Raw genomic sequence first — 56129 nt, 5'->3', positions numbered from 1 at the left:
GACTTTACCTTAGACGGCTGGCTCCCGAAGGTTACCCCACCGGCTTTGGGCACTTCCGACTTTCGTGGTGTGACGGGCGGTGTGTACAAGGCCCGGGAACGTATTCACCGCAGTATGCTGACCTGCGATTACTAGCGATTCCGACTTCACGTAGGCGAGTTGCAGCCTACGATCCGAACTGAGAGAGTGTTTCTCGGGTTTGCTCCACCTCGCGGTATTGCTTCCGTCTATTAACTCCCATTGTAGTACGTGTGTAGCCCAGGTCATAAGGGGCATGATGATTTGACGTCATCCCCGCCTTCCTCCGCATTGTCTGCGGCAGTCTCTCATGAGTTCCCACCCGAAGTGCTGGCAACATAAGATAGGGGTTGCGCTCGTTGCGGGACTTAACCCAACATCTCACGACACGAGCTGACGACAACCGTGCACCACCTGTTTTCTGGCTTCCGAAGAAGAGGAACTATCTCTAGTTCTGTCCATCAATGTCAAGACCTGGTAAGGTTCTTCGCGTTGCGTCGAATTAAACCACATACTCCACCGCTTGTGCGGGCCCCCGTCAATTCCTTTGAGTTTCAACCTTGCGGTCGTACTCCCCAGGCGGGGTACTTATTGCGTTAACTCCGGCACAGAAGGGGTCGATACCTCCTACACCTAGTACCCATCGTTTACGGCCAGGACTACCGGGGTATCTAATCCCGTTCGCTCCCCTGGCTTTCGCGCCTCAGCGTCAGTTTTCGTCCAGAAAGTCGCCTTCGCCACTGGTGTTCTTCCTAATATCTACGCATTTCACCGCTACACTAGGAATTCCACTTTCCTCTCCGATACTCTAGATTGGCAGTTTCCATCCCATCACGGGGTTAAGCCCCGAACTTTTAAGACAGACTGACCAATCCGCCTGCGCGCGCTTTACGCCCAATAATTCCGGACAACGCTTGCCACCTACGTATTACCGCGGCTGCTGGCACGTAGTTAGCCGTGGCTTTCTATTCCGGTACCGTCAATCCTTCTAACTATTCGCAAGAAGGCCTTTCGTCCCGATTAACAGAGCTTTACAACCCGAAGGCCGTCATCACTCACGCGGCGTTGCTCCGTCAGACTTTCGTCCATTGCGGAAGATTCCCCACTGCTGCCTCCCGTAGGAGTCTGGGCCGTGTCTCAGTCCCAATGTGGCCGTTCATCCTCTCAGACCGGCTACTGATCATCGCCTTGGTGGGCCGTTACCCCTCCAACTAGCTAATCAGACGCAATCCCCTCCTTCAGTGATAGCTTATAAATAGAGGCCACCTTTCATCTATCCTCGATGCCGAGGTCAGATCGTATGCGGTATTAGCAGTCGTTTCCAACTGTTGTCCCCCTCTGAAGGGCAGGTTGATTACGCGTTACTCACCCGTTCGCCACTAAGATTGACAGAAGCAAGCTTCCATCGCTCTTCGTTCGACTTGCATGTGTTAAGCACGCCGCCAGCGTTCGTCCTGAGCCAGGATCAAACTCTCCAAGATATCTTGAAGCTATTTGAATAGCTCATTTTATTTGTTGTCGTTACATTTAAGTAACTTTGAATTATGGTTGGTTTTGACTTTGTCAAAACCCGCACTCTGGCATATGTTCAATCGTATTGATTGATTACCTATCATTGTTCAGTTTTCAAAGATCTGTTATCAGTTTCACGCTTCAGCGAAGCGCCATCTGACGACTTGATTATAATAACATGTGAGCACTTTCATGTCAACACATTTTATAATCTTTTTTGAAGTTCTTTCGAACTTCAAAGTGTATTTCTACACTCATTAAGAAACAGTCGTTCGAACGACTGTATGGATATTATAGTATAACCCAAAAATAATGGCAACCCCCAATTCTCAACTTCACACAACTTTCATTGCACATTCATTTTCCAACCTAAAAACTTAAGATTGATTTTATACAATCTATTTTGTATAATGTAGCTGTAATATAGACTCTTTCACTTATGTAGTTATATAGTTATATACTATATTACTAATATATTTTAATTTTGAATTAGATCTATATTTCAATTTAGTCTTTTATTATAGTAGTTATAATTAATATTATAATAATGTGTAAGGAGATTGAGTATGAAATTATCCAAACGTTTATTATCCAAAACAGTTGCTATTGCTGCGGTATGTGCAACTATGGCCACTGCAGCCTTTGCTGCACCACAAGGTACATTTGATACTTCTGAAATTCAAATTACAGGCGAAGCCTCTCGTTCTGTAGCACCTAACTATGCGATTTTAACACTTGGTATTACTAGTGAAAACACTAATATCAATGCTGCAAAATCCAATAACGATCGCATCATGAGTGATTTAATCAGCAAGTTAGGTCATTTAGGTATCGACAAAAAAGATATTTACACATCTAACATTTCTATTAACCCTACAAGTGATTATCAAGATGGCAAACGAATTAACACTGGATATAGTGTAGCAAATCGTGTGACTGTAAAAATCAACAATCTTGATAATGTAGGAAAGGCTGTTGACGCTGCTGTTAGCGCTGGCGCCAACGATATCAACAACCTTTCATTCCAAAATGATGTATCTCAACAACTGTCTGATTCTTTAACTACTGAAGCAATTCAAGACGGTCGTCATAAAGCTGAGGTTATTGCTGCAGCCCTTGGTCGTACTTTAGGCCCTGTAAAAACTGTTTCTATTAGCACACCACAAACAAGCTCTATGGACTCTGGTTCCTATCGTAACGCCGTAATGTTAAAAGCGTCTCTCGAAACTGCTACTCCTGTTGAAAAAGGATCATTAGTAGTTTCTCAAGACGCTAATATTACTTATTATTTACAATAGAATTTTCTGGTACCACACCTTCGTGGACCGCTACAATGCCGCCTGTCAATTCATGATAGGTGGCATTTTCATATCCTAAAGATTTCCAGATTTCAAGAATCTCGCTTTGATGAGGATATCTGCGTAAGGATTCTGGCAACCATGCATAAGAGGAATTATCCTTACTTAACTTACCTATAATGGGTAATATATAGGAGAAGTAGAAATTATATAACTGTTTAAAACCAAACATGCTTGGCTTTGCGAGTTCTAACACAACTACTTTCCCACCTGGCTTTACAACACGTTGCATTTCAGATAACACTTGTTTAATATCTGGCACATTACGCATTGCAAATCCGCTCATAGCAGCATCAAATGTATTATCTGCATATGGTAATGCCATCGCATCACCTTGAACAAGATTAACTTGATCTATTAAACCAGCATCTTCAATGCGTACACGACCTTGATCAAGCATCTCACTATTAAAGTCCAAAGCCTCTACTTTTAATGTTGGTTCTTGACGTAATGCTTCCTTTGTAAACACACAGGTACCACATGCTACATCAAGCACACGTTGGTGAGGACCAATATTCATTGCTTTTACAGAGAATTTGCGCCAAAAATAATCTTGTCCAAAGCTTAAGACTGTATTCATTAAATCATAGTTTTTTGCAATATTAGAAAAAACACCTTGTACAAATTGCTCTTTATCGGCATACGTTTTAAATTCTTTAGTATTCATTATGGTCCTTTCACTAATCAAGAACTATATTCAAACTCTTTACTCGCATAGTATATCATACTATGCCCCCTATCAAAAGAATCCTATTATATATACTATATATAGTAATTATGTAATAAGCACATATTTAGTTAAAACCATATATTCACTACTGTTAAAATTAGTATATTACAAAATAAATATCGTTATCAATCACAGTAGATCTAATTTAACTATATATAAATGACTATGATATTATCTATTGCCACCATCCTATGTTCGTTGTATAATGACATATGTCCATGACGAAAAGATATCTTTTCCATGGTCTTTTATTAGTTTTTATTAAGTATTGGAGTGTACTATGAATCGATTTGTAAAAACAATCAATAGAGTCAGTCTAATCCAACAAATTATCATAGGTTTGATTATTGGTATTTTGACAGCTCTATACGTGCCAGATGTGGCAAATGAATTAGCTTTATTAGGCGTTCTCTTTGTTGGTGCTTTAAAAGGGATTGCACCAATCCTCGTATTCTTTCTTGTAATTGCAGCCATCAGTAAACACCGTTCTGGCCAAAAAACAGGGATGGGCTCTGTAATCACATTATATTTATTAGGTACATTCCTTTCTGCAGCACTTGCTGTAGTCGTAAGCTTTATGTTCCCTACTACATTACACCTTGCAGCTAGTGCAGCCGATGCAGCTCCACCACAAGGTATCGTAGAGGTAATGAAAACACTTTTAAAAAATATTGTTGATAATCCAGTAAAAGCCTTGATGAGTGCTAACTATATCGGTATTTTAGGCTGGGCACTTATCATCGGTGGCGCTTTACGCCATGCACCAATGAATACTAAGGAAGTAATGGAGTCTATCGCTCAAGCTATTACAACTGTAGTAGGTTGGATTATCCGCTTTGCTCCTCTTGGTATCATGGGTCTCGTAGCTGACTCTATTGCTACTAACGGTATCGAAGCTTTAATTGGTTATTTCCAATTACTCGTATTACTACTTGGTTCTATGATTTTCGTAGCATTAATAGTAAACCCACTTCTATCTTTTGTATATCTTCGCCGTAATCCATATCCATTGGTTTTCAAATGTTTACGTGAATCTGCAATCTATGCGTTCTTTACTCGTAGCTCTGCTGCAAACATCCCTGTTAACCTCGATTTAGCAAAACGTTTAAAACTTAACCCTGATATGTATTCCGTATCTATTCCATTGGGTGCAACAATCAACATGGGTGGTGCAGCGATCACAATTACAATCATGACATTAGCTGCTGCCCATACACTTGGAATCGTTGTAGATATCCCTACAGCAATCCTCTTATCTATTATTGCTACTATCGGTGCTTGTGGTGCTTCTGGCGTTGCTGGTGGTTCCCTACTTCTAATTCCTCTTGCTTGTTCTCTATTTGGTATCTCCAATGACATCGCAATGCAAGTTGTAGGTGTAGGCTTCATCATTGGCGTTTTACAAGACTCCACTGAAACAGCACTTAACTCCAGTACAGATATTCTCTTCACTGCTACTGCAGATTATGCAAAACGTGGCTATCACGAAAACTGGAATTAAATATAATGTTACAATCATACTAAAGACGGTCCTTCGGGACCGTTTTTTTCTATTTAAGAGTCCATAATTACTAGATTACTATACGACTTATAAATGTATTCATTGTATAATATAAAGAACATACTTTATAAATCAACATAGGTATCGATATTAATCATATGTGTTGATATTAATCATATACGTTTATATTAATTACAATCACCTATATTGATTTTCTTCAATGTAGTGTTATAATAGAGTTAATGATAATAACTATTAATAGGTAGCAATAGAAAGGAATCAACATGAAACAATACGATATTATTGTAGTGGGTACAGGTGGTGCAACCATCGTAGCTGACGCTGCTATAAAAAAAGGTAAAAAAGTAGCTATCATAGAAAAAGGTAAATTTGGTGGCACCTGCTTAACTCGCGGTTGTATTCCTACAAAGGTTATGGTTACAGCAGCTAATGCGATCCAAGAAGTAGAAGAATTCAAAAAAATCGGTATTAATGTTAGCGATGCTACAATGGACTGGGACACTGTTTCTAAACGTACATGGTTTAAGATTGACGAATCCGCAGGCATCTACGATTATTACAACGCTTTCGATAACGTAGACGTATATCGCGGCGCAGCTAGCTTTGTATCCGATAAGGTTATGAATATCCATCTTAACGATGATTCTGGTACTGTAGAAATTACGGCCCCTACTATTGTTCTTGGCACGGGCGGTTATAGTAATATTCCGAATGTACCAGGTTTACAAGAGGCAGGCTATCTTTCTAGTGAAAGCCTCTTTGGCGATAAGTTCCCTAAACAACCGTATAAATCCCTTGCAGTACTCGGTGCTGGCCCTATCGGTGTAGAATTCGGTCACGTTTTTGATGCTGCTGGTACTGAAGTTACCATCATTCAGCATAATGTACGCCTTGTACCTAAGGATGACGAAGAGATGTCTGAACATCTTCTCCAAAACTATCGTGCTCGTGGCATCAATGTTATATTGAACCAAGACACTGTTGAAATCCGTCAAGAAGATGGGCTCAAGGTAGTAGTCACAAAAGATCGTACTACAGGTGAAATCACAGAAACTAAAGTTGAAGAAATTCTCGTAGCTGCCGGTATTCGTCCAGCAGTTGAAGAATTACACCTCGAAAATACAGGTATTGAAACATTACCAAAAGGCTGGATCAAAACAAATGAATTCCTTGAAACATCTGTAGATGGTATCTATGCATTAGGTGATGTAAACGGCGAGCCTGCATTCCGTCATCGCGCAAACTATGAAGCAGATATTATCGCCCACAACCTATACTTTGCTAAAAACGAAGAAGATTTCCGTTGGGCACGCTATGATACATTGCCAAAGGTTACCTTCTCCTACCCTGAAATCGGTAGCGTCGGTCTTACTGAAGCAGAAGCTATTAAAGCAGGCTATAATGTAGGTGTTGGTAAAAACTACTACTCCTCTACTGCTAAAGGTTATGCAATGGGTATTAATCCTGGTGATGTAAATGATGGCTTTGTAAAAATCGTAGTAGATAAAGATACAAATCATATCCTTGGTATGCATGTAACAGGCCCTCAAGCCTCCATCTTATTCCAACCTTACGTAAATCTCATGAATAGTGGTGTAACTCCATTGACAGCTATTAATGAAGAAATCGCTTCTGAACGTACTAAACGGTTACGTGAAAAAGGTATTACTCGCGCTATGGATTCTAAATCTGTTATCACTGTAGGCGAAACTATGAGCCCACATCCATCTCTTGTAGAGGTCATCATGTGGACACAAGTATACTACGAAAATCGTTGGTAATAATAACTACGTAATAAAGACATAATAGCGACAAAAAGGACTGTGTAGAAACACAGTCCTTTTATAGTGTAGAATATTCTAGATGGATTAACGACCCATATCAATAGTATTATCCCAAATAATATTTGTTTTACGACCATCGAAACCTTGATCTGGTTCAGGAGGTAATTTGCTAGATTTAGATTGACCTACATATGCCCCTGTTTCAGCATCTACAGTAACTACAGTCTTTTTACCATCTTGATGCATTGTCATATAGTATAGAATCTTACCTTCATGAGCTTCGATTTTCCAGCCTTTTACAACTGCATCAGCACCAAGTTGTTGTTTTGCAACGCGTTCAGCTTGAGCAGCTTCGATGACTTTATCTTTATTGAAGATTTCACCGATAACTTTCTTAGGTTTGCCACCTTCATCCATATCAGAAGTATTACCAGTGATAACGTCGATTTTCATCTTATATTGATGATATTTACTATAACCTACTACTTTGTAACCATAGTTCAAATCATTAGAGTTAAGCTCTACAGAATGAAGTGCTGCATTAGGAAAACGGTTTTGGAAAATAGTACCAATTTTACTCATAGTCATAACCATGGATTCCCCTGGCGCACGTTGTACAGAAATATCAGTACTTGTTTCTGGTTTTGTTTTACGTGCATCTGCCACACTAGGTGTAGCAACGGACAATACGCCAACTGCCAATACACCAGTTAATGCCATAGAAATCAACTTTTTATTCATTACATATCCTCCTACTATATACAATGCTTTCACCTATGGTAAAAGCCATCCGTATACTAGAATTACTATAATTTCGTGCTATACGCAACAGCACACAAAACATACATAAATAGATATATTATTTAGACAATATACTATAAACCTTCATTCGATGCAAGTCGATCGTTTACATCAGTCATAAGCAATTTGTAACATGTTGCCACCAAAGGTACGCCAATCAACATGCCAGTGACCCCCATTAAACTACCACCTACGATAACGGCCGCAAACACCCACAAACCAGGTAAACCAACGGAATTACCTACGATTTTAGGATAAATAAAGTTACTTTCAATTTGATGAAGCACCTCTAAGATAATCACATAGATTAATGCATCCATAGGACTAACAGTAAGTAAGATAACTGCGCCTATAACGCCTCCTACATAAATACCTAGCAATGGAACTAATGCAGTAAGACCAATAACACAGGCAATCGTAGTAGCATATTCGATATTAAATGCCCACAATGAAATACCCACCATAATACCTAAAATCAAGGCATCTATAAACTGGCCTACAAAGAAGTTACTAAAAGTTTGAACAGCTACGCGTGTGACATAACTAACACGATTAACCCACTCATCAGATGCATAGGCTTTTAGGATTCGTTTACCTTGCATCATAAGTCGCTCTTTATCGAGCAACATATAAATGGCAAAGATTAAACCTAAACCTATATTCAAAGTCCAAGATAAGGCGGTCCCCATCGCATTAACTAGGTATGTACCACCCTTTGTGCCCAACTCGCGAGTATATTTAACAATACTTTCACCACTCAAGGTATCCATAAGAGTTTGATTGGAGGCCATTGGAATAGTTGATGTAAGATGTTGCATCCATGTTTGGAAATCTGTATACAACTGCGGCGAAGAAGCTACGATAATCGACATAGAATGAATCAATTGTGGAATCGCCATGCGCGCAATGAAATACACGATAGCACTGATAGTAACAAAGGATAATACAAGACTTAAAGGTCGTCTAATTTTATCTTTCCAACCAGTTTTACTCTTAGGCCACAGCCAGCGTTCATAACGCACAACGAGAATATCGAGGACAAATGCGATACAAGCACCTACTATAAGTGGAACAAAAGCAGTAACAATGGCATCAATAGCATTGGCTATATCGCTAATACGGAGCGCCATCATGATCATAACGCCCGCCAATATAATGGCCCCTATAAGCGGTTTGTAATATTTAAATCGTTTCATATATAACCTACTTTACTATACTCACAATGCATACATTACCAAAACTTAATGAACATTGTATGACCTACGATTGTATGCAAGTTTAGTATAACACAAAAGTCCACCTTATCACATGCTCGGTCCCCCGATGAACACGAGAGCATGATAGAAGGTGGACTTATTATATGTCTAATCTAAATTAGATTGAAGATTAGCGGTGAATGTAAACGTCTACACGACGGTTTTCAGCTTTACCTGCTGCAGTAGAGTTAGTTGCTACTGGTTTAGTGTCGCCATTAGCGATACCGATGAAACGATCAGCAGATACGCCGTTGTTTACTAAGTATTGAGCTACGTATTGTACGCGGCGTTCGGACAAGCCAACATTGTATTGAGGAGTTGCATCAGTATCAGCATTACCCAACAATTTGATTTGATCTTGAGAGTATTGGTTAGCAGCGTTTACAGCAGCTGTCAAGTTTGGATATTGGTCTGCACGAGCTACATCTTGGTCGGAATCGAAGTAGATGGATTGTACATAGTAATCCAATTTAGGAGTTTTGTATACAGGAGCTTCTACTACAGGAGCTGGAGCTGGAGTGTATACAGGAGCTGGAGCTGGAGTTGCTACAGGAGCTACTGTTTTGTGACCACCGAAGCGATAGGACAAGCCAACTACAGGACCTTGGAAGGAGATATTTTCCTTATCTGCATGTTTTGTGTTGATATAACGGTAACCAGCGTTGATATCCAAGTCTTCGTTCACTTTGTAGCCTAAACCAGCTTCCCAAGTGGAAGTTTTCTTAGTACCTACACCAGCTTTACCATACACTTCTACTTTAGAGCCAAGGTTAGCTTTACCAATTACACCTGCTTGTGCAATGTTATTAGCTTTAGCGAAGTCATCACCAGAAATATGAGCATAGCCACCATATACAGCGAAGTTTTTGTTCAAGGATTGAACCAAGTTTACTTCGTGCATTTTGTCGCTATAGCCAATGCCACCCAATTTGTCGTTCAAACCATGGTAAGCATATTGAACAGCAGTTTTGTCAGACAAAGCGTATGTCAAACCACCATCAAAGTTCCATTTTGCATCAGCATTGAAATGTTCAGTTTTTGCTTTAGAATGAGCTGCACCAAGATCAACTTGGAATTCGCCTTTGTTGAATTGAGTTTGTGGAGTTGCGCCAGCTACGGATACGCCTACAGCAGCAACTGCCAATAAAGCTAATAATCTTTTGTTCATTATAATTCCCTCCAATAAAAGCCCATAACAATACACAGGGCCTTGGTAATAATATACTTTCATTTTACACAACTTTTCGATAAATTTCAATATCTTTTATGAATTTACCATGAGAATTTCGAAATATATCTATATGTAGATGTTATATATTTTAACTTCATAACCACTACTATCGTTATATTCTAGGAATATACTATGTCTAATCATATGATAGATAAATTTATGCTTTATCCTTTTAAGATATATCTTATATTTATATTAAAGTATCTTTAAGATTAACAGGATAAAGGAAAACGCCTACAGTATATAATGTAGGCGTTTCCTTTTAAATTAGTTTTATATTAAATTAGTCTTCTTTTACAGAGAACCATGCACGATGGAATACGGCTGCAATCGCACCACCTACTAAAGGAGCAACGATGAAGAGCCATACGCCGATGGATACCTTCATGAACTCAAAAGGCATGCGTTCCCTCTCTTAAGGGTATTCATGTTACTCTCATTAGTATAAATATTTTCTAAATTATATCAACGACTTTTTTTCGATATAATTTTACAAAATATTATTCTGTATCCCCTAATTATATATCATGACGTTTCTCACACATTAAATTCTATAGAATATGCTATACTGTTATTATATTTTGTAGAAATTACTATTGTATGTGCAGTTATAGAAGTATGTACAGTTATATAGAAGTATATATAGTTATAAGGAGCTATATAGGAGGAACCATGAGTAAAACAGCTTATATTGTACGTCATATTAACTTTGAAAATGCCGGTATTTTAGAGTCTGTCTTAATAGATCGAGGATTTGAGCTAACATACATTGAAGCGCCCCTTGTCAACTTCGAACACTATGATGCGACAGAAGCTGATTTAGTCATCGTCTGTGGAGCCCCAATTGGCGCATATGACGAACAGCTCTATCCATTCTTAACTGATGAAATCAAATTTATTACAGATCGTATTAATAGTAAAAAGCCATTACTTGGCATCTGTTTAGGTGCCCAACTCATATCCCGTATTATGGGAGGTCACGTAGGTCCTATGAAGCATGGGAAAAAAGAAATTGGATTTGGTCCAATAGAATACACTACTGAAGGCGCCTCCTCCCCATTGGCATTACTAGGCAATGTACCGGTTCTTCACTGGCATGGCGATGAATTTGAAATCCCTAAAGGTGCTGTGAGACTTGCTAAAACAGAGCTATGCCAAAATCAGGCATTCTCCGTAGGCACTCACATTCTAGGCCTACAATTTCATATGGAGGCTGATCCTGCATTTATTGAAAGTTGGCTTGTGGGCCATTGTGCAGAGCTTTCTAACGCAGGTATCGATATTCCTAGACTCAGAGAAGATGCTAAGCATCTACGCCAAGAATTACCAGCTGCAGGAAGAGCAGCATGTATTGCTTGGCTTGAACAAAACCATTTATAAAAGTAAAAACCGCCTTAGTAATACTAAGGCGGTTTTTACTTGTTTCTTATATATATCCCTTACATATATACACGAAATCATGGATTTCAGGTCCGATAACACATTCCCCAATGTGTCATTTTTTCCACATTTCGTATTGTACATCAAACAAATTGAATAAGCAAGAAGTTTTTCATAAACTTTTCATAAATTATTCTATTTTTTTCAATATAGCTAGTAATCCTAAATAAAACTTTGTAGATTCTATCTATATCAAAGCTATATATCGAACAATTTAAATTTTAGATTTTATATGAAAATCCATCACATAAATGATATTCAAAATTAATATTTTGAATACTAATCAGTAAGATTAAACAATTTTATGCTGCCATGTACCTCGAACAAATCGGAAATAGGAACAACATAATCGTAAAGACTGATCGAAGCACAACGATAACCATGCGCCTAAAAGCCCTAAACCTAATGTAATACACAATAGGTATGTAATGATAGGCCGAATAATAGCTACACTAACAAGGGAATATTTCATAATATAATATGTATCTCCTGCCCCTTTTAGCACCCCAGAGTAAACTTGCTGCAATGCTTGAGGGAATGCAGCAATAGCCATAATCCCCATTAAGGCACCAGCTAACGTAACGACTTCACTTTCACGTGTATATAACTGTACCAATAAATCACCAGGGCCAATAAATATGAGTGCACTTACGAGACCTACTACGAGACCAATACGAGCACCAATTTTACCATACATATTCGCAATATCTGGTCGCTTATGTCCAAGGTTTTGCCCCGTATGAGAGGCCCCTGCAAAGCCAAGTCCCATAGCAAAGTAATAGAATATATCCATCAAATTCATACACACATAGTGTGCTGCTAATGGTACCGCCCCTAAGGACGCAACGATCATTGTGTACGTATACATACCAAATCGTTCAAAGAACTGTTCCCCTAATGAACTACCACCTACGTGGAACATAGTGTGCAAAACGGTTCGTTCAAACTTCCACTTTGAAGGATGTCGCAACGTTAATCCTGTAGTAGTATGTTGTGAAATCGTACGCAGTAATAATATAGCAATAACAGCACTACTAATCATTGTCGAAACACCAGCGCCCATGACACCGAGTTCAGGAAAGAAACCAATACCATAAATCAAGAAGAAGTTCATTATAGTATTTAAAATATTACCTACTACATTGGACTTAAAAATAACCTTGGTATTACCATACCCAATAAGAGCGGCCCCTACAATTTGACTAAAAGATTGGAATATTAGACTAATGACAACAAAACGGCCATACCAGACAGCCGTTTCTATATAGCCGTCTTCGGCACCTGTAAAGCGTAAGATATGCTCTAAATTAAAGAAACATATTGCCAATAAAGGTACATAAATCAAGAAATTCAAGAGTATGGATTGCTTAAGAACGGCATTCATACCATCAACTTCACTTTCACCGTGGCGGCGAGCTATAATAGCCGTTACCGCAATCGACAAGGCACGACAGAATATGAGCATCACCATCTCTGGCTGCCCCATAATACCAACTGAGGCAAGTGCGGAGGCACCGAGGGCCCCTACCATGGCTAAATCAATAGCTGTCATAAACTGCAGCATCAAACCTTGTAATGTAGCAGGCCAAGCTATTTTCAAATAATTGCCATACATCTGCTTTGTTGTACCTACAGGACCTAATCGTTCTGTAGCGGGCAACATTGCATCAATGGACAACCATCGTTGTATGCGGTCTAACATAGTAACTCCTATTCATGCAAGATCGTATAAGATTGAGCTATCTATTAGCCCCAATATCTTCTGTATTATATCACAAGAATATATGAAAAGTCATTCATATATTATAATTATATTTAATAATCTATATCAAAATCGCAAAAGAACCTCTTATAGCGTCTGAATATACCCTACCAGGTATTCCAACATATAAGAGGTTCTTTTAATTTTCAGAAAATATTATATCAGTCTATCATACGAAATTAATTATCAATTATCAACCTTTGGATGCCAACAATTGACTAACTGCTGCACGCAAGTCTTCTAAGCCTTGTTTAGTTTCAGCTAGTTCTTGACGTTGACGTTCATTTTCTGCTTCCAACGTATTGAGACGAGCTGCTTGATCCGCGATAACAGTCTTTTGTTCGCTATTTTCTTTCTTGAGACTAGATACTTCATCTTGCATTACATACACAGAGCTAATAGGGCCTGCTTTGTAACGATCAGGAATATTTTTCTTTTCTGGGCTAGAGCCAAATTTGTGAGTTACCCCAGCATTTACCATATTACGGTTTGCACCGAGAGATACGCCAACATTGAACATTGTATCTTCGTTTGTATAATGTGCAAGACCTAAGGCCGCTGCTGTTTCACCACGATAATTGCCTACGCCAGCCATCACTTGAGTTGGTTCCAATGGATCGTATTGGATTGGTTTCAACGCTGCCATTGCTGCTGCATGAGCACCTACACGTTGTACCTCGCCCGCTACTTGACCAATAGCATCGCCAATTCTTGCATTAGATGCTTTCAACTGACTCACATTTACTGCATCAGTATCATCTGTACCAGGTGCAATGCCTTTAAGTTGGTTATTACCATTATTGAGACCATCCTTAGTCAAGGAAATAGGGCCTGCATTAGGATTATTAGGGTTTGCACTGCCTGGTGTAATTGTTATGCCATTACCATCTGTTACAGTCGTGTTACCTGCTGCATCTTTAAATGTAGCAGACTTCATATCCTTGAGTTCTGGATTTACTGCATAACTAATCGTTTTACCTGCTTGGCTAACCATCATATTATTGCCTGCTTTGAAAGTAACTGTTTCATCGGTTTTTACTTTTTCAGCAGTCGCCGTTGGTGTGCTATTAATACCAGAGCCTTCTATACCAACAGTTGCATTCCATCCTGCATTTTCAACGGCAGATTTTACTTGATCTTCAGTAGCTGCACGGCCAGATGTAATATTATTTGGATCCCAAGTTTTGTTAGTTAATCCTGTAACAACACCATCTTTGCCATTTACTGCAACAGGATTATTACCACCTGTAGTAATAATGCCATCTTTACCATCGATACCTACAGTACCAATTGTAGCCTTGCCATCCTTACCATCAAGAGCAATCTTATCGCCAGCTTTTACAGAACCATTTTTGCCATCGATAGCAACTGCATTAGCACCATCACCAGCCTTGATTGTACCAGTTGTACCATCTACAGTAACTGCCTTAGTTAGATCTGTACCCAATGTAACCTTATCATTCAACTTGTTATCATAAATGATATGTCCATCAGCGGCAGTAGTTTTAGTCAATACAATATTGCCTGTAGTACTACCAGCACTTTCACCACCATTAGCAGTCAATTCTGTTTTAGACGCCTTAGACTTAGCCTCTAATTGACGTACATTGACAGCATCGGTATCATCTGTACCATCTGCAATATTAGAAATCTTATTGCCACCATTATCGAGGCCATCCTTAGTTAAGGATACAGGATTTTTACCAGCTGCAGTAATGGTTACACCATCTTTAGTAAGAGCTGTATTATTACCATTGCCATCATCGATAACTGTGCTATCTGCTGTGGAAGTATTTGTTTTTGTACCATCCGTAATCTTAGTGCCATCTGCAGTTGTTGCGGTAGACTTAGTACCATCTGTTACTGTATTACCAGCTGCAGTAGATGTATTGGTTTGAGTACCCGTAGTTTGTGTAATAGAATCACCATTGATAACCGTTGTATTATTACCAGTACCGTTGAAGCTTGCAGAGTTCATATTCACAAGGTCTTTATTCAAGGAATATGTGAAGTCACGCTCATTTTGGTTGATGGTGATATTTTCACCAGCAATCATAGTAACCTTTGCGTCTTTACCTACTTTTGCATCTGTTTTAGTACCAGTTTGTTTACCAGATGTAGCAGCATCTTTATCTGCTGTAATTTGCCATGTTTGGTTAGCTGCAGCATCAGCGACTACTTTCAATTGATCCTCGGTAGCTGCACGGCCAGAAACAGCATTACCATCCCAAGTCGTATTAGCGAGACCTGTTACATGGTTATTTGTACCATCTACTGTAACGCCACCAATATTAGCAGCTTTACCTGTAATAGTACCAGTAGTACCATCTAACGTTACTGCCTTATTACCACCTGTTGTAATTGTATTATTTACACCATCGATAGCTGCACTACCAATAGTAGCTTTACCAGCAGTACCATCAATAACAATGGCATTAGCACCAGTACCAAATGTCAATGTATCATTAAGTTTTACATTGTAAATTGTATGACCATCTGCAGCAGTTGTAGATGTTAATTTTACATTACCAGTTGTTGCGTTAGCCGCTTCATCATCATTAGCAGTAATTTCTGTTTTAGATGCTTTTTTAGCTGCATTAATAGCATCTGCTACATTCTTAGCTGTTGCCACACCATCTGTAGCAGGAGCTGTAACAGTGCCATCTGTGCCGGCTGTAATAGATGCTGTTTTTACGTCATATTTAACAACGCCAGCATCATCAATAGTAGCAGTTGTTAACGTGCCATCTTTAAAGTTCAAGCCATCTGCTAAGGATACTTGTTTTGCAGTACCATCATTTGCTTTATAAGAGAATTTAGTCTTAGTCGCCACTTTAGCGCCATCAATAGTTACCTTGTAGTCCTTAGTTGTGCCATCTGCACTTGGTGTGCCTGTAACAGTCAACGGATTATCCGCATCAGTTGTATCAGTACTTACTGTAACTGCACTTACCGCAGATTTCTTAACCTCTGCTTCAGATACTTTTACAGTTAAGTTTTTACCATCTGCATCAGTTGTTACGTATTTACCGTCACCTTTGATGCCCAATGTATCATCTTTAAGATTTACTACACCGGCAGATGTATTAGTATCGCCAGCAAATTTCAAGTTAATAGCATCAGTGCTTGCTTTAGCAGCCTTGTTGATAGCATCTGCTACATTTTTAGCTGTTGCTAAGCCATCATCACCTGTTACAGATGCTGCACCTGTAGTGGCATTGCTATCGATAGTAGCACGTTTTGTAGACACCTCTACAGTATCACCATTCATCTTCGTAGAAATGAAATCACCAGTAGCACCTTTTACATTGAATGCTACATCACCATCTTTTAAAGATTGGCTAGAGGTTGTGCCACTATCTGCACCAAGGGACACTTTACGGCTCACAGCCGCTGCAGCATCATTGATCTTGGTCTTAGTATCATCATTAATATCAAATGTTACCTTACCATCATTATCTACAGAAGCCTTTGTCATTGTGCCATCTACAAAGTCTAAGCCTTTAGACAATTTAACGGACTTAGCATCTGTATCAGCTGCAGTATTAGCACGGTATGTTAACGTTTGGCTTGCTACAGTATCTTTCAACTGTTTTACATTTACCGCATCAGTATCATCTGTACCTTCTGCAACCTCTTTAATTTTGTTGCCACCAGCGTTGATTTCATCAAGTGTAAATAGGATTGTTTTACCCGCAGAATTTTGGAAGGCCATACCTGTTGCGCCGCCTTCCGCATTATTACCGTCTTCATCACTAAACAAAAGATTTTTAGAGGTAAGTGCAGAATTATTAGAAGCTGTTATCACTTGAACACGATCAAGACCAACTATTGTTCTTTGTTCATTGGGATCTCCAATTGCAGCTCCATTAGAAACGACCACACCATCATGATTAATTAAAGAGTATTCATCAGAACCAGCCAATTTAAACTTAGCACTGCTAGTGCCTCCATCAATTGTAATAGTTTCTACTCCCATTTTGGAGTCTTCAAGGGAAATAGAGCTAAGTTTCTTAAGGTCTTTATTTAACGTAGTAGCAATATTTTTACCAGTTTGTGTAACTGTAATATTGTTATCACCAGTAAAGTCTACAGTATCTCCGCCGGCTACAGTAGTCGGTGTATCACCATTAGTAGATAGTTTCCATGCTGCACCATCTTTAGCTTGGCTAGCAGCTTTATTAATCGCGTCGGCCACGTTCTTAGCTGTTGCTAAACCATCATCACCGGTAACAGAGGCAGTACCTGTAGCATCACTGTTGATAGTGGAACGTTTTGTAGAAACTTCTACAGTGTCGCCATTCATCTTCGTAGAAATGAAGTCACCAGTCGCACCTTTTACATTAAATGCTACATCGCCATCTTTTAAGGATTGACTAGATGCTGTGCCGCTATCTGCACCAAGAGAAATATTACGAGCAACTGCAACGGAAGAGTTATCTACTTTAGTTTTAGTATCTGCATCTAAACCAACTGTAACAGTTTGACCATTTACAGTGGCTGTCACACCATTTGTACCAGCCACATTAAGTTTTTGGTTTTTAAGATCAATAGTACCGTTATTTGTACCATCTGTAATATTTAAGTTTTGAGACAAGTTAGCAACAGCTTGCTTAACATCACCAATATTTGCTGCATTGGAATCAGTTGTACCACCACTAGCAACATTAGTAATTGTTTTGTTACCACCGTTGATACCATCAGTTTTATCAATGGAGATACCACCTACAGTTACTTTATCTGTTGTGATACCAGTACCTGTAATTGCAGTCGTACCATTTGTTAAGCCAGATGTATTCATTACTGTGTTACCAGCAGTAATAGAATCTACTGTAAGATCTTTCTTTGTGGCTACAGTGATTTTCTTTTTATCTGTACCATCTTGAGTGATTAAAATATTATCGCCATTGATAAGATCTACAGTGTCACCGCCTTGAACAGTTGTTTTATCTGTTGTGCTGGAATTTGTTGTAAGATTCCATGCCGCACCGGCTTTAGCTGCATCAGCTGCTTTATTGATAGCATCGGCTACATTTTTAGATGTTGCTAAACCATCATCACCGGTTACAGATGCTGCACCTGTATTAGCATCGCTAGTAATTGCCGCACGTTTAGTGGAAATTTCAACAGTGTTACCATTCATCTTCGTAGATACTAAGTCACCTGTCGCACCTTTCACATTAAATGCTACATCACCATCTTTTAAGGATTGGCTAGATGCTGTGCCGCTATCTGCACCAAGAGAGATGTTACGAGCTACTGCTGTGGACGCATTATCTACTTTAGTTTTGGTAGTTGCATCAAGACCTACTGTAACAGTTTGGCCATTTACAGTTGTAGACACACCATTTGTACCGGAAACAGTAAGTTTTTGATTTTTAAGATTTACAGTACCGTCTGTAGCACCATCAGAAACAGTAAGGTTTTGAGACAAACCATCTACAGCTTTATTGATAGAGTCCGCTACATTTTTAGCAGTCGCTAAACCATCTGTAGGGCTATTTACTTTAGCTTTACCATCAGCATCATTAGTAATCGTTTCAGTGGCAGTAGAAATAGTTACATTCCCATTTGTACCTACCGTAGCTTTTGTAAAAGTACCATCTGTAAAGTTTAAGCCATTTGCTAAGGACACTCTGTTTGCATTGGCACCATTAGCTTTGTATGTTAATTGCGTTTGATTAGCTAGCTTTGTAGTATCGATACCAATAGCATAATCCTTGGAGTTAGTACCTGCTGTTGGTGTAATTGTAATAGGATTATCTGTCGTATTAGCCTTGCTAACAGTTACTGCGCCTACAGCTAAATCTTTTACTTTAGCAGAATCAACAGCTATTTGTACACCTGTAGTAGAAGCCTTAGTAGTAACTAGATCGCCATCACCAGCTACTTTAAAGGTCGCATCACCGTCTTTAAGATACTTAAGACCTGTAGATCCTGTATCACCAGTTAAACCAATACCTTTAGTCGTAGCATTTACCGTACTCTTGTCTAGACCAACAACAAGACTACCATTATTCGTACCCAATAAATCAGTTCTAATACCATTAGCACCGATTACTTTAAGTGGACTTTCACTAAGCTTAACAGTACCCGTTTTAGAATTTGTATCTAGTTTTAATGTAACAGCATCTACAGCATTCTTTACATCTGTAATGTTCGCTGCATTAGTACCTATATTACCACCGCTAGAAACGTTGGTAATTTGTTGACCCCCTGCACTAATAGCATCTGTACCAAACTTGACAGTTCTTGTACCATTTTTTGCAGTTAACCCATCACCAGAAATGGTCACATTTTTAGCACTAGAGGGTAACCCCATTTGTAGTGTTGTATTACTTAATACATTATTGCCTGCTTTAAATGAATCGCCAGCAAATGATCTACCTGTTACAGCACCGTTTGAACCATCTAGAGTAATTTGATTACCACCAGAAGAAACCGTAACAGATCTATTAGCTTTCACAGTATCTACAGTAATCGCCTTATTCAAAGAAGTAGTAATTTTTTTGCCACTACGAGTTACTGTAATATTGTTGTCCCCACCAAAGATTACAGTATCTGATTTATTGATTACTTCAGGAGCTGTAGAAGTATTGTCAGCAGCTAATTTCCAATGATATGCATTGGCAGAAATAGCTTTATTGATAGCATCTGCTACATTTCTAGAATCAGCCATGCCTGCAGCATTTGCAGAAGCTTGACCATTTGTGACATTAATATTTTGTGTTTTACCGGAAATTGTAAGATTTTGACCATTGGCAGCTGTTGTAATATATATATTATCGCCCTTAAGTCCTAATGTACTATTTGCAATATTCACATTGCCAGTATTTACATTACCAGAGAACGCAAGGTTAACACTCTTTAATTGGGCTACGTTAACTGCATCTGTATCTCTTATACCCGCTGCGAGGCCTGTAAGTTGACGTGTTACAGTACTACCATTACCAATAGAAACAGCACCTGTTGTACTAGTAAGTACATTGCCATTCAAACCAGAATAAACATCTGTACGGTTTGTATTAGGATTATAACCCTTATTAGCAGTACCGCCTGCTACATCAGCAACGGAATCACGACCTAAAGCAACACCACCATCAACACTAGCTCTAGAATCAGGCCCAATAGCAACAGATTTAACTGCACTTGCATTAGATCCAGTACCAATAGCAATAGAATGTTGAGATGTGGAGTTAACGCGACTACCTATGGCAATTGATTCTAGACCATTAGCTGTCGTTGCGGAGCCGATTGCAAGAGCTCTATTGCCTGTAGCTTTCGTTGGAGTAGATCCATATGAACCAATGGCAATTGTTCCTTCACTATTAGCATTAGCACTACCGCCTAACGCCACAGAATTATCACCATCAGCCGTTACTTTCATCCCTATAGCAACACTATTAAATTTATTAGCCTTAGCAGCTTGACCAACTGCAACACCGCCTAACTCAGACGTAGTTCCATTAGTACCCACAGCAACACCATTGGCACCTTTTGAGGTAGTAAAAGTACCGATGGCTATACCATTCTCGCCTGTGACAGAACTGTTTCTACCAATAGCAATACTGTTATCCGCAGTGGAAGAACTATATCCACCAATAGCAACACCATACTGATTAGTTGCATTGGCTAACATACCGATACCAACACCACCAACTCCTCCACTTTTTGCTCTAGAGCCCAATGCAGTAGAAGACGCACCAGATGCTACAGTACCATGGCCAAATGCAGTGGCATCATTATTAGATGCAGTGGCATCAGCGCCTAAAGCACTAGCATAACCACCTGTAGCCTTAGCATCACTACCAACTGCTACAGCAGCATCTTCAGACGCAACAGATTTAGACCCTAACGCAGTTGCTTTACCAGAGGTAGCTTGAGCTAATAAGCCTAATGCAACTGTAGATTGACCTGTTGCATGAGCACCAGCCCCCACCGCTGTAGCAGGTAGTGCAGGATCTATTTCTGCTGCATTTGCTACACTATAATAACCGATTGCAATGGATTGGTGGCTTTCAGAACTAGCAAAATTACCAATAGCTAGACCATTAGTTTTACCATTGGTTACTCTACCATCTGCAAGAGCTCTAGATGGTTGATCGCCCGCTGCCGCTGCAACATCAATTACGCCTGCAGTTTGAATAGCTAAGGCAGCTAAAATACTTGCTACTACGATTTTCTTTTTCCCTGTTTTATTTTTTGCCATTTCAGATACTACAACGTAGCACTGTTTAGACTTAGACCAAATGACTTTAAATATCTTATTCATACATTTTCCTTCTTTAAATTACTAACCCTCAACTATATGAATCATATGTTCCACACTTCTCTCAGTCTGGAAATAATGAAAGCTACACAGACTTTCATTTATAAAACCTATCTTTAATTTTACCATAATTCATCTAATTTTCTCAATTTAAAAGTATATTTTTTGGATATTTACTATTATCTCAATTATGCATAGAGTATGCTTAAACACGCAGTATCATCATAATTCATTTATAATTCACCTTAATAAATTGCATATTATATGAATTTTTATGCTCCTAATTGAGAATGAAAAGAATATTAGATTTCATTACAAAATTAATCACCGTCTAAAAATATTCATAAATTATTCCTTATATACAGTTTTATCGATAATTTTATTAATCATTAAATTAGAATTTTCAGGCTATTTTATTTTACAGATATAGCTTTAATAAACTATTTTTATTTTTGTACTAAAAAGAGCCCCCTCTTTCGAGGAAGGCTCTTTCTAATTTTACATATCCATTCACGGGATATACATAGTTCTAACTATATGTACAATATGATTATGCTTTATTTGCCAACAATTGGTTAACTGCTGCTTTCAACGCATCAATTTCAGATTGTTGTTGTTCAAGCTTGGATTTGTACTCTTCATTTTGGGAACGCAAGTGACTTACTTCATCTTGCATTACGTAGATAGAGCTGATAGGACCAGCTTTATAACGTTCTGGAATCGCATCTTTTCTATCACGGCTACCACCGAATTTGTGAGTTACACCAGCATTAATCATGTTATGGCTAGAACCAAGTGTAACACCAATATTGAACATAGTATCTTCAGTTTTGTAATGGGCAAGACCAATTGCACCAGCTGTTTCACCACGGTAGTTACCAATACCAGCCATGATTTGTGTTGGTTCCAATGGATCGTATTGGATTGGTTTCAACGCTGCCATAGCTGCCGCATGAGCACCAACACGTTGTGTTTCAACGCCTACATTGTTAATAGCTTGTTGTAAACCAGCTTTAGTTTCTTTCAATTGGCTTACGTTTACTGCATCTGTATCAGCTGTACCAGGTGCTACGCCATGAATTTGGTTGCCACCATTGTTCAAGCCATCTACAGTAAGGGATACAGGGCTAGCTGCAGAGTTTGCAGGATTGATAGTCATGCCTGCACCATTAACTGTTGTAGCGTTACCAGCTGCATCTTTTACAGTTGTACCAGCAGGAGTGATCTTAGTGGATGGACCATTTTCATCGCCTACAGTTACACTGTTAAGACCTTTCACGTCTTTAGCTAGGCTATATGTGAAAGTAGTACCGTCTTGTTTAACTTCAAGATTATCACCGGCTTGGAATTTAACAGTATCGCCGCCTTGTACTTTTTCAACAGTACCGCCAGCTGCAGTTACATTCCATGCAGATAGATCTTTAACTTGTTGTTTACCAGCAGGTGTTAAGTTGCTCAAGTCTTGGTTTGCTGCATTATCGATTTTAGCTTTTGTTGCATCATCGATTTTAACAGTTACATCTTCACCATTAGCTACCGTTGTTAAGCCGTTTTCGCCTTTGATGTTAAATTTCACATCGCCTGTGCTCAAGGATTTTTCATCAGTAGAACCAGTGTTACCACCTAAGGAAATCTTACGACCGATTGCTTCTGTATTTTTATCGATTTGAGCTTTGTTTGCTGCAATATCACCAGCATTTTTAGTGATGTTAGCTTTGTTTGCTTCTACTTGGTCATCAACGGCTTTCAATTGATCTTCAGTTGCTGCACGACCACTTACAGGTTGTGTTTGACCTGGTACCCAAGTTTTATTAGTCAAGCCTGTTACTTCTGGAGTTTCTACACCATCAGTTGCTTTTACTTTTGGAGCTGTAATTGTATCATTTGCAGTTACAGTATCGAAAGTAACATCTTTCTTAGTAGCAATTGTGAAGTCTTTACCATTTTGAGTAATGGAGATGTTATCACCATCGATAAATTTAACGGTATTACCACCTTCAACTTTTTCAGCAGTACCATTGTTAGCCACTACATTCCATGCGGATAAATCTTTAACTTGTTGTTTACCAGCATCTGTTAAGTTGCTCAAATCAGTATTTGCTGCATTGTTGATTTTGTTTGCAGTATCATCATCTAACTTAACAGTTACATCGTCGCCATTAGCTTCAGTAACGATACCGTTTTGCCCTTTAATATTGAATTTCACATCGCCTGTGCTCAAGGATTTTTCATCAGTAGAACCAGTGTTACCACCTAAGGAGATTTTACGAGCGATTGCTGTTGTATTTTTATCAATTTGTTCTTTATTTGCTGCAATATTATCTTTGTTAGCTTTAATAGCATCAGCATTCTTAGTGATGTTAGCTTTATTTGCTGTTACTTGATCATCAACGGCTTTCAATTGATCTTCAGTGGCTGCACGACCAGATACAGGTGTTGTTTGACCTGGTACCCAAGTAGTATTTGTTAAACCACTCACTTCTGGAGCTGTAATTTTTTGGTTTGCTGTAACGTTATCGAAGGTTACATCTTTCTTTGTGGCAACAGTGAACTCTTTACCATTTTGTGTAATGGAAACATTATCACCATCGATGAATTTAACTGTATCGCCACCTTGAACCTTTTCAGCAGTAGCATTGTTAGCTACTACATTCCAAGCTGCTAAATCTTTAACTTGTTGTTTACCAGCTGGAGTTAAATTGCTCAAATCTTTGTTTGCTGCATTATCGATTTTATCTTTTGTAGCATCATCCAATTTAACAGTTACATCTACTCCATTAGCTGCAGTAGTAATGCCATTTTCACCTTTAATATTGAACTTCACATCACCTGTGCTCAAAGATTTTTCATCTGTATCACCATCATCACTGCCTAAGGAGATTTTACGAGCAATAGCTGTTGTATTTTGGTCGATTTTATCTTTGTTTGCAGCAATTTCTCTTGCATTGTTTGCAATATCGCCAGCATTTTTATTGATAGCAGTTTTGTTATCAGCAATATCACCAGCATTTTTAGCAATATTTGTTTTGTTTGTTGCAATATCACCAGCATTTTGAGTGATATTGTCTTTATTAGCTTTAACTTGATCATCTACAGCTTTCAATTGGTCTTCAGTTGCTGCACGACCAGATGTAATGTTATTTGGATCCCAAGTTTTATTAGTTAAACCAGTTACTTGAGGCGTTTCCACACCAGTTGTAGCTTTAACTTTTGGAGCTGTAATAGTGTCGTTAGCCGTTACCGTATTGAATGTTACATCTGGCTTAGTAGCGAATGTGAAATCTTTACCAGATTGAGTAATGAGAATGTTATCACCATTAATGTATTTAACAGTGTCGCCACCTAACACTTTTTCTGCAGTACCATTATTAGCAACTACATTCCAAGCCGCTAAATCTTTAACTTGCTTTTTACCATCTGGAGTCAAATTGCTCAAATCTTTGTCAGCAGCGTTATCGATTTTATTTTTAGTATCTGTATCAAGTTTAACTGTTACATCATTACCGGAAGCGGTTGTAGTAATACCATCTTCACCTTTAATAGTGAAGTCTACATCATCAGCGCTTAAGGATTTCTTAGTTGTAGTACCAGTATTACCATTTAAGAAAATTTTACGAGCAATAGCTGTTGTATTTTTATCGATTGCTGTTTTATTATCAGCAATATTTTGTTTATTAGTAGCTACTTGATTATCAACTGCTTTCAATTGATCTTCTGTTGCTGCACGACCAGATACTGGTTGTGTTTGACCTGGAGTCCAAGTTGTATTAGTCAAGCCTGTTACTTGCGGTGTTTCTACACCAGTTGTAGCTTTCACTTTAGGAGCTGTGATAGCTTGGTTTGCAGTTACATTATCGAATGTTACATCTTTCTTAGTGGAGATTGTGAAATCTTTACCGGATTGAGTAATTTCAACATTATCACCATCGATAAACTTAACTGTGTCGCCACCTTTAACATTTTCAGCAGTACCACTGTTAGCCACAACTTTCCAAGCCGCTAAATCTTTTACTTTTTGCTCACCAGCTGGGTTCAAGTTGCTCAAGTTTTTATCAGCAGCATTATCGATTGTGTCTTTAGTAGTATCATCAAGTTTAACAGTTACATCATCGCCAGAAGCAACCGTAGTTAAACCATTAGCACCTTTAACATTGAATTTTACATCGCCTGCGCTCAAAGATTTCTCTGCAGTAGAACCACTATTACCACCTAAGGAAATTTTACGAGCAATTGCAGTTTTGTTAGCTTCTGCTTTATCGTCTGTTTTCTTCAATTGAGAAACATTGACAGCATCTTTGTCAGCTACACCATCAGCTACATTAGTAACCTTCATGTCGCCTGCATTGATGCCTGTGTTGCCATCAATTTTTACAGTTGGATTGCCTGTAGCATTATTGAAAGATGCACTGTTCAATCCAGTAAGATCTTTTTTCAAAGCTAAAGAAATATTTTTATCGTTTCTTGCAACAGTAATGTTATCGTCGCCAGAGAAATCTACTTTATTACCTTTTTCAACTGTAGCTGTTGTCGCTTCACCATTAGCAGATAAATTCCAGCTAGAAGAACTATTAGCAACTGCTTGATTAATTGCATCAGCTACGTTTTGAGCATCTGCCATACCTGCAGTTGCAGAAGCAACACCATTAGTTACAGTAATATCTTGTTTTTTACCAGCAATAGTAATTTTCTTACCATTAGCTGTAGTTGTGATATATGTATTATCACCGTTAACAGCTAATTTACTATTTGCTAAATTCACATCGCCACTGCCAGTGTCGCCTGTGAAAGCAAGGTTCACACTCTTCAATTGTGCTACGTTTACTGCATCAGTATCGGCTGTACCAGCAGCTACATAGTTAATTTGACGAGTTTGATTTGTTGTACCTACTGCAACGCCACCCAATGTAGATGTTAAAGTTGCACCAGTTAAGTTAGCATATGTATCAGTACGACCAGTATTAGCATTATAACCTGCTACACCAGCTGCAGTACTAGCAACAGACTTAGAACCTATTGCAACACCATCAGCAGTTGTAGCACTAGCACCATTACCGATAGCAATACCATTATTCTCTGATACTGAGCTTTTTCTACCAATAGCAATACCATTATCTGCAGTGGAAGAGCTTTCTCCGCCAATAGCAACACCATAATCTTTAGTTGCATTGGCTAACAAACCGATACCAACACCTGCAGTTCCACCGGTCTTTGCTCTGGATCCCAATGCAGTAGAGGATGCACCAGATGCAGCAGTACCATGACCAATTGCAGTAGATTCAATATTGGAAGCTATCGCATCAGCCCCCAAAGCACTGGCATTGCCATCTGTTGCCTTAGCACCATGACCAACTGCCACAGTATCATCCTCGGACGCAATGGAGTTAGCACCTACCGCTGTAGCATTTGCCGATGTAGCTTGTGCTGATAACCCCAATGCAACTGTCGATCGACCTGTTGTATTAGCACCATCACCAATAGCTAGAGAGCTTGTTGCAGCCTTATCTGTAGATGCATTAGGACCAATAGCAATAGAGTTATTAGCTTTTGCACCAGTGTTGTCTTTATTAGGATTATCATTAGAATTAATAGATACATATTTATGTGAAAGTTGATTTGCGATAGCAGCTAACTGAGAGCCATTGATAGCATCTGTAGAGTGTTCACTTACCTCACCAGGCGCCACGTTTTTCAGCTGACGTTCATAGCCTGCAGAACCGAAGGATACAACGTCACCAGGTAAAGTGTTATTGCCACCTTCCCAAGCAGCCACAACACCACTTGGCAATGTATAGCTAGTTTGTTTTGTACCAGCAATATCTGTAGTAGAACCGCCACCTAAGGCAACAGAGTTATCTCGATTTGCTTTAGCGCCTGTACCGATAGCAACTGCATTCGTTACATCTGTAGTACCGGAAAGACGATTTTTTGCATCAGCAGCCGTACCGATAGCAATACTTGCATTACCAGAGTGAGCTTTCATACCAAGTGTAACACTTGCATGACCAGCATCTGCAGTAGTCCATCTAGGGCTCCCTAAATTTACACCTGTTAATTGTTGCACTGCTGTTTGTAAGTTTGCAGATACAACATTACCAGTTCTAATATCTGTGTAATCAACCGTTCTACTATTTGCATTATCTGTATCATCGCCACCAATAACAATAGATGCGTCACCTTTAGCATATGTATTACCACCGATAGCAATACTTTGGTCGCCCTCTACAATAGCACCGTCATTGTCAGCAGCACCACCACCAATAGCAATCCCTTGTTTACTATTTTTAACCTTTGCATTTGTACCAATCGCAATCGTAGTATTACCCACAGCAGATGCTTTCGAACCAACGGCAACACTGGCCGTACTTAATGCGGCACCACTACTAGTAGAATATGCTCCGTTACCAATAGCAATACTTTCGTTACTTTCAGCATTTGCACCAGTACCGATTACAACAACATTGTTTTTATTAGCCGTTGCATCTTTACCTAAACCAACTGCATTTAAACCTGTAACACTAGCACCGGAACCAAATGCAACTGCAGTCGCATTGCTACCACTAGGCACATCATTTACAGCCAATGCCACATTAGCATTTGTCATGGCCAATGCTGCAAAGATACCAGCCACAACAATTTTCTTTTTACCGCTATTGTTTTTAGCGAATTCAGATACTACTACGTAGCAATTTTTGGATTTGTTCCAAACCACTTTAAAAATCTTGTTCATTCATTTCTCCTTTAAACTACTATAAAGCTCTCAAACTTCTATATAACAAATAATCTCAATTTCAAGTTTTTCGATATAGTTAGTATACCAAATTTTTCGATATGCTTGCAACCCCTTTTCACTAATATTTCATTTTTGGAATAGCTATTGCAAATACAGCAATAACGGGAGTTCTTTAAACCCCTTATAAAACAAAACCTAATAATTGGGGTGATTTTATACCATAATTTAGAAGAGAAGATGAATTTAAACTCACATTTTAACTTTTTCCATATAAATATAATTGATAAATTATAAAAATAATTGTCAAAACGCCTTATATAGCTACACTCTAATAACCCCACCTGTTTTACAGCACTATATTTCATTAAATTTTTATAAATTAATATTTCAGTCAAATTGAGATACATTGGCAGGCAAAAACAAAAATAACGTCTAAAGAATAATCTCTTTAGACGTTATTTTTATACGACATTATTTAATTTAAATACATAAGCACTTTGTTCATGTGCTAGTTTGATACGTTTCTGTAATCGTTCCATATACGCTCGGTATATATCTTGCGCTTCATCAATAGACACGATATTAAAGTTAATCCCATCCCCTACCGGCAATTGGCTAAGCCGAGGTAGGTCTGCGGTAATGATAGTGCCTATTTTTGTATAGCCCCCTGTTGTTTGGCGATCTGCCATGAGGACAATGGGATGACCATTCGATGGCACTTGGATAGAACCAAATACGGCACCATCAGAAATAATATCTGCACTGTCTACGTGTTCAATTTCAGGACCATCTAAGCGGAAACCCATACGGTCACATTCTACAGTCAATGTATAGATATTATCACTAAAGGTCTTAATTCCCTTCTCGGTGAAATGTTTTGCCTGATCACCTAATACAACGCGTAATGGTTCATGACATTCACGGCCCCCACGGTTATATAAGGCGGTATTGAATAGAGTATGCCCTTCGCCACGGTAATCGCAGACATGCACGTCATCTCTGGTGAACGGTTTGATGCCAAGTTCATCGCCCTTTTGTAATGGTCGCCCCTCAAGGCCCCCAATTTTCGCCTTTGTATGGGTCGATACACTGCCGTTGATGCTTGGCACGTCGATACCTCCAGAGAAAGAAATGTACATGCGCACGCCACATTGGCTAAAACCGCCGGAAATGACATCGCCGTCGTGACATACAAATGGAATATATCTCGGTACTCGTACACTATTGATGGTTGGTTCCATATCGGCCCCTGTGAAAGCAACGATACATGTGCCTTTCACGGTGAGTGTAGGCGGCAACAATGTGCACTCTAAGGCACCTGCCGTTTCTACATTACCTACCAGCGCTTGCCCCAACAGATAGCTTTCACTATCCATAGGACCTGCTACAGGCATACCATATTGTTGGAACCCAACGCGACCTTTATCTTGAATGGTAGTGTACATGCCAGGTGCATTTACGTAGATAGATAATTTATTAAACTCATTAATAGCCACGCAACTCACCTACCTCTACTTCATACATGGATGGCGCATACTCCGCCCCCAATGCTTTAATACGATTATATTCCGCTTCATCTATCGGCACATAGCGCACATAGTCGCCAGCACTCAATAGCGCCGCTTGTTTCTTAGACATGTCATACATGGTTACCGGTGTACGGCCAATGATTTGCCAGCCCCCTGGAGAGTCAGATGGATACGTGCCAGTTTGTTCCCCTGCAATACCTACAGAGCCTGCAGGTATCAATGTTCTTGGTGAGGACAAACGAGGTGTTGCAATACGTGGATCCATGCCGCCCAAATAGGTAAAACCAGGAATGAAGCCAAGCATATATACCAAGTAATCAGTACCACTATGAATGGCTACAACCTCATCTTCAGTTAGATTATTATGAGAGGCTACAAAACCGAGGTCTGGACCAAACTCACCACCGTACACGGTAGGAATTTCTACGACGGTAACAAGTTCATTAGCATTATCTGTTACAGTCTGCTCCAATGTAGGCTCAATGATGTTACACAATTCTGCATAGGAGTATAACATAGCATCATATTGCAAAAGCAATGCACAATAGGTAGGTACTAATTCAATAATGCCCTCTAGATTCAGCTCTTGAATTCGCTCTATCGTTTGACGAATATGTCGATTAATCTTTGGATCGATGACTTGACCAAAATCAATAGAGATAGCGCAATCCCCTACAGGTGAAATTATAGGTTTCATAGGTATCTCCTTCCTAAAACCAGAAAGAACCATTACCTTCAAACGAAAATAATGGTACTTTCATAATTATCAAATTAACCAAGTAATTTAGCAATGCCTTGTAAGGATGTAACGCCGATGTAAGCTGTTACAAGTACTACAATCCATCCTGTATAGTATAACAGTTTATTATGTTTGTAGTCTCCTACGATTTCAGATTTATGAGTAGCAAAGAGCATTACTGCCAATGTAATCGGCAAGATCAAACCGTTTACGGAGCCAGCCAAAATCAACAAGGATGCTGGTTTACCAATGAAGATCAAAATACATGTAGAAACGAAGATAAATGTCATAATAGTCAATTTCTCATTGCGTTCTACCACTTTGAACAATGTTTTTAAGAAGGACACGGATGTGTACGCTGCACCTACTACAGATGTTAAGGCTGCACAGAAGAACACGATACCGAATAATTTATGACCGATTTCACCAGCCCCAAGAAGGAATGCAGAGCCAGCTGGATCTTTAGGATCTAACGCAAAGCCCATGGACACAACACCAAGAACGGCTAAGAATAACAAGATACGAACCACTGCATCTACGGACATACCCATGAAGGCTGCACGACGTACATCTTTCAAATGTTCTTGACCAGTGATGCCCGCATCGATAAGACGGTGACCACCAGAGAATGTAATGTAACCACCTACGGTACCACCGATAAGGGTAATAGTTGCAAGCCATGGATAATGCGTTGGTGCCACCGCATGAGTAACCGCTTCAGCCACTGGAGGGTTTGTAGAGAACGCTACATAACCAATTAATACAAGCATTACCGTACCAAGAATTTTAGCGGTGTTATCTAGTACACCACCCATTTTTGGAGATGCGAACAATAGAATACCCAAGATACCACTGATAGCCGCTGCAGTCGTTGTATCAATACCAAACACAATGTTTAGGCCCATAGATGCGCCCCCAATGTTGCCGATATTGAACGCAAGACCCCCAAGAGAAATCAAGAATGCTACGAAATAGCCAAGTCCTGGCAATACTTTATTTGCAATATCTTGACCACGCATTTTAGATATACCAATGATGGTCCACACATTAAGCTGTGCAATAATTGAAAAAATAACAGACACAATGATGGCAAACGCAAAGTCTGCTTTTAAATCATTCGTAAACGCCGCCGTTTGTAACATAAAGCCCGGCCCAATAGAGGACGTGGCCATCAAGAAAGCTGCCCCCAAGAGGACAGATAAACTTGCTTTACCTGAAATTGGTTTCATAAAAACCTCCACACATTAATTTATTTATTAACGATCTATTATGTATTTACTATTTACTACATATTTACTATTTATTACGTATTCACTATTTATTACGTATTTGCTATGTATTGCTTATTTTCTAATGACCGTTTTACTATTTACGGTTTTGAAAATTAGCCACTGTAACACCCGCTTTTGTAAGGCCTTCACGAATGTAATTTGTGAAAGCTATCGCTTCTGGGTTATCGCCGTGTACGCATACGGAATCAGCTACAATATCAATAGTGTTGCCTGTATTAGTAATGACCTTGCCTTCTGTAACCATCATAAGAACTCGTTCAAGAGCCTCTTGAGGGTCTTTTATGAAAGCACCTGGTTCTGTACGAGGTACCAATGTACCTTCGTCGGTATAACCACGGTCAGCAAAGACCTCCTGAATTACAGGAATACCTCGACGTTCTGCTTCTTTAGCAATATAGCTACCGCTCAACACCATAGCTGCAATATTAGGGTTTACCGCTTGTAAGCCATCTAATACGGCATCTGCCAATGCAGGGGTTACACATGCGGTGTTATAAAAAGCACCGTGTAATTTCATATGTTGCAATGTAACGCCATAGCTATCACAGAAGGCTTGTAGTGCACCAACCTGATATATCATATATGCTTTAGCCTCTGCAGGATTGACTGCCATTGCTCGACGACCAAAGCCCATTAAATCAGGATACCCAGGATGAGCCCCTACGGCTACGCCCTTTTCCTTGCACATGTGAACTGTAGCATCCATAATGAGAGGATCCCCAGCATGCCATCCACAGGCAACATTAGCACTTGTGACGTGATTTAACACTTCACCATCCATGCCTAATGTGTAGTTGCCAAAACTTTCACCTAAATCACTATTTAGATCTACATAATGTGACATCAATAATCTCCTCCCTTTCTTCATCTCTTTTTTAAATTCTATAGAATATTGAATTTATAGTTATGATTATACTAAATAAATCGATATATTAGCAATGATTTTTATCATATATACAAAATTTCTTTATTAATACACATATTAAAATGCATATTAAGACACAAAAAAGCACCCCACATTATGTGGGGTGCTCTCAGTATCAATAGGTCTATCATTAGTTTGTATATGGAGAGAGTTGTAAGGGATTCATTAGTTAGTGTCGATAGCCTATCGATTATTTATTATCCTTGGATGCAGCATCATCAGCTTGTTTGCTATCGCCTGCAGCTTTATCATCTGCAGATTTATCATCAGATGTATTAGCAGCATCTTTGCCGCTAATTACAATGTGACCATCCTTCACATCAGCAAGCAAGTGTTTTGCATCGATGTGATCCAAGTAGAAATCAGTTACATTATCGCGAATTTCAGATTCGATAACACGACGTAATGGACGAGCGCCCATAGTTTTATCGTAACCTTGTTCCATCAATAATTCTTTAGCTGCTTCAGTTACATCAAGAGTAATTTCTTTTTTAGCTAAAGTTTTATTAACTTGATCAAGCATTAAATCTACGATTTGTTTCAAATCTTCTTTTTTCAATTGATTGAATTCGATAACTCCATTGAAACGGTTTAAGAATTCTGGACGGAAGAATGGAGCGATACGATCCATTACATCTACTTTGTTTTCATCGTCCTTATCTTGACCATAGCCAAAGCCTGCGTTAGATGTAGCAATGATAACAGTGTTTTTGAAGTTTACAGTGTTACCTTGACCATCTGTTAAGCGACCATCATCTAACACTTGAAGAAGTAATGTAATAACTTGAGGATCTGCTTTTTCGATTTCGTCGAACAATACGATGGAGTAAGGATTACGACGAACACGTTCAGTCAATGTGTTGGAGTTATCTTCGTAACCAACATAACCAGCTGTAGCACCAATCAATTTGGAAACTGCTGTGCGATCACTGTATTCGGACATATCCAAGCGAATGATAGCATCTTTGTTACCGAACATATCAAGTGCTAATTGTTTAGCCAATTCTGTTTTACCAACACCAGTAGGACCTACGAATAAGAAGCTACCGATTGGACGGTTACCTTCGTCAAAGCCTGCACGGTTACGACGGATTGCTTTAGATACAGCTTCTACTGCTTTATCTTGACCGATTACATGAGCTTGTAAACGAGATTTCATGTCTTTCAAGCGTTCAATATCGGATGCACCCATTTGAGATACAGGGATACCAGTCATTCTTTCAACAGCTTCAGCTACATCGTTAACTTGAGCCACAACCTTTTGGTTTTCAGTGTGATTATCGATTTCTTCTTGTAATTTTTGAATACGCATCTTTTCATTAATAGCGGATTCGTAATCTTCTTTTTGAGCAAACTCTTCTTGTTTTGCTTTAGCTTCTGCAATATCTGCTTCTAATGTTTTAATATCAGTTACAGGATGTTGGGAAGCCAAGTGAGCTGCTGTTACATCGATCAAGTCGATAGCTTTATCTGGCAAGCTACGTTGAGGAATGTATTGTACGGAATAATCTACAGCTGCTTTCAACACAGCATCTGGCAATTCAATGTTATGATGCGCTTCGTACAATGGGCGAATGCCTTGTAAAATTTTGAAAGTATCTTCTGGAGATGGTGCATTTACCTTAACTTCATTGAAACGACGAGCAAGAGCTGCGTTTTTCATAATTGTGTTACGATATTCATCTTGTGTTGTAGCACCGATAACAGTCATTTCACCACGGGACAAAGCAGGTTTCAAGATATCTGCCAAACCTTTAGAACCTTGACCATCACCTGTGGAACCAGCACCCAAGATTTGGTGGATTTCGTCGAAGAACAAGATAATGTTACCAGCAGCCTTAACCTCTTTGATAAGGTTTTGGATATTTTCTTCGAAAGAACCACGATATTGAGTACCCGCTTCCAAACCGGAAATATCGATGGAAATGATTTCTTTATTTTTAATAGCTGCAGGAACATCGCCATTAACAATTGCTTGTGCCAAGCCTTCTACTACAGCTGTTTTACCAACACCAGCATCACCTACGAGTACAGGATTGTTTTTAGTACGACGTGCAAGGATTTCTGCTGTTTCTTGGATTTCTTTATTACGGCCAATAACAGGATCGAGTTTACCATCACGAGCTTGTTGCGTTAAGTTTGTACCTAACTTAGCAAGGATGCCATCTTGTTTCATTTTACCTTGTTGTGCAGCTTGAGCAGCTTGCATTTCTTCATTAGAAGGCAAACGACCAGTTTGACGATAGAAAGCAAACTCTTCTGGAGTTACTTCACGACCATTAATTTTATAACGACGATTTTCTGTGGAATAACCACCCATGTTACCCATCAATTGATTGAACAAATCATTCATGCTACCAAAGTCGCTACCAAAGTTATTGAAGTTGTTGTTCATATAAATTACCTCACTTTTTGACTACAAGTATATCAGTTTGACTTTTTAAGTCTTTTTAATTTCTTGCTTTATTTCTAGGTTTCTTCAACCTTATGACATTATAATAATCTCATTAAGTCAAAAAGTCAATAGGTCAAAGATAAAATTTTTGACTTTTTTTGACTTTTATTTTGACTAATTAGATTTATATGACAAGAATATAGATAAATGCTGGGTTTGTGAGAGATAATTAAATTTGAACTTTTGAGTTTTTTTATGTAAAAACAAAAGACCATTCGATGAATGGTCTTTTATTAACAATATTACTTTGATTTTTTGTATTTTGCTCTAAATCCATCACGAAGTACAGCATAACGTAATAAATTTCTTATAAAGGATTGAACATTAGGATTCCTCCACTCTAACAAGCGAGAACTATCAAGACAACCTAAGTATATTCTATCACCTTTTATCAATTCAGGAGCTCTTTTTTGAATATAAGCAATTAGCGATTTTTTAGGAAGTGCTCCATCACGCCCTCTTGTTATAGCACCATTGTGTGTAATTTCAACCATATCAGCTTCAATATCAAACTCACAAAATTTATCCAAATTCAGCTGTAATGAATGATGTCTAGTTTCTTTATTCGTTATAGATATATTTAATTGAGTCCTACCAATGCTAGTCCCCCAATGGGGATCATTTTCTGTATGTGCTGTAGCACATATACTGATACCCAATACTTGATCTTTGCCTTCATGGTCCTGAGCGATAAATAAGCGCGTCCAAGTTTGATACGTTCCGCCACCACGATTTCCAAAAAAAGTAAATCCTCTAAAACAATCTTCTGTTACACCTATCCTATTTAAAATATTTGAAGATGAAATCTTCTTTAATAATAATAGATTCAAAAGATTAAGATAAAATTCATAATTTTCTTTAGGACTATCCTCACCAATATATCCCATATTCAAAAAATTATTTTGTAACATTTTAGATTTAATATCCTCAAATGTATAAGGTTTATCTTTACTTTGCTTAACAACCTTTACTTTTGATTTTAGAAGTTCTTGATACGAAGGGACTTTATCTATTTCTTTAAGTTTTCCATTTTTAAATTGATATACTATAGCATTTACACCATTAACAAGCATAATATATTCTGCACCAAGAATGTTCCGATATCTTACAGCTTGATCTAAAACTATATTACAGTCAACATCAATATAAGGCGCTTTACACTCAATTACCATTAATGCTTCTTCTTGTTTATCATCTCGATAAACAACAATATCAGCTCTCCCTCTCAACCCCTTCTTCACATGGCACATAGGCTCTTCTACACGAATGCGTTCTATTGGTACACCAAGCTTATTTTGTAAAAATATAATCGTTTTTTGGCGGACTTCTTCTTCTGGTGTTTTCTGAACTAAAAAATAGCGAATAGGATCAAAATAGCATTTTCCATCTTGTTTACGTTCTTTAAGTTTTATTGACTTAAAAATACCCTCTATATTTTTCATTAAAATCTCCCTTACAATATTAAACGATCACACTTCACCTTTTCTTCATTTTCAACATTATAGCATAAATAAGGGTTATAGGACAAAAAGTGTTGCTATTTCAGTCCCAAAGATTGGTAAATAGGCGATCATAATTATGCAAATCGCTCCAAACAATAGCATCACCCCAAGTTGGAATAGAGGCTTCTAACCTAGATTGTTCATGTATGGTATGATATATATCAGAAATACTCTTGTTGGTCGGCATAACCTTAAGTATTTCTGCATTAGAAAGCGGGTTCGGTGAGTGCATATAGCACCACCAGAACACCGCTTTTATTCGTCTTTCAATAGACATTCCTCTATGATTACGTAACATAGCGCGTAACTGAGCATTTACGCCACCTTCTATACGATTATTAGTAGCCGGACAGGTACATGTTAATGATGTATCTAAGTAAGTAAACAAACATCTTTTATTGATTAATTTAATTAAGGAATTTTCTGCTTTTATGAGTCGTTCGTGTTTAGGTCGTATCGTACCATTTTCGTCAACGGTCATTTCTGATAGAAATACTCTATGTCGTACTTTCCATGACATAACGTTTTGTACCCACTTTACGGCATGATCTTGTGTGTGTATCGTTAATAAATCCCTTGCAATTCCATATAATTCACGGCCAGCAATCGTTTTAGGACGTATTGTTGTATAGCGTTTTACTTGTTGAAATGCGTGAAATAAGCATCTTTGTAGTTTGGCCTTCGGCCAAACTTTTTTTAATGCCTTTTGAAAGCCGGTACCACCATCGGATACAACTACTGTAGGTGGTGAAATACGTCGTAATAAAGCCTCCCAAGCCTTAGAATGTTCATATCTACAAACATACCAGCCTAAGACATGCGTCTCATTACAACAGATTAAAATGCAAGCATTTCTAGCTAAATAAATACCATCAACAAATACTACGCTACTTGATGATTCAACTTTTGGTGGTAATGGCCAAAGTTCCCAAAACTGTGATGTTTTTCTCCGAAATGAACGTCCATCACCAGCCATATCTAACTGTGTGTGTTTACCAAATAACCAATCCAAAAACATCTGTAAATTATTGTTAGTTTTATTCACTTTATTTGTGAATGAGCAAGAACATTGATTACAATACCAACGTTGAGAACCCGCATTTGTTCTACCATTTTTCTTACAAATGAAACCACAACTAGGGCATCTGACTAGTTTCATAATTATACTCCTTCTAAAAAATATATCTTTCTAGAAAGATAAAACCTTATTTGAGTCAGTAAAATCAAGGGAGTTCAGACTTTTTAGCAACACTTTTTGTCCTATATGTAAAAGTTACTCAAAAAGATAAAATGCCGATAGAGCCAGTATTTAACTACCTCCATCGGCATTAACAGCAACACTTTTTGTCCTATAACCCATAAATAATTACTAGCTGTCTTTTAGGAGCATTAACACATAAAAAAGCGGATAGCTCATTACGAGCTATCCGCTTATTTCTTTGGTGATCCAGGAGGGATTCGAACCCCCGACCCACGGCTTAGAAGGCCGTTGCTCTATCCAACTGAGCTACTGAACCATGTGGATTACCTATATATGTAATTATCTATTATAGTATAAATTATGTACTATGTATCGTCAACTGTGCTCTATTGCAGTTTACCCTAAAAAAGGCAAAAAAAAATGGAGCGGGTGAAGGGAATCGAACCCTCGCGACCAGCTTGGAAGGCTGGGGCTCTACCATTGAGCTACACCCGCAAATAAAAAAATGGTCGGAGCAGCAGGATTCGAACCTGCGACCCCCTGGTCCCAAGCCAGGTGCGCTACCAAACTGCGCTATGCCCCGTCATTAATTACTTGCTAATTATAGCAAACCTGGTAGTTGATGTCAACCACTACTCTTGCTGAGTTTTTACTCTGTTAAGTATCGCTCTGCAACGAAAATTATTATATCATTGATACAAATTAGTGACAAGTACTTTTTTACAACTTCATTAATTTTTTAAATTTTATTAGTACATATAAAAACATGCACCTCTTTCGAGGTGCATGTCATATTATTCTATAGTTATTTTATGGTTATGCCAATGCTTTTACAGCAAATAGATTAACCTTCGTAGCTACCGTCTTCTATTACGCCAGGGTTTTTAGCGATACCTTGTTTTACAGCAACTTCAGCAACGGCTTTAGCAACCGCTGGAGCTACGCGAGGATCGAATACAGATGGCATTACGTTTTCTTCGTTCAATTCGCTATCAGGAATCAAGTTAGCCAATGCATCAGCTGCAGCTAATTTCATTTCATCAGTGATTTGAGCCGCACGTACGTCGATAGCACCGCGGAATACGCCAGGGAATACTGCTACGTTGTTGATTTGGTTAGGAGCATCGGAACGACCAGTACCAGCGATGCGAATACCAGCTGCTTTCATATCAGCATATGTTGCTTCTGGGTTAGGGTTAGCCATTGCGAATACGATTGCATCGTCAGCCAAGTTTTCCAAAATTTCTTTTGTAAATGCACCTGCTGCAGATACACCAAGAAGAATATCAGCACCTTTAGCATTTTCAGCCAAGTTGCCATGTTTTTCTTCAAGTTTAAGCAAGTCGATCAATTCAGCTTGCAAGGAGTCAAGACGTTTGTAGTCTTTGTGCAATACGCCAGAAGATACTAACAATGTAATATCACGAGCGCCTGCAAGGTATAACAAACGAGCAATGTTTGCACCAGCAGCACCAGCACCGTTTACAACGATTTTAGCAGTAGCTAAATCTTTTTTAACTAAACGAAGAGCGCCTTTTACACCAGCCAAACATGCGATTGCAGTACCGTGTTGGTCATCATGGAATACAGGGATTTCCAATTCTTCTTTCAAACGGTTTTCGATTTCATAGCATTTAGGAGAAGAAATATCTTCCAAGTTAATGCCAGCAAAGTTTTTTTGCAATAATTTTACAGTGTTGATTAATGTATCAGCATCTTTTGTATCTACAACCAATGGAATGCAGTCTACATCGCCGAATTTTTTGAATAATAAAGATTTACCTTCCATTACAGGCAATGCTGCTGCAGCACCGATATCGCCAAGACCAAGTACACGAGTACCGTCGGATACAACGGCAACCATGTTGGAACGGCAAGTTAATTCAAAGGATTCTGCTTCATTATCTTTAATACGCAAGCATGGTTCTGCTACACCTGGTGTGTAAGCTACAGATAAATCATGAGCGTCTTTTAATTCATATTTTGTCCCTACAGTAAGGAAACCTTTTAATTCACGTTTTTTTTGTACAGCTAATTCACGTACGTCCATAATAATTCTCCTTTGTGGATAAACTCGGACTCTTTTGAGTCGGTAATTAATACCTTTAACTAATTGTATTATACAAAATGATATATAACAATTCAAGTTTTTTCGATATAGTTTTCCGAATATTTTAGAATTAAATTTAATTAATCTAATTTAGTAATAAAAATGATAATTAAATAAAAAGTAGATAAGCCATATACGACTTATCTACTTTGGTACTATATACATATTATCCGATAGGACACATAGCATACAGAATATATATTTTATTTATGCTTTTACAGATGGCAAGTTACGACCATAGAAAATTTCCATCATTTCTTGTTTTAATTGATGTTTAATTTGTTTGATTTCTCGTTCACTCAATTCAGATTCAGTAATCCCAAAGAGATAGTTATCTAAATCAAATTCTTTTAACATCATTTTTGTGTGGAAAATATTTTCTTGATATACGTTTACATCAATCATGTTGTACATGTTACGAGTTTTTGCGTTGATGTAGTTTTGGATGGAGTTGATACGATGATCGATATAGATTTTCTTACCAGATACATCACGTGTAAAGCCACGTACATGGTAGTCCATTGTAAGGATATCGGAATCAAAGCTTTGAATCAAATAATTAAGTGCTTTAAGGGGAGAAATCTGACCACATGTAGATACTTCAATATCTGCACGGAACGTACTAACCCCTTTGTGCGGATGGCTTTCAGGATAAGTATGTACAGTAAGGTGAGATTTATCAAGATGCATGACTACATCTTCCTTTTCAATTTCCTCTTCAGAAATCAAAATCGTAACAGACGCACCTTGAGGGTCGTAGTCTTGTTTCGCTACGTTAAGGATGTTAGCACCGATAATGCGGCTTACTTCCGTTAAAATAGCTGTTAAACGATCTGCATTGTATACTTCATCAATGTACTGAATGTATTGCTTTTTCTCTTCTTCCGTACGAGTATAACAAATATCATAAATATTAAAACTCAATGTCTTTGTGAGATTATTAAAACCATATAATTTCATTTTAGGCTTTGCTTTAACTGGTGTATCCATGATATGTCATAACCCTTTCCATGCATAGACTTACTATTTTTTTGAAAGCTTACCCCGTCGAGGCTCAAAGCTTTTACCATATAACTAAACAATATCTTGTTTATACACAAACTCTACACTAAACTGTCCATTATCGTAGGTAACGATAGCAAATGTACCGCCTGAGCGGTCACGAGCCAACGATATACTGCCGGGATTCACAAATACCGCATCACGAACACGAACCTCACCATGATGATGACTATGACCGGACACGATGAGTCGCGCCCCCATATCAGTGCCTAACTCAATCAGTTTTTGTATTCGATTATAATATGATACCTCATGACCATGAGTCATGTAAATATAGGTATCCTCTAGAGGAATCAACTGTTCTCGCGGTTCAAGAGGCTGTACACGGTCATTATTACCGCGCACTGCATACACAGGAATATCAGTATGTTCCTGCATATAGCGTGCATCATCGCCATAATCACCAGCATGAAGCCACATATCAATTTCTTGGTCTGCTGTAGCCTCCAAGACAAGATCTATATCATCTAGATACCCATGGGTATCACTTAAAATACCAATTCGTTTCATTTTATAAGTTCTCTAATACTATTATATTACATATTTATATGAACTATACCATATAGTTCGAAAATATTAAAGCTTGTTAATTAATTTGCGTAAAGCACGTCCACGGTGGCTGATGGTTTCCTTTTCTTCAATGCTAAGTTCTGCCATTGTCTTTTCAAATTCAGGTACATAGAAGTATGGATCATAGCCAAAACCATTGTCTCCTTTTGGCTCATCTTGAACAAGTCCATCACAATAGCCTTCAGCTGTCACTTCACGGCCATCAGGATATACAAGTGCTAAGGCACATACATAATGACCTGTACGGTCGCTTTTACCTTGTAGTTCATGAATTAACTTTTCATTATTAGCTTGATCATCACCATGATGACCAGCATAGCGAGCAGAATACACGCCTGGCGCCCCATTAAGAGCATCTACAGTGATGCCAGAGTCGTCAGCAAGGCATGGACGATTTGTTGCCTTTGCATAATAGTGAGCTTTTAAAAGAGCATTTTCCATAAAGGTTGTACCAGTTTCCTCTGGTTCCTCAATAGAAATGACATCTTTTACCGGTACACAGTCGATAGATAAATGAGAGAAAGCCTCAGAAAATTCACGAATTTTCCCTTTATTACCTGTAGCTAATACGATTTGTTCCACCTTACACCTCCGGAGCTGTAGGATATACCTTACCTACTTTATCTGCTGTTGTGCCAAGTACTTCCCGTTGTTTTGCCATGAGCTCATCTGTAGCAGCCTCTGCTAAATCAAGTAATGCATTGAGCTCATCACGGTTAAAGGTACCATGTTCACCTGTACCTTGTACCTCAACCATATTACCAGAGCCGGTGCGCACCACGTTCATGTCAACGATAGCTGCACTATCTTCTTCATAGCAAAGATCCGTAATAGGCCCCTCTGGATCAATACCTACGGAAATAGCTGCGCAGAAGTCAGTAATCGGGAATTTACCTGCGCCACCAAAGGTGAAGTCCACCGCATCAACGAGGGCCACAAAAGCACCTGTAATAGAGGCTGTACGCGTACCTCCATCGGCTTGAATTACATCGCAGTCGATCGTAATAGAACGTTCACCAAGTGCTTCAAGGTCTACAACGGCGCGCAAAGCACGACCGATAAGGCGTTGAATTTCTACAGTGCGGCCCGTTTGTTTACCCTTTGCAGCTTCACGGCTTACGCGAGTTTTCGTAGAACGTGGCAACAAGGAGTATTCTGCTGTTACCCACCCTTGACCAGATCCTTTTAGCCAGCGCGGCACAGAATCCTCCACAGTAGCTGTACAGATAACCTTAGTCTTACCGCACTCAATGAGTACAGAACCTTCTGCATACTCTGTAAAATTCCGTGTTATTTTAATAGGTCGTAATTGACCTGCTGTTCTATTATCGCTGCGCATAGGAACCTCACCATTCTAAATCTAAACATTAGAACGCCCCTTACACAAAGGGGCGTTATCTTTTCTTATTATATCACAATTTAACTATTTTTTATCACTACGAATCAGATTATAGTTACTAATTCTAACACAGTATGGTTCATTATCAGGAGCCACAACTTTGAGAATCTACCACTATACCTCGTATTGTCCATCGCCAAGTGGATCTACCACAACATAACGGCATGCACCGCCTTCTGCTTTAGCCCGTTTGGCCTCTGTAATGGCATCTTGACGAGTTTCCTCATCAGCTTGCCAAGGAATGAACATGGCATAAACACTTTGTGGCCCATAGGGTCCATATTGACCATGTGAAAGTACGCTATGCCATCCAACTTTATTTTCGTACATGCGCACCTTTTCAAGGCGTTCCTCTTGTACACCTGTTTCATCGTAGTACACATTGTAACGGTTCGACCATATATCGCCTACACCGGTGCGTTCCTCTTCAGCCATCTTATGACGGTTAGCCCATTGCACCTTCCACTTAGCGATAAGGTCATCAATATAAGCGGTTACATTTTGACTTTGCTTATATTTAACAGGGTCAAAGGCAGGTTCGACAACCTTGCTGTAATCAAGACCTGCCATAGATAAAATGATACCAGTATTTACATATGGCAATGCTTCTTGTACGGAGTAACCACCTTCTAAGACAGCTATATCTGCTTGCAATAAATCCACAAGCTCAGCATAGCCCTTTGCGGTTACCTGCATATTAGCCAATGGATCGCTAAAGTGATTATCTTGCCCTGCAGAATTAATAACAATGTCTGGATTGAATTCCTCTAAGATTGGCAATACTAACTCACGCATAACCTTCATCAAGCCTTCGTCACCAGTCCCAGGTGGCAATGGGATATCTATATTTCCACCGATAGCCTGTGGACCACCGAATTCATCCATAAAGCCTGTGCCAGGATATAAGGTCCGTCCATCTTGGTGGAAACTAATGTATAGCGTATCTGGATCATGGTAGAACACATCTTGAGAGCCATCACCATGATGTACATCTGTATCCACCACAGCAACCCGTTTAATACCATAGGTTTGACGCATATGCTGAATCATGACAGCTTCAATGTTAATGGTACAGAAACCACGAATACCATGAACCATGGCCATCGCATGATGTCCTGGCGGTCTTACTAAGGCAAAAGCGCGATCTACTTCACCGCGCATAACCGCATCAGCAGCGGCAATAGCACCACCTGCAGACACACGATGTGCTTCCGTTACCCAGGACTCTAAGTCAGGAGCGCCCACATGAACGCGCTCTATGGTATCCCAATCGGCCACGATAGGATTATATTCCACAATATTGGGTATATCTAATAAGCCTTCCTCAACGATTTGGTCACGCGTATACAGCAATCGCTCTTGTCGTTCTGGGTGGGTTTCAGAAATCTTCCAGTCGAAAGCAGGGAAAAATACAAGCCCTAAACTATGATTTGATGTATTTTTGTCAGTATTTAACATATTACGTACACTTTTATGGGTATTAATAAGCCCATGACGCTCACGATAGGATAAACCTTTATTCCACATACTGTTTCACCCCCGCTGCTAATTGTACTTTTACAGTGATTAATCGTTCCATCGATTGCCAGCCCTCAACAACAGGGAAATCTTCCATACTAATGACCTCTATATCTTGGTCTTTACCAAGACCTAAACGCAAAGCTTCTTCACTGAGAGCCTCTTTAGCTCGTTCCACCACTTGTTCTACTCGCTTCAACGTACAGGTTTGTTGTTTAATCCCTAGTTCAGGAATAACGAGTAAGCGTCGTTTTGTATCGACATGAACAGTGAGTTCAATGGTCGATAATGCTAGGGCTGCTCCGATAGCATTCGCCACCGCCGCATTTTCTGGTATGGTAATCGGTAAATCCATATATTTACCTATGCTAGGTCCAAGGCTTGGCGCCGTCCCACCTACTACCACGATTTGAGCAGGCACAAATACATCGGGGTTCACAATATCCGCTACTACATAGATAGGTCGTTTGTTTTCTGCCCTTACCACCTCATCTACGCCATGCTGAATTGTTTGCAACGCCTTATTTACGATTAATTGAGCAACGGTAGAAACATTTATATCCCCTGCTAATTGTAGTTGAGTCTGAACTGCCTCTCCTTTTACACTAACAGTTAGTTTACTAGCCAATACCTCCATAGCTCGTTCAGCTAATTCAACCTTACCATAGCTCGCATACCCTAGTACGATGAGAGCATCCCCTAGTGTAGGTTCTGTCCCACCTAATGCTACCGATGGGCCCACCCGTTCAGGGCCGACAGTAATTTCACCATCTACAACGCGAACGACAGATTCACCGCCAATACCAACAGAGGTAACGGCAAAGGAGCGTACCGCACTTGGATATTCACGAATAGATACACCACTTTTAGTCATCAATGGGCTGCCTTGTTTCCACAAAGAAATATCTGTAGTGGTACCGCCAATATCTAAAGCAACTGTATGTTCATTCCCAATAGCTCCAAGAGCAGATAAGCCCAGTACGGTTGCCGCAGGTCCTGTAAAAGCAGTTTCTACAGGTCGACTTACCATGTGCTCCATAGGAAGAGAGCCCCCATCGGCCTTTAATATATGAAGTAGAGCCTTAATGTTTCGCACGCTTAACGCATCTTCTACATTCTTCTTAAATACTGTAAATACCGGCGTTACAGCGCTATTAAAATATGCGCTAATAGTGCGACGTGGAAAATTCAAAGAGCCGCTTAATAAGCTGCCATTAGAGATAGTATTATATCTATCTTTCAATGCTTCTGTTATAGATAATTCTTCTTGAGGATTGCGTACCCCAAATTTAGCAGATACAGCAGCCAAATCTGTGCCACTGCGAGATTGTACCATTTCGGCTATATGTCGAACTGCATTTGTAGGTGTACGTTCTACCACAATACCTCTATGATCAGTATAGCCTTGAAGATAGATAGGATTTACAGGGAATATATCGTCCACATTCCGGCCAGGTCCCGTTACTACAAATAGGTCTACCACTTGCTCTTTCTCTTCCACGATGGTGTTTGTTACCACAGTAGTAGACAGCGTAACTTGATCAATATTTGTAGTATCACAATGTTGGAGAATGGCATCAAGGGCCTCGCCTATGCCTTGCATTAAATTATCTTTGGTAGTCCGTCTTTTAGCAGATGCTACTACACGATGGCCATCGATGATGACCGCATCTGTGAAAGTACCACCTACGTCTAAACCTAGTAACATACGACCTCCTAATTAGTATAAAAAAAGCTGTACCCATCTCTATGTGATGAGTACAGCCTTCTGTTATTTACCAGATACAGATGCGTAATTTTTAATGATAACAATCGGAGTCATTTGGCTATCATTACCAAATGGATTGTCAATCAACAATTGTGCAATTTTATTACCGTCAATGCCACGGCTTGTACCTAACACAGCGGAACGTTTCAAGTCATTAACGTCAGCTACAACAGCGCCATAACAGCCTGTGCGAGATACGATTTTCTCAGCTACTTTATCTGGATCCTTCGGACCAAATACGATGTGCTTGTCGAATGGAGGCATTGTACCAGTTACATCATCTGTTAAAGATGCTGCACGAGCAATTGCATAGAATACACCTGGTTTGCGGAAAATCTTAGCAATAGCACCTAAAATAAAGGCACCCAATACTTTCCATTTACCATCCAAGTTCATAGCGGATTGCATGCCATAAATGGATGCCATAGATCCATCTGGATGGATAAAGCGATTGATTAAACGCGCTTGCCAGCAAACATTTAGCTCTTCAGGACGTGTAAAACGACCTTGTGTAATAGCTACTACAGATTCAGCTACACATACGATATCTTCAGGTCCAATATTATGACCGCCAAATTCAACGATAGCATCCACGATGTCATCATTATCTGTAAGAATACGTGTTGGCACACATACTAACTCTAATTCTGCCATTGTTATGCCTCCTTATTGAACCAATGCTGCTTGAACTTCTTCAGCAGTCAAACGAATACGTTGTTTATCGATATGATAATCTGTACGGCCTACGATTTGGTAGTAAATATCGATGTCCATATAAGGGAATCCCTTAATATCTTCACGAATATTGCCATTTTTGCCTGTTAAGGTAACGAATACACGAATAGTACCACCTTTGCGAGGTTTGATGATAACAGCTTCAAAATAACCATCATGACGAGGACGATTAATGTCCATAGCCCATGCATGTACTTTCACAGCATCAAAATGTTCCTCTGGCAACAATGGACGTGGGAATAAGTCCATAATTGTACCAAGTTGACGTCCTTTGTTCACAAATGGAATATCACAGAACAAGGTAATAGATTCAAAATTACGGTCAGATACTTGGAAGTTTGTTGCACGTTTTGGCAATAAAATAACCTTTTCATTACCTTGTTTCAATACGAACAAACGGAATAATAAATACAAAGCGGCAATAGCTACAATAATAGCTATTACTACACTTAGGATGTTATAAAACCACATAGGGCATCTCCTTTATAATGTAATATGTTCAATGATGCGACGACTTGTATCAAGGAACGAGGCGCTCAGCGTATCACCAAGCTCAATATCCTTTGTAAAATACAATGACACAGTACCCGCCGTTTTTTGAGGGTTAAACAAATCTTTACCCTCTAATCTGCGGCGAACAAGTTCACTTGTTTCAAAAGCAGGGTCGATGAATTGAATGCGTCCTGACGTTAGTTCCTCTAGCAAAGGTTGTACAAATGGGAAATGAGTACAGCCCAAAACTACGACCTCAATTTCTCGGGACAATAAAGGCTCTAGATATTCAGTACATACATCGCGTACAGAATAGTCATCTAAATGACCTTGCTCAATGAGGCCTGCCAATTCAGGACATGGTTGCTCCCATACAAGCACTTCATGATCAACTTCAAGGGCTACATGTTTATGAATATGACTATTCACAGTTGCTACCGTCGCCATGATGCCAATTGTCTTGCTTTTGCTTTGACTAATCGCTGTTTTTACGCCTTGTGATACTCCAATAACGGGTACAGACACGCGTTCACGTACCGCATCAAGGGCTACAACAGTAAACGTATTACAAGCAATAACCATTAATTTTACAGGCTGTTTTTCAAGAGCCTCTGCAATATGACAAGCTAAATAAGTAATTTCATCATCACTACGATTCCCCACAGGGTTATTCGCATTATCACCAATATAGATGAAGTCTTCGTTAGGGAATTGTTCTTGTAAGACCTTTAAAACAGATAGCCCGCCTACACCGGAGTCAAACACGCCGATAGGCAATTGTTGTACATTACTCATTAGGCATCTCCTCAACAGCTGCTAACATAGGCTGATAAAAAGTATCGTCTAATCGCACAATTTTACCTGTTGATTTTGACATAAATGCATTCTTAGTCTCTCCCGTAGCTAGGAGCGCACCATCACTGGCACGGCGCATACGATAACGGAATATCATTTGAGCACGTGTCATCTTAACCAAATATGTTTCGATGTGAAGTTCATCATCAAAATTTGCTGGTTCTTTATAATTGCAGGATACATTCATGATAGGAAATACAATATCCTCATTCATCATATCCCACAGGGTTACACCGATTTGACGAAGGAATTCAATGCGTGCCATTTCAAACCATCTAAAATGATTACTATGGTGCGCAATACCCATCATATCGGTTTCGTAAAATCGTACATTTACTGAAGCAATATGCATATATTTATCCTTCTTTTTTCATAGAATACAACCTTCATTGTATATCTATTACTTTAGGGTGTCAAATAAATAAAGGCAGTTCAATCGCAACGGATCAAACTGCCTTAATGGTTAAAAGCTAGTTACTGCCACCAAATGGGAAGTATTTTTTTGCCTCTTCTTGATGACGAGTTTTAATGTAACGATTGGCAACCTTGAAGGCAAGACCAAGCACGGCTACATCATCTATCCAACCTAATACAGGAATTGTATCCGGTACAATATCAATAGGTAATACGAGATACCCTAAGGCACCAGCAATGACTGCTTTTACATATTTTGGAGTGTCCTTGTCACGCATACAAAGGAACAAGGTCACTGCTCGTTGTACAAAGGCAAGCTTCTTACCATATCGTCCTAAAAAAGCGGCGAATTTAGATTCGTTAAAATACTTACCATATGTAATAATTTTTAATGGATTCATCTTCATAATCCTTTAGCGCCTATTTGCGCAAACCACCAATTTTATCTTTTGCTGTATTAACAGTGTTTGTAGCAACATCTTTTGCTGTTTCAACAGCGTCATTAGCTTTAGTTTTTGCAGTTTCTACTGCAGCTTGTGCAGAAGCTTTAGCTACTTCTACGCCACCTTTAGCTAATTCTTTAGCTACATCAATATTTTCTTTAGCAACATCAATTTTCTCTTTTGCTGCATCAGTTACTTTCGCCACAACTTCTGCTGCATTGTCATGAAGTTGATATTTTGTTTCTGTATTCCATTTATCGATAGCAGGTGTTACTTTTTCTTCGTAAACTTGTTTCAAAGTTTCTTTAGCAAGACCTGTTTCATTAGCAATACCAGCCCAAACGTCGCGTTGTCCTTGTGTGAAAGGAATGCTAGCGCTTGCATCACGGATGATGTCACCTGCTATAGCTTTACCGCTTTCAAGGAATTCAGCAACCATTGGTTTATAACGTTCGATATCAGAAGGCATACCATCTTGGATCCAAATGTGAGCAATTTTACCGATAGCATATGTTAAACCAACTGCCACAGGAACGCGAACTGCTTTTAGAGGAACAAGAAGAGAAATAGCCGCTGTACCTACAGCTGTGCTAAGACCACCAACTAGCCCCACTACGGCACCAGATTGTAATTCTACTTCGTAAAGATGTGCAATGCGAGTTACCATATACGTTGCATTGGCGCACAAAGCAACACTGCTGAATTTAGGGGATAATGCCAATGCCGCTGCACGACCTGCACCCCAGAAAATAAATTGTTCAACTTGATAGTCACGGTCTTGAGAACCATCCATAAGTGGCTCAAGTGTTACGCCATTATATTCTGCCATAAGTATTCTCCTTTGTTGTGAACCAACTATAGGTCATATTATTAGTATTATTATACCATTCTATTGCTAGAAGTGAAATGAATTTTTCTAATTATCTATAGATTTAAAAAATAAAATAACTTCCAATATTTTCTATCTTACCAACTAGTGAGACCACCATCGATAGTCCATGCTGCCCCCGTTACAAAGGAAGCTTTATTGCTCAATAAAAATACAATAACCTCTCCAATTTCATGAGGTTGACCAATGCGTCCCAAGGGATAATGTTGGCCCATTTCAGCCTTAGCAGCCTCTGCATCTTGCTGAGCATTTGCAATTTGTTTATCTACTAAAGAGGTATCCACATCACCAGGACAAACACAGTTAACGCGCACATTATGTGGTGCCATTTCAAGGGATAGTGATTTCGTAAAACTCACTACCGCACCTTTTGAAGCACCGTATACAGAGCAAGCCACATTACCTTGTAAGCCTGCATCACTAGCTACCGTTACGATACTGCCCTTTGTAGCGCGCAAATAGGGCAATGCCGCTTGGCACAAGAAAACCGTACCTTTCACATTGGTGCCAAACATTTCATCAAAGGCTGCTTCCGTTACATCTGCTAGAAGCTCTTCTTCATAATAGCCTGCTGCTGTTACGAGAGCAGAAACACCGCCGAATAATTTAACGGTTTCTTTTACAATACGCTGACAATCTTCAATCTTCGATACATCCCCTTGGATGTACTGCACCCTTGAAGAATAGCGGCGCAATTTCATCTTAGCCTTTTGTCCTGATTTTTCATCACGACCGTTAATGACAACACACCAGCCTTCTTTAAGAAGCAATTTTGCCGTAGCAAATCCGATGCCCGATGTGCCACCACTAATCAATGCCACTTGTACATCACTTTTATGAGGCATACCTTGCCCTCCTATAATGTGGAAACATAGTCATAGACTAATTTCAACAACATAACTGTCGTTACCGACAAGAATACAACACGTACTAACGACGAACCTTTAGCAATAGCTAAATGAGATCCTAAGTAAGCACCTATAATTTGGCCTACCCCTGTAGCTAAGCCGTACTTAATATTGACGTGACCTAAGCAGAAAAATACGATTAAGGATGCTAAATTACTGGTAAAATTCAATATTTTTGCATTCGCAGAAGCATGCAGAAAATCAAAACCAGTAAAAATAAAGCCCATAATCAAAAATGTACCTGTACCAGGGCCAATAAAACCATCATAAACACCAATGCCAAGAGCAAAAGCCATGCAAATATACAATGCTTTTCCTGCTACTGCTGAGGTACGGTTTATTTCGCCCCAATCCTTTTTAAATACCACAAAAAGTGTGACACAAACGAGTAGGACAATAATAATAGGCTTTACATACAAGGGTGGCAATGATACAACTGCTAAGGTACCAAGCATGGATCCTATAAATGTAAAAGGTAGTAATTTACGAACTAGAGAAAAATCAACCATGTGATTTCTTAAGAATGTAATGGACGCACTGCCAGCTCCAAATATACTAGACAGCTTATTACTGCCTAAGGCCATACTCGGCGGAAGGTTGGTTAATAGCATAGCGGGAACAGAAATTAGTCCCCCACCACCCACAATGGAGTCTACAAAGCCGGCAAAAGCACCTGCTACAGCGAGCAAAACGAGAATTAGGATATCAAATGGTAAACCTGTTACCTCAATAAGCCACTCCATATAAACCTCCTGTAGATAGCACATCAACGGTCGCCAAAAGGCCACCGTTGTCATGCTAGTTTATTTTATTTTGCACCTAGACGATCTAAAGCTAATGTGTATCCATCAGCACCATAGACTAAGCATCGTTTGACACGACTAATCGTAGCCGTGCTCGCACCTGTTTCTTCTACAATTTTTTCGTAGCTATCACCGGCACGTAGCATTTTTGCTACTTGTAAGCGTTGAGACAAAGCTTTCAATTCATTAATCGTACAGATATCTTCAAAGAATGCATAGCATTCCTCAGTATTTTCAAGCGTTAATATAGCGGTGAATAGCTCATCGTTTTGTTCACTTCTCAACTTCTCATTGATACTCATAGGATCCTCCTACTTCTTATTCATCGCTTTAGACCAAGCATCGCCAATCATTTGGACTAATTGTACCAAAATAACCAAGATGATAATGGTAGCAATCATAATATCAGCTTGGAAACGTTGGTAACCATAGCGGATAGCAATATCACCAAGGCCACCGCCACCGATAGCACCAGCCATTGCAGAGTAACTGATGAGGTTAACGATAAGAACCGTTACATTATCGATAATCGTAGGCAATGCTTCAGGTAATAATACTTTCCAAATGATTTGGAGTGGACTTGCACCCATGGATTGGGCCGCTTCAATTACGCCAAAGTTAATATCTTTAATAGATGTTTCTACAAGACGTGCTAAGAATGGAATTGCAGCGATTGTTAAAGGCACACAAGCTGCAGTGGTACCAATAGATGTGCCTGCCACCATACGAGTGAATGGAATGATAGCTACCATCAAAATGATAAATGGTACGGAACGCGTTGCATTGACGATAGCACCTAGCACCTTATTAAGCGCTACATTTTCTAAGATATGACCCTTAGAGGTTACTACCAAAATAACACCGAGAGGGATACCAAGTAACATAGCCATGACCGTAGAAATAATGGTCATTTGCAATGTATCAAGGGTACCAGTTATGAGAAGATTAATGATTTGCTCTGACATAACCGATCACCTCGCTTTCAATTGGTAATGTTTTGATGTAGTCTAAGCCCTCTTGCGCATTTTCTGGGTCACCATTCAAGATAACGATAAGGCGACCAACGCATGTATTTTGGATATAGTCGATGCCACCAAAGAGGATACTTACATCGAGGTTAAAGCGTCGTACGAGACCTGCCACTACAGGTTCATCTGTAGATTGGCCTGTGAATTTAAGACGTACTAATGGAGCTGTACCTGCAATCCATTGATCATGTAATTCCAAATGTTCTAACGCTTCTGGCGGTAAGTTATCACTTACTACAGAGCTGATGAATTCTTTTGTAGTATTTTCACGAGGATGTGTAAATACTTCAACAGTGCTACCTTCCTCGAGGATTACGCCGCCTTCGATAACCGCTACGCGATCACAGATTTCACGGATTACGTGCATTTCATGAGTGATGAGAACAATAGTAAGGCCCATTTTTTCGTTGATATCTTTCAACAATTTCAAAATGGATTCTGTTGTTTGCGGATCCAGAGCAGATGTAGCTTCATCACAAAGAAGAACCTTTGGATTAGACGCTAAGGCACGAGCGATACCAACACGTTGTTTTTGACCACCAGACAATTGAGATGGATAGTTGTTCATACGCTCAGTAAGGCCTACGATATCAAGGATTGGCGTAATGCGTTCCTTAATTTCGGATTTGCTCAAGCCTTGTAATTCCAACGGAAATGCCACATTGTCATACACTGTACGAGAGGACAAAAGGTTAAAATGTTGGAAAATCATACCAATATCTTTGCGTGCTTTACGTAAATCGGATTTGCTAAGTGTTGTTAAATCTGTACCATTGACGATAACAGAGCCAGATGTAGGAGCTTCGAGCATGTTGATGCATCGAATCAATGTGGATTTACCGGCCCCAGATTGACCGATAATGCCAAAGATTTCACCTTCTTTAACATCAAGGCTAATATCTTTTAATGCTTCCACACGAGTAGCGCCTTCATAGACTTTACTAATGTGTTGTAATTGAATCAAAATAATGTCCTTTCTTAAGGTAAAAGTTTACCATGTAATGAAAGTAGATGACCTATTAAGGCAAACCTTCTTCCATCAATTTTTCTAATGCTTCGCGTAGACGAAGTGTAATAGCACCTGGTTTACCACCGGATACTGGATTTCTGTCTAGCTTAGTAATTGGGATGACACCACCAATTGTATCGGTAAAGAATAATTCGTCCGCATCATCTACAAAGGCGCGGTCAAATTCTTTTTCGATGAGAGTAATACCTAGAGATGGTGCTACGCGAGTCAAAATCATTTGGCGCGTAATACCTTTTAAGATATGATTATCTGCTGGGTGCGTATACAAGATACCATCTTTGACAGCAAATACATTGGATGTTGCACCTTCTGTACAAACGCCATCACGGAACAACATGGCAGTATAAGCAAATTTCTTCTCCGCTTTAGTTTGTGCCAAAATATTGGGAATCAAATTAGTAGTCTTAACATCTACATGGTCCCAACGCTCATCAGGTAATGCAATCGCTTTTACACCTTCACCCAATTTATTAACTGCATCCATATCCAAATTACGGATAGACATAAGCATTTGTGGTTCTAGTTTGGAACGATCGTATGCATGATGGCGTGGCGCTACACCACGAGAGATTTGCAAATAAATATAGCCCTCTTTGATTTCACTTTGCTCGATTAAAATTTCGTGCAATTCTGTTAAATCATCTGGGGTCATTTTTACTGGAATATCCATTTCACGCATAGAGCGATACAAGCGATCTTGATGGTAAGACAATGCGAAGCAACGGCCTTTTACGACACGTACCACTTCGTATACAGAGTCACCAAACAAATAACCACGGTCATCAATACTGATAACTTTGGCACCTGGTTCAACAAACTCGCCATTAAAATATGTTAATTCTTGCATAGGAGCACCTCTTTTTCTATATCGTTACTCTATCAAGTAGTAATCATCATGGACTTATTATATCACAATTACTTTCAAATTTTCACACTTTACTTTGTGAAAGATATAACTTAGATATACAAAAATCCGCTAGGATGCCATAGCTAAAAACTATATCCTAGCGGATGTATATTATTAATGTCCCAATATAAATTTACGTAATGGTTTAGGTACATGGTTTAATGTCACGGCAGTCAAATAGGACAGGCCTAGCGCCATCACATACATAGCTAGCACATTAACTACGGTATATAAAAGATTATATTTAGCCATCACGCCAGAGATGATCAACAACCAGAATGGATGTGCTAAATAAATACCGTAGGACTTATCCCCTATTTCTGACCAAGTAGATTCCATAGTCGCATTCATTGGTAAGGTTTGGAATAAGAACAGACTAAATAGTGTTCCCAGTCCAGTATAGAGAACACCCATTGGGCTCATTTGATGAACTGTATAAATTGCTTCAAGCACTGTATAATGCCATACGTCCATGACATAGTAGTAGGATCCAAGCATCAATAAAATAGAGCCTACCGCACTAACACCTAATAAGTAACGATAGCGCCACATGTATTCACATACCGTTTCATAGCGCTCAGCACATACAGCACCCAACAAGAATATCCACACATAATGGATAACCCAATAATTAAGTCTCATATCAAAGAGATATTTCAACACAGGGTTATTACTAAGATGTTCTGTTACCCAACGGCCGAGCATGTAAGATGATACATAATCGATGCCAACTTGGATGATAAATAGTAATACCATCCAGAATACAGGACGTTTTAAGATGACTTTCACCATAGCTCGCCATAGAGGCATCATCACGTAGAACCATAAGAGGATAACCATAAAGTATAAATGATACATAGACGTACCAAATAATAGATTTACAGCCAATGGTCCCGGATGCAAATTACCTAGATTATGCGCCGTTAGTCCCGTGTAGAGCAAATAAAATATGGACCACGTAATATATGGAAATAGCACCACCTGAATACGGCGGTGCATAAATTCCTTATATGAGAATGGTCCCTCTACAGATGTATGGTAGAACAATCCAAATGCAGAGAGGAAGAAAAATGCTGGTACTCCAAAGCGCGATAGAATTTCTAAGACGCTAATGAGTTCTAAATTTGCAAAAGGATTTTGTA

Annotated in this window: 38 protein-coding genes, 3 tRNA genes and 1 rRNA gene (2 of these 42 running past the window's edge); 4 read left to right on the top strand and 38 right to left on the bottom strand. The window is 39.2% G+C overall.

Annotated features, from left to right (window positions below):
* A 16S ribosomal RNA gene (locus VEIS1202513_RS02270) occupies positions 1 to 1499 on the bottom strand; it reaches 64 nt to the left of the window's first position.
* Between the two features lie 597 nt (positions 1500 to 2096).
* Between VEIS1202513_RS02270 and VEIS1202513_RS02265 the strand changes: the two genes are divergently transcribed.
* The gene (locus VEIS1202513_RS02265; RefSeq protein ID WP_005388036.1) at positions 2097 to 2828 is read left to right on the top strand and encodes an SIMPL domain-containing protein; all 732 of its coding nucleotides are present in this window, start codon (positions 2097 to 2099) and stop codon (positions 2826 to 2828) included.
* Here the strand turns inward: VEIS1202513_RS02265 and VEIS1202513_RS02260 are convergent.
* Positions 2809 to 3555 (bottom strand): ubiquinone/menaquinone biosynthesis methyltransferase, encoded by a 747-nt coding sequence (locus VEIS1202513_RS02260; protein ID WP_005388035.1) that lies wholly within the window; start codon positions 3553 to 3555, stop codon positions 2809 to 2811. The two genes, VEIS1202513_RS02265 and VEIS1202513_RS02260, sit on opposite strands and share 20 nt — an antisense overlap.
* 343 nt (positions 3556 to 3898) lie before the next feature.
* Between VEIS1202513_RS02260 and sstT the strand changes: the two genes are divergently transcribed.
* Positions 3899 to 5119, top strand: coding sequence for a serine/threonine transporter SstT (gene sstT, locus VEIS1202513_RS02255; RefSeq protein WP_213467729.1), 1221 nt, complete (start codon positions 3899 to 3901; stop codon positions 5117 to 5119).
* 284 nt (positions 5120 to 5403) lie between these two features.
* The gene (locus VEIS1202513_RS02250) at positions 5404 to 6921 is read left to right on the top strand and encodes a dihydrolipoyl dehydrogenase family protein (RefSeq protein WP_213467728.1); all 1518 of its coding nucleotides are present in this window, start codon (positions 5404 to 5406) and stop codon (positions 6919 to 6921) included.
* An 87-nt stretch (positions 6922 to 7008) separates the two neighbouring features.
* Here the strand turns inward: VEIS1202513_RS02250 and VEIS1202513_RS02245 are convergent, their stop codons facing one another.
* From VEIS1202513_RS02245 to VEIS1202513_RS02235, 3 genes are all read right to left on the bottom strand, one after another.
* Positions 7009 to 7665, bottom strand: coding sequence for a hypothetical protein (locus VEIS1202513_RS02245; protein WP_024065438.1), 657 nt, complete (start codon positions 7663 to 7665; stop codon positions 7009 to 7011).
* A gap of 134 nt (positions 7666 to 7799) precedes the next feature.
* Positions 7800 to 8921, bottom strand: coding sequence for an AI-2E family transporter (locus VEIS1202513_RS02240; protein WP_213467727.1), 1122 nt, complete (start codon positions 8919 to 8921; stop codon positions 7800 to 7802).
* A 190-nt stretch (positions 8922 to 9111) separates the two neighbouring features.
* Positions 9112 to 10149, bottom strand: a complete 1038-nt coding sequence (locus tag VEIS1202513_RS02235; protein WP_156719676.1) for an OmpA family protein — start codon at positions 10147 to 10149, stop codon at positions 9112 to 9114.
* A 735-nt stretch (positions 10150 to 10884) separates the two neighbouring features.
* Between VEIS1202513_RS02235 and VEIS1202513_RS02230 the strand changes: the two genes are divergently transcribed.
* Entirely contained in the window at positions 10885 to 11592 is a 708-nt protein-coding gene (locus VEIS1202513_RS02230; RefSeq protein WP_213467726.1) for a glutamine amidotransferase, read from the top strand.
* Positions 11593 to 11944: 352 nt separating this feature from the next.
* On the opposite strand, the gene VEIS1202513_RS02225 is transcribed toward VEIS1202513_RS02230, so the two are convergent.
* The 33 genes from VEIS1202513_RS02225 to VEIS1202513_RS02065 form a co-directional block, all read right to left on the bottom strand.
* A complete protein-coding gene (locus VEIS1202513_RS02225) occupies positions 11945 to 13354 on the bottom strand; it encodes an MATE family efflux transporter (protein WP_005388015.1) in 1410 nt (469 codons plus the stop codon).
* A 253-nt stretch (positions 13355 to 13607) separates the two neighbouring features.
* Positions 13608 to 21686: an ESPR-type extended signal peptide-containing protein gene (locus VEIS1202513_RS02220; RefSeq protein WP_213467725.1), complete on the bottom strand. Its 8079-nt coding sequence runs from the start codon at positions 21684 to 21686 to the stop codon at positions 13608 to 13610.
* A gap of 547 nt (positions 21687 to 22233) precedes the next feature.
* The gene (locus VEIS1202513_RS02215) at positions 22234 to 28410 is read right to left on the bottom strand and encodes an ESPR-type extended signal peptide-containing protein (protein ID WP_213467724.1); all 6177 of its coding nucleotides are present in this window, start codon (positions 28408 to 28410) and stop codon (positions 22234 to 22236) included.
* A gap of 464 nt (positions 28411 to 28874) precedes the next feature.
* Positions 28875 to 29918, bottom strand: coding sequence for a 5-oxoprolinase subunit C family protein (locus tag VEIS1202513_RS02210; protein WP_371732224.1), 1044 nt, complete (start codon positions 29916 to 29918; stop codon positions 28875 to 28877).
* Positions 29899 to 30639, bottom strand: a complete 741-nt coding sequence (gene pxpB, locus VEIS1202513_RS02205) for a 5-oxoprolinase subunit PxpB (RefSeq protein WP_213467722.1) — start codon at positions 30637 to 30639, stop codon at positions 29899 to 29901. The genes VEIS1202513_RS02210 and pxpB overlap by 20 nt, the downstream gene beginning before the upstream one ends.
* Positions 30640 to 30713: 74 nt before the next feature.
* Positions 30714 to 31910: an NRAMP family divalent metal transporter gene (locus VEIS1202513_RS02200; RefSeq protein ID WP_213467721.1), complete on the bottom strand. Its 1197-nt coding sequence runs from the start codon at positions 31908 to 31910 to the stop codon at positions 30714 to 30716.
* Between the two features lie 136 nt (positions 31911 to 32046).
* Positions 32047 to 32817 carry a LamB/YcsF family protein gene (locus VEIS1202513_RS02195; RefSeq protein WP_213467720.1) on the bottom strand — a complete coding sequence of 257 codons (771 nt, stop codon included), beginning with the start codon at positions 32815 to 32817 and terminating at the stop codon, positions 32047 to 32049.
* A gap of 271 nt (positions 32818 to 33088) precedes the next feature.
* On the bottom strand, positions 33089 to 35293 hold the full coding sequence (locus tag VEIS1202513_RS02190) for an ATP-dependent Clp protease ATP-binding subunit (protein WP_213467719.1): 2205 nt from the start codon (positions 35291 to 35293) through the stop codon (positions 33089 to 33091).
* A 302-nt stretch (positions 35294 to 35595) separates the two neighbouring features.
* Positions 35596 to 36795, bottom strand: a complete 1200-nt coding sequence (locus tag VEIS1202513_RS02185) for a type I restriction enzyme HsdR N-terminal domain-containing protein (protein WP_213467718.1) — start codon at positions 36793 to 36795, stop codon at positions 35596 to 35598.
* 100 nt (positions 36796 to 36895) lie between these two features.
* Positions 36896 to 38014: an IS1249 family transposase gene (locus VEIS1202513_RS02180; protein ID WP_213466934.1), complete on the bottom strand. Its 1119-nt coding sequence runs from the start codon at positions 38012 to 38014 to the stop codon at positions 36896 to 36898.
* A 281-nt stretch (positions 38015 to 38295) separates the two neighbouring features.
* Positions 38296 to 38372 (bottom strand) — tRNA-Arg (locus VEIS1202513_RS02175).
* 105 nt (positions 38373 to 38477) lie between these two features.
* Positions 38478 to 38551: transfer RNA gene (locus tag VEIS1202513_RS02170), tRNA-Gly, on the bottom strand.
* Between the two features lie 11 nt (positions 38552 to 38562).
* Positions 38563 to 38639, bottom strand: a tRNA-Pro gene (locus tag VEIS1202513_RS02165).
* A gap of 261 nt (positions 38640 to 38900) precedes the next feature.
* Positions 38901 to 40106 carry an NAD(P)-dependent malic enzyme gene (locus VEIS1202513_RS02160; protein ID WP_129823773.1) on the bottom strand — a complete coding sequence of 402 codons (1206 nt, stop codon included), beginning with the start codon at positions 40104 to 40106 and terminating at the stop codon, positions 38901 to 38903.
* Positions 40107 to 40373: 267 nt separating this feature from the next.
* Complete coding sequence (gene speD / locus VEIS1202513_RS02155) at positions 40374 to 41156, bottom strand: adenosylmethionine decarboxylase (protein WP_060924105.1); 783 nt, start codon at positions 41154 to 41156, stop codon at positions 40374 to 40376.
* An 84-nt stretch (positions 41157 to 41240) separates the two neighbouring features.
* Entirely contained in the window at positions 41241 to 41738 is a 498-nt protein-coding gene (locus VEIS1202513_RS02150) for a metallophosphoesterase family protein (protein ID WP_024066691.1), read from the bottom strand.
* 66 nt (positions 41739 to 41804) lie between these two features.
* Positions 41805 to 42380: an XTP/dITP diphosphatase gene (locus VEIS1202513_RS02145; RefSeq protein WP_213467717.1), complete on the bottom strand. Its 576-nt coding sequence runs from the start codon at positions 42378 to 42380 to the stop codon at positions 41805 to 41807.
* Between the two features lies 1 nt (position 42381).
* Entirely contained in the window at positions 42382 to 43137 is a 756-nt protein-coding gene (gene rph, locus VEIS1202513_RS02140) for a ribonuclease PH (RefSeq protein ID WP_213467716.1), read from the bottom strand.
* 174 nt (positions 43138 to 43311) lie between these two features.
* Positions 43312 to 44724, bottom strand: coding sequence for a histone deacetylase family protein (locus tag VEIS1202513_RS02135; protein WP_213467715.1), 1413 nt, complete (start codon positions 44722 to 44724; stop codon positions 43312 to 43314).
* Positions 44714 to 46423 carry a hydantoinase/oxoprolinase family protein gene (locus VEIS1202513_RS02130; protein WP_213467714.1) on the bottom strand — a complete coding sequence of 570 codons (1710 nt, stop codon included), beginning with the start codon at positions 46421 to 46423 and terminating at the stop codon, positions 44714 to 44716. Before VEIS1202513_RS02130 ends, VEIS1202513_RS02135 begins: the two co-directional genes overlap by 11 nt.
* Positions 46424 to 46486: 63 nt before the next feature.
* A complete protein-coding gene (locus VEIS1202513_RS02125; RefSeq protein ID WP_005387981.1) occupies positions 46487 to 47137 on the bottom strand; it encodes a coenzyme F420-0:L-glutamate ligase in 651 nt (216 codons plus the stop codon).
* 12 nt (positions 47138 to 47149) lie between these two features.
* Positions 47150 to 47689 carry a hypothetical protein gene (locus tag VEIS1202513_RS02120; RefSeq protein ID WP_005387979.1) on the bottom strand — a complete coding sequence of 180 codons (540 nt, stop codon included), beginning with the start codon at positions 47687 to 47689 and terminating at the stop codon, positions 47150 to 47152.
* Positions 47690 to 47701: 12 nt separating this feature from the next.
* Positions 47702 to 48505, bottom strand: coding sequence for a glutamate racemase (murI, locus tag VEIS1202513_RS02115; protein ID WP_213467713.1), 804 nt, complete (start codon positions 48503 to 48505; stop codon positions 47702 to 47704).
* Positions 48498 to 48917 (bottom strand): acyl-CoA thioesterase, encoded by a 420-nt coding sequence (locus VEIS1202513_RS02110; protein WP_005387975.1) that lies wholly within the window; start codon positions 48915 to 48917, stop codon positions 48498 to 48500. The genes murI and VEIS1202513_RS02110 overlap by 8 nt, the downstream gene beginning before the upstream one ends.
* Positions 48918 to 49035: 118 nt before the next feature.
* Positions 49036 to 49380: a YkvA family protein gene (locus tag VEIS1202513_RS02105; protein WP_060924113.1), complete on the bottom strand. Its 345-nt coding sequence runs from the start codon at positions 49378 to 49380 to the stop codon at positions 49036 to 49038.
* A 19-nt stretch (positions 49381 to 49399) separates the two neighbouring features.
* The gene (locus VEIS1202513_RS02100) at positions 49400 to 50251 is read right to left on the bottom strand and encodes a hypothetical protein (protein WP_156719658.1); all 852 of its coding nucleotides are present in this window, start codon (positions 50249 to 50251) and stop codon (positions 49400 to 49402) included.
* A gap of 137 nt (positions 50252 to 50388) precedes the next feature.
* Positions 50389 to 51156, bottom strand: coding sequence for an SDR family NAD(P)-dependent oxidoreductase (locus VEIS1202513_RS02095; protein ID WP_119208432.1), 768 nt, complete (start codon positions 51154 to 51156; stop codon positions 50389 to 50391).
* Between the two features lie 11 nt (positions 51157 to 51167).
* Entirely contained in the window at positions 51168 to 51962 is a 795-nt protein-coding gene (locus VEIS1202513_RS02090) for a TSUP family transporter (protein WP_213467712.1), read from the bottom strand.
* A 65-nt stretch (positions 51963 to 52027) separates the two neighbouring features.
* On the bottom strand, positions 52028 to 52324 hold the full coding sequence (locus VEIS1202513_RS02085) for a YerC/YecD family TrpR-related protein (protein WP_005387967.1): 297 nt from the start codon (positions 52322 to 52324) through the stop codon (positions 52028 to 52030).
* 9 nt (positions 52325 to 52333) lie between these two features.
* On the bottom strand, positions 52334 to 52987 hold the full coding sequence (locus VEIS1202513_RS02080; RefSeq protein ID WP_005387966.1) for a methionine ABC transporter permease: 654 nt from the start codon (positions 52985 to 52987) through the stop codon (positions 52334 to 52336).
* A complete protein-coding gene (locus VEIS1202513_RS02075) occupies positions 52968 to 54014 on the bottom strand; it encodes a methionine ABC transporter ATP-binding protein (RefSeq protein WP_005387964.1) in 1047 nt (348 codons plus the stop codon). The genes VEIS1202513_RS02080 and VEIS1202513_RS02075 overlap by 20 nt, the downstream gene beginning before the upstream one ends.
* A 55-nt stretch (positions 54015 to 54069) precedes the next feature.
* Positions 54070 to 54927 carry an aminotransferase class IV gene (locus VEIS1202513_RS02070; RefSeq protein WP_005387963.1) on the bottom strand — a complete coding sequence of 286 codons (858 nt, stop codon included), beginning with the start codon at positions 54925 to 54927 and terminating at the stop codon, positions 54070 to 54072.
* Positions 54928 to 55101: 174 nt separating this feature from the next.
* On the bottom strand, positions 55102 to 56129 hold the 3' portion of the coding sequence (locus VEIS1202513_RS02065) for an acyltransferase (protein WP_213467711.1). It continues 94 nt past the right edge of the window; the window shows 1028 of its 1122 coding nt (coding positions 95-1122); the start codon falls outside the window, past its right edge; the stop codon is at positions 55102 to 55104.

Source organism: Veillonella orientalis, from assembly GCF_018406505.1.
Taxonomy (GTDB): domain Bacteria; phylum Bacillota; class Negativicutes; order Veillonellales; family Veillonellaceae; genus Veillonella; species Veillonella nakazawae.
This window is presented reverse-complemented; position numbering and strand designations above follow the sequence as displayed.

Bases quoted from the DNA above. Each gene is read 5' to 3' on its own strand.
- sstT (WP_213467729.1), top strand. From the start codon at position 3,899: ATGAATCGATTTGTAAAAACAATCAATAGAGTCAGTCTAATCCAACAA.
- VEIS1202513_RS02240 (WP_213467727.1), bottom strand. From the start codon at position 8,921: ATGAAACGATTTAAATATTACAAACCGCTTATAGGGGCCATTATATTG.
- VEIS1202513_RS02080 (WP_005387966.1), bottom strand. From the start codon at position 52,987: ATGTCAGAGCAAATCATTAATCTTCTCATAACTGGTACCCTTGATACA.
- VEIS1202513_RS02130 (WP_213467714.1), bottom strand. From the start codon at position 46,423: ATGTTACTAGGTTTAGACGTAGGTGGTACTTTCACAGATGCGGTCATC.
- VEIS1202513_RS02265 (WP_005388036.1), top strand. From the start codon at position 2,097: ATGAAATTATCCAAACGTTTATTATCCAAAACAGTTGCTATTGCTGCG.
- VEIS1202513_RS02150 (WP_024066691.1), bottom strand. From the start codon at position 41,738: ATGAAACGAATTGGTATTTTAAGTGATACCCATGGGTATCTAGATGAT.
- VEIS1202513_RS02250 (WP_213467728.1), top strand. From the start codon at position 5,404: ATGAAACAATACGATATTATTGTAGTGGGTACAGGTGGTGCAACCATC.
- VEIS1202513_RS02160 (WP_129823773.1), bottom strand. From the start codon at position 40,106: ATGGACGTACGTGAATTAGCTGTACAAAAAAAACGTGAATTAAAAGGT.
- VEIS1202513_RS02095 (WP_119208432.1), bottom strand. From the start codon at position 51,156: ATGCCTCATAAAAGTGATGTACAAGTGGCATTGATTAGTGGTGGCACA.
- VEIS1202513_RS02180 (WP_213466934.1), bottom strand. From the start codon at position 38,014: ATGAAACTAGTCAGATGCCCTAGTTGTGGTTTCATTTGTAAGAAAAAT.
- VEIS1202513_RS02230 (WP_213467726.1), top strand. From the start codon at position 10,885: ATGAGTAAAACAGCTTATATTGTACGTCATATTAACTTTGAAAATGCC.
- VEIS1202513_RS02195 (WP_213467720.1), bottom strand. From the start codon at position 32,817: ATGTCACATTATGTAGATCTAAATAGTGATTTAGGTGAAAGTTTTGGC.
- VEIS1202513_RS02215 (WP_213467724.1), bottom strand. From the start codon at position 28,410: ATGAACAAGATTTTTAAAGTGGTTTGGAACAAATCCAAAAATTGCTAC.
- VEIS1202513_RS02090 (WP_213467712.1), bottom strand. From the start codon at position 51,962: ATGGAGTGGCTTATTGAGGTAACAGGTTTACCATTTGATATCCTAATT.
- VEIS1202513_RS02245 (WP_024065438.1), bottom strand. From the start codon at position 7,665: ATGAATAAAAAGTTGATTTCTATGGCATTAACTGGTGTATTGGCAGTT.
- VEIS1202513_RS02225 (WP_005388015.1), bottom strand. From the start codon at position 13,354: ATGTTAGACCGCATACAACGATGGTTGTCCATTGATGCAATGTTGCCC.
- murI (WP_213467713.1), bottom strand. From the start codon at position 48,505: ATGAGTAATGTACAACAATTGCCTATCGGCGTGTTTGACTCCGGTGTA.
- VEIS1202513_RS02120 (WP_005387979.1), bottom strand. From the start codon at position 47,689: ATGTGGTTTTATAACATCCTAAGTGTAGTAATAGCTATTATTGTAGCT.
- VEIS1202513_RS02105 (WP_060924113.1), bottom strand. From the start codon at position 49,380: ATGAATCCATTAAAAATTATTACATATGGTAAGTATTTTAACGAATCT.
- VEIS1202513_RS02135 (WP_213467715.1), bottom strand. From the start codon at position 44,724: ATGTGGAATAAAGGTTTATCCTATCGTGAGCGTCATGGGCTTATTAAT.
- VEIS1202513_RS02185 (WP_213467718.1), bottom strand. From the start codon at position 36,795: ATGAAAAATATAGAGGGTATTTTTAAGTCAATAAAACTTAAAGAACGT.
- VEIS1202513_RS02100 (WP_156719658.1), bottom strand. From the start codon at position 50,251: ATGGCAGAATATAATGGCGTAACACTTGAGCCACTTATGGATGGTTCT.
- VEIS1202513_RS02220 (WP_213467725.1), bottom strand. From the start codon at position 21,686: ATGAATAAGATATTTAAAGTCATTTGGTCTAAGTCTAAACAGTGCTAC.
- rph (WP_213467716.1), bottom strand. From the start codon at position 43,137: ATGCGCAGCGATAATAGAACAGCAGGTCAATTACGACCTATTAAAATA.
- VEIS1202513_RS02235 (WP_156719676.1), bottom strand. From the start codon at position 10,149: ATGAACAAAAGATTATTAGCTTTATTGGCAGTTGCTGCTGTAGGCGTA.
- pxpB (WP_213467722.1), bottom strand. From the start codon at position 30,639: ATGAAACCTATAATTTCACCTGTAGGGGATTGCGCTATCTCTATTGAT.
- VEIS1202513_RS02260 (WP_005388035.1), bottom strand. From the start codon at position 3,555: ATGAATACTAAAGAATTTAAAACGTATGCCGATAAAGAGCAATTTGTA.
- VEIS1202513_RS02070 (WP_005387963.1), bottom strand. From the start codon at position 54,927: ATGCAAGAATTAACATATTTTAATGGCGAGTTTGTTGAACCAGGTGCC.
- speD (WP_060924105.1), bottom strand. From the start codon at position 41,156: ATGGATACACCAGTTAAAGCAAAGCCTAAAATGAAATTATATGGTTTT.
- VEIS1202513_RS02125 (WP_005387981.1), bottom strand. From the start codon at position 47,137: ATGGCAGAATTAGAGTTAGTATGTGTGCCAACACGTATTCTTACAGAT.
- VEIS1202513_RS02190 (WP_213467719.1), bottom strand. From the start codon at position 35,293: ATGAACAACAACTTCAATAACTTTGGTAGCGACTTTGGTAGCATGAAT.
- VEIS1202513_RS02110 (WP_005387975.1), bottom strand. From the start codon at position 48,917: ATGCATATTGCTTCAGTAAATGTACGATTTTACGAAACCGATATGATG.
- VEIS1202513_RS02200 (WP_213467721.1), bottom strand. From the start codon at position 31,910: ATGAAACCAATTTCAGGTAAAGCAAGTTTATCTGTCCTCTTGGGGGCA.
- VEIS1202513_RS02085 (WP_005387967.1), bottom strand. From the start codon at position 52,324: ATGAGTATCAATGAGAAGTTGAGAAGTGAACAAAACGATGAGCTATTC.